This is a genomic window from Collinsella aerofaciens, from assembly GCF_028207065.1.
GTDB lineage: Bacteria > Actinomycetota > Coriobacteriia > Coriobacteriales > Coriobacteriaceae > Collinsella > Collinsella aerofaciens_AR.
In genome coordinates this window covers 155,420-211,688 of record NZ_JAQLFP010000001.1, presented here as the reverse complement: position 1 = coordinate 211,688, position 56,269 = coordinate 155,420, and the positions used below count along the sequence as shown (strand labels likewise).

Sequence of the window (56,269 nt, the reverse complement as noted above, 5' to 3'; positions counted from 1 at the left end):
ATTTGGCACCGTCATCTTGCCGCTGCTCATGCTTGCCGCCGGCGGCCCGGTGTTCGCCTTTGCCAAACCCGTGCCCGTCTACCTCAACAACCTCAAGCACCCCAAACGCGACGAGGTCCTGGTGAGCGCAGCCGGCCCCGCATCGAACATCGCCCTCGCGTGTCTCGCGGCCGCCCTCATGCACGCGGCATACGGCAACCTCTACGCCAGCATGTCCTTTGCCGTGGCGTCCCAAATCATGAACTTCGGCGCCACCTTTATCGTGGTCAACCTGTCGCTCGCGTTCTTTAACCTCATCCCGATCCCGCCGCTCGACGGCTCGTCGATTATCGTGCCGTTCCTCAAAGGCAAAACGCTCGCCAACTACTATCGCCTGCAGCAATACGCCATGCCCATCCTCATCCTGGTGCTGTACCTGCTGCCCATGTGGACCGGCATCGACGTGATCGGACGGTATTTCGACGTTACCGTGTATCCGCTGGCCGAGTGGCTGCTCAACTTCGCAATCGCCGGCATCTAAGGTAAACTTACAGGTCGACCGTGCAAAACGGTCGCAACATGCACCCAAACCGCGCCGCGAAGGCGCCGTCAAAGGAGGTCGAAGATGTCGTATCGCGTGTCGACGCAGGTCTACAGCGGACCGTTCGACCTGCTGCTGCAGCTGGTAACCCGCCAAAAAGTTGATATCGGCGCCATCTCGATCAGCGAGGTGGCCGAGCAATACCTGGCCGAGGTCGAGCGCATTGAGGCACTGGACCTGGACGTGGCGAGCGATTTTTTGCTGGTCGCGGCAACCCTTTTGGACATCAAGGCCGCCTCGCTGGTACCCCAGGAGGCCCCGCGCAACACCGACGAGGATGGCGGCGACGAAGACCTCGAGGAACTCAGCGCGCTCGACGGCGACGCCCTGCGCGAGGTCCTGATCCAGCGCCTGATCGCCTACAAGCAGTTTAAGGGCGCGGCGGCAGCCCTTGGCGCGCGCATGCAGGCCGAGAGCCGCATGCATCCGCGCGTGGCCGGCCCCGACCCCGAGTTCCTAGGCCTTATGCCCGACTACCTGGCCGGCATCACGCTGCGTGGCCTGGCCGTCATCTGCGCCGACCTGGACGGCAAGCGCCAGACCTTCCTGCTGGAGGCCGAGCACGTGGCGCCGCATCGCGTGCCGCTCGACCTGACGGTGGCCTCGGTCGACCGCTTTACCATGGCGCACCAAACCTGCACCTTCCGCGAGCTGCTGGACGGCGACGCCACCACCGAGCAGCTCGTCGTCACCTTCCTGGCTATGCTCGAGCTCGCCAAACGTGGCTCGCTTACCCTGAGCCAGGACGAGATCTTTGGAACCATTCAAATAAACCGCGTCGAGGGCGCCGAGGCATACGTACCCGGCGAGGGCCCCGAGCTCACCGAATAGGAGCGGCAACCATGTCAACCCTTTCCACGCTGGAGGCAAACAGCCTCAAAGGCGCCCTCGAGGCGCTGTTGCTGGTGTCGAGCGACCCCGTGAGCGCACCCGCGCTGGCAGGTGCGCTGGATATCGCCCCCGGCGAGTGCGCGTCGCTGTTGGCCGAGCTCAAGGTTGAATACGAGGAGGCCAACCGCGGCTTTCAGCTGCGCGAGGTTGCCGGCGGCTGGCGCCTGTTTACGCATCCCGCCTACCACGACGTGGTCGAGGCCTACGTGCTGAGCTGGGACACGCAAAAGCTGTCGCAGGCGGCGCTCGAAACTCTGGCCGTCATCGCATACCACCAGCCCGTCACGCGCGAGGTGGTCAAGGGCATCCGCGGCGTCAACTCCGACGGCGTCATCGCGTCGCTCGTGGACAAGGGCCTGGTGCGCGAGCTCGGCCGCGACCCCCAGCGCGGTCAAGCCATCATCTATGGCACGACCAACGCCTTCTTGGAAAAGTTCGGTCTGCGCTCCACCCGCGACCTGCCTGACCTGGAGCAGTTTGCCCCCGACGAGCAGTCGCGTCAGTTTATCCGCGAGCGCCTGAGCGGCCGCAGCATTCAGTCCACGCTCGAGGAGCAGGCCGATGACCTGGATGAAGAGCGCGAACTGCTCGATACAGATGTTGAAGATGTTGAGGCAGTCGAGGACTTGGAAAACCTGGTCGTCGACGAGACCTCGGAGGATTTACATGACGAGGACTAACGAAGTAGGGGAGACGCGCGCCGGCGCTGCGGTGCCCAACGCGGATACGCACGAATCCGACGCCCAGCCCGTCTATCCGCACACCATGCGCCTGCAGCGCTTTTTGGCGCGCGCGGGCGTGGCGAGCCGCCGCGGATCGGAGGACCTGATGACCGCCGGCCGCGTGACCGTCAACGGCCAGATCGCGACCGAACTGGGCACCAAGGTCGACGTCGACCACGACCATATCGAGGTCGACGGCATGCCCGTCAAGCTCAACCAGGGCTCCGTGTACCTGATGCTCTACAAGCCGACCGGCTACCTCACCACCATGAGCGATCCGCAGGAGCGCCCTTGCGTGGCCGACCTGGTCCCGCGCGACCGATTTCCGGGCCTGTTCCCTGTGGGCCGCCTGGACCGCGACACCACGGGGCTTTTGCTCTTTACCACCGACGGCGACCTGTCGCAGGATCTGCTGCACCCCAGCAAGCATGTTTACAAGACCTACCAGGCGCTCGTGGACGGCAACCTGACCGATCGCGACTTAGAACCACTCCGCCGCGGCATCGAGCTCGATGACGGCCTGTGCCAGCCGGCGATCTGCCGCGTCATTAACGCGCGCGAGGCCGAGGCCGTAGCTCCGCAAGGCGTTAAGCCCGGCACCACCGCCGTGGAGGTCATCATCCGCGAAGGCCGCAAGAACCAGGTCAAGCGCATGCTGAGCAAGATTCACCACCCGGTGATCCGCCTGCACCGCTGCAACTTTGCCGGCCTGGAGCTCAAGGATGTGGCCAAGGGCTCGTGGCGCGAGCTCACCGACCGCGAGGTGCAGATTCTTAAGACCGGCGGCATCCCGCCCAAGCAGGCCGCTTCCGAGCGCGCCGCCGCGCCCGCGACCAACACCGCGAGTCGCACGCGTCACCACGGTAGCCACGGCTCCGCGCCCAAGCGCAACACCTACCGCGAGCGCTACACGAGCTAGGCAATCGCAAAGCCCCAGCGCCCGCGTCCCATACCAGCACGTCAACCACCGAAAGGAAGCATTGCATGATCGTCGCCATCGACGGCCCCGCCGGTTCCGGCAAGTCCACCATCGCCAAGGAGATTGCCCGCCAGCTGGGCTTTAACAAGCTCGACACGGGCGCCATGTATCGCGCCGTCACCTTCGCCGCGCTCGACCGCGGCATCGACCTGGACGACGAGGCGGCCATTGACACCCTCGCCGAGCAAATCGAGATCCGCTTTACCAACGGCACCGGCGAGGACACGCGCCTGACCATTGACGGCCAGGACGCTTCGGCCGCCATTCGTACCCCGCAGGTCGACGCCAACGTGTCCAAAGTCTCGGCCTACCCGGGCGTGCGCGCCGCCATGCTCATTCACCAGCGCCGCGCCGCCGAGGACCGCGATATCGTGGCCGAGGGTCGTGACATCGGAACCGTCGTGTTCCCCAACGCGCAGGTCAAGGTCTTCCTGACCGCCGACCCGCGCGAGCGCGCCCGCCGCCGCGTGCTGCAGCGTCACCAAAACGACGCCCAACCGCTTACTGCCGAGCAGCTCGAGGCCGAGGTCGACGAGACTCTCGACGCCCTTAAGCAGCGCGACAAGCTTGACAGCAGCCGCGAGGTCGCCCCGCTCGTGCCCGCCGAGGACGCCGTGCACGTCGACTCCACCGCCCATACCATCGACGAGGTCGTCCGCATTATCGAGGACCTCATCAACCAAAGGAGGTAGCCCATGCGCCTGTTTAAGCAGACGCCCGAGGACTATTACAACGCCCCCTACGCAGAGTTCCCAGCGCTCATTCGCGGCACCGTCGTCGTAGTCATGGCCATCCTTTGGGCCTTCTCCAAGCTCATGTGGCGTTGGAAGGTCGAGGACGCCGACCTGCTGTTTGAGCGCCAGGAAGGCCGCGGCAGCGTGGTCATCTGCAACCACACCTCGATGGCTGAGCTCTTGGCCGTGGAGACGGCGCTGTTCTTTGGCGGCCGCCGCATTCGCCCTATCTTTAAGTCCGAGTTCGCCAAGACCAAGATCGTGCGTTGGGCCTTTAGCCGTGTAGGCGGCATTCCCGTAGAGCGCGGCACTGCCGATATGAAGTGCCTGCGCGCCGCCCAGCATGCGCTGCAGCGCGGCGAGGATGTCCTGATCTTCCCCGAGGGCACGCGCATCCGCTCGCGCGAGATCAAGCCCGAGGTCCACGGCGGTTTTGCGCTCATCGCTCAGATGGGCAAGGCGCCCGTCAACCCGCTCGCCATTTGCGGCTGGTCCGACATCACGCCCGCGGGCAAAAAGCTCATGCGTCCCAAGAAGTGCTGGATTCGTGCCGGCAAGGCCGTCGCGCTTTCGGACGCGCCGGCCGGGCTTAAGCGTACGGAGCGCCTGGCCTGGTTTGAGTCCGAGGCCATGAACCGCGTCTACGCCATGCGAGACGAGCTGTGCGCCGAGCATCCGGGCAGGTTCTAGCCATGAGCGAGAACGTGACGAACACCGCCGCGACTGCGTCCGACCAGGCAACCGCGCCTACCATCGAGATCGCCGCCCACGCCGGCACTTGCTACGGCGTACAGCGTGCGCTCGATATGGCGCTGGCCGCTGCGCCGCAGGCAGGGGAGTGCACTCAGGTCCATACCTTGGGTCCGCTCATCCATAACCCTATCGTGGTGCGCGAGCTCGCTGAGGCAGGCGTTAGCCTGGCTGAGAACCTGGATAGCGCCGCAACCGGTACCGTGATCATCCGCGCCCACGGCGTGGTGCCGCAGGTGATCGATGCTGCCCGCGAGCGCGGCCTTACCGTGGTCGACGCCACCTGTCCCTACGTGAAGAAGGTCCATGTGGCCGCCGAGCGCCTGGTACGCGAGGGCTACCGCGTGGTAGTCGTAGGCGAGCCGGGCCATCCCGAGGTTGAGGGCATCTTGGGCCACGCCGGCAATGATGCGCAGGTCGTGAGCTGTGCCGCCGACGCCACCGCCTTGTCGCTCAAGGGCAAGGTAGGCCTCGTCGTGCAGACCACTCAGACCGCACAGAACCTCGCCGAGGTCGTGGCAGCTATCACCCCGCGCGTGCAGGAGCTACGTGTGATCAACACCATCTGCGCTGCCACGAGTGAGCGTCAACGAGCAGCAGCCACACTTGCTAACCGCTGCGACTGCATGGTCGTGGTGGGCGGCAAGAACTCAGGCAACACCCGCCGCCTAGCGCAGATTTGCGCAGACGCCTGCGAGCGCACGTATCACATCGAGGAAGCTTCTGAGCTCCAGGCCGCGTGGTTTACCGAAGCTCACCACATCGGCATCACCGCCGGAGCCTCCACCCCGCAAGAACACATCGAACGCGCCGTCGAGCGCATCAAGGAGCTTTGCCGCTAACCATGGACCAGACCGTACCCGCATACGCCGCCGAGGTGGCCGATTACGGGCGCAGCCGCGACCCCGAGCCGGGTGAGGGCGCGCTCGTAAAGAACGTGCGTCCCGAATCGCCCGCGTGGGATGTGGGTATCGAGCGGGGCATGCGCGTGCTCACGGTCAACGGTGAGCAGCTTACCGACATGATTGTGTGGCTCTGGGAAGCCGACGATGATACCGTCGACCTCGAGGTTTTCGACCCGCGCGACAACAGCGTCACCCCCGTCGAGCTCGACCGCTTCCCGGGAGAGGACTGGGGCCTTGAATTCGATGGTCCCATCTTCGACGGCATGCGCACCTGCGTAAACGCCTGCGTGTTCTGCTTTATGACGATGCTCCCCAAGGGCGGCCGCTCCACGCTCTATATCCGCGACGACGACTATCGCCTAAGCTTTTTGCAAGGCAACTTTGTCACGCTTACGAACCTCACCGACGAGGACGTGCAAAACGTCATCCAGCGCAACATGAGTCCCATGAACGTGTCGGTCCACGCTGTGAGCCCCGACGTCCGCCGTCGTATGATGGGCCGTAACGCCCAGCGAGGCATGGACGTACTCGAGACCATCATGGCCGCCGGCATCGAGATTCACGCGCAGATCGTACTGTGCCCCGGCATGAACGACGGCGAGGAGCTGGAAAAGACCCTGCGCTTTTGCGAGGAGCATGAGCAAATCACAAGCCTGGGCATTGTGCCGCTCGGTTTTACCAAACACCAAAACCGCTTTAGCTGGTCATACAGCGACAAGCCCGAACTGGCGCGCGAGACCATTGCCATGATCCGTCCCTACCAGGATCGTGCCTACGAACGCTTTGGCCGCCACACCTTCCAGATGAGCGACGAGTTCTATCTGGACGCCGGCATCGATCCTCCCGAGGCAGACTTTTACGACGGCTATCCGCAGTACTACGACGGCATCGGCATGATCCGCTCGTATCTGGACGAGACCGACGACGTGTTGACCACCGATGCTGAGCGACTGGCCCGCGTCCGCGAGGCCATCGCCGCCCGCAGCCAGCACCTGCTGTGCCTCTCGGGCGCCAGCGCACGCGACACGGTGGCCCGCTTTGTGGAGTCGCCCAAGGGACTCGCCGGCACTGTCACGGCCATCAAGAACCGCTACTTTGGCGGCAACGTGGACGTGACCGGTCTCATCGTCGCGTGTGACATTCTGGAGCAGCTGCCGCAAGACCTGTCGGGGGTTATGCTCTTTGTGCCTAAGCTCATGTTCAACGCTGACGGCATGACGCTTGACGAGTATCATCGTGACGATTTACTCGCAAGCCTTACCAGTCGCGGCGCCGAGGTTCATGTGGTATCGACCATGCCGCATGAGTTGCTCGATACCCTGGAGCACATCCTTGGCATTGCGCCTGCCGACTCTACTAATTCCGCTGACCCTACCCATTAAAGGAGAGCAGATGAAACCTATCGTCGCCGTCGTCGGACGCCCCAACGTGGGCAAGTCCACGCTCGTTAACCGCCTGGCCCAGACCTCGGACGCCATCGTCCACGAGTCCCGCGGCGTTACTCGCGACCGCTCGTATCACACGGCCGATTGGAACGGCCGCGAGTTCACCATCGTCGACACGGGCGGTATCGAGCCGCTCAAGAGCGACGACGTCTTTGCCACGTCCATCCGCGACCAGGCCCTCGCCGCCGCCGAGGAAGCCGCCGTCATCCTGTTTGTGGTCGACGGCCGCACCGGCGTCACCGAGGAGGACGAGTCGGTCGCTCGCATGCTCAAGCGCTGCGACAAGCCGGTCTTTCTGCTGGTGAACAAGCTCGACAACCCCGATCGCGAGAACGACAGCATCTGGGAGTTCTATTCGCTCGGCATCGGCGAGCCCACGCCGCTCTCGGCCCTGCATGGTCATGGCACGGGCGACCTGCTCGACGACATCGTGGCCCTGTTGCCCGAGGAGGAGGACGAGGTCGCCGATGAGTTCCCCGATGCGCTGAACGTGGCCATCATCGGCCGCCCCAACGCCGGTAAGTCCTCGCTGTTCAACCGCATCCTGGGCGCCGACCGCTCTATCGTGTCCAACATTGCCGGCACGACGCGCGACGCCATCGACACTGTCGTCGAGCGTAACGGCAAGCACTACCGCATGGTCGACACCGCGGGCATTCGCAAGAAGAGCACCGTGTACGAGAACATCGAGTACTACTCCATGGTCCGCGGCCTGCGCGCCATCGACCGCGCCGACGTGGCGCTGCTCGTCGTCGACGCCTCCGTGGGCGTTACCGAGCAGGACCAGAAGGTCATGGGTCTTGCCATCGAGCGCGGCTGCGCCATCGTTGTGCTGCTCAACAAGTGGGATCTGCTCGACGACGACCGTAAGCGCGAGGCCTGCATGGAGACCATCGACCGCCGTCTGGGCGTCATGGCTCCCTGGGCCCAGTACCTGCGCATCTCTGCTCTCACCGGCCGCAGCGTCGAGAAGATCTGGGCGATGGTAGACGCCGCCGAAAAGACGCGCTCGCAGAAGATTAGCACCTCGCGCCTCAACGCGTTCCTCACCGACCTGCGCGAGTTCGGTCATACCGTGGTGGACGGCAAGCGCCGCCTGCGCATGCACTACGTGACCCAGACGGGCGTCAACCCGCCGACGTTCACGTTCTTCGTCAACCATAGCGACCTGGTCAACGACACCTACCAGCGCTACGTAGAGAACCGCATGCGCTCGACCTTCGACTTTGCCGGCACGCCCATTCGACTCTTCTTTAGGAAGAAGGAGCAAAAGGATGCATAATCCGATTCTGCTGACCGCCATCTGCGCCGTGGTCTCGTTCTTTATCGGGGCGATTCCGTTTGGTCTGATCTTGGGCCGCGTGTTCAACCACACCGACATTCGCAAGGCGGGCTCCGGCAACATCGGCACCACCAACGCCCTGCGCGTGGCCGGCCCTAAGGTGGCCGCGCTCACGCTGTTGCTCGACTGCCTTAAGGGCGCCATCTGCGTCCTTATCGCCCGTCCGTTCATCGCGAGCGTGGGCTATGGATTTCCGCCGAACATCATGGCGCCCGGAGCCCCCGGCGACTGGATGCTCGGTGTCATTTGCCTGGCAGCGGTGTGGGGCCATATCTTCTCGCCCTACCTCAACTTCCATGGCGGCAAGGGTATCGCGGTTGGTCTGGGCGTCATCCTCGCCTGGTACTGGCCCATTGGCCTGTCGCTGCTCGGCATGTTTATCGTGGCCGTCGCCATCACCAAGTTTGTGTCGGTGGGCTCGCTTGCCGCGGCCATCGGTCTTCCCATCGCCGCCTGCGCGGTCTTTCCGTACAGCAGCCTAGGCCTCAAGTTCTGCATGGCGATGATCGGCATCACCGTGGTGTGGGCCCATCGCTCGAATATCCAAAAGCTCATGGCCGGTAAGGAGTCCAAGCTCTCGTTTACCAAGCGCGTCACCGAGCCCGACGATAAGTAGGAGAGAGTCATGAATGTTGCGCTGATTGGCTCCGGCTCCTGGGGAACCGCCGTCGCCGGCCTCGCCGCCGAGCGAGCCGAGCGCGTGACCATGTGGGCCCACAGCGAGCAAACGGCCACCGGCATCAATGCCGAGCACCGCAATCCCCGGTATCTGGTGGACTACGAGCTGCCCGGCAACGTTGTCGCCGCCACGGACCTGTCGCAGGCGCTCGACGGCGCCGAGGCCATCATCTTTGCCGTGCCCTCCACGCACCTGCGCAGCGTATGCCATCAGGCAGCACCCTTCATCGCCGCCGACACCCCGGCACTCTGCCTCACCAAGGGTATTGAGCCCGAATCCGGCCTGCTTATGAGCGAGGTCATCGCCAGTGAGATCGGCAACGAGTCGCGTGTCGCGGCGCTCTCGGGCCCCAACCATGCCGAGGAGATCTGCCGCGGCGGGCTTTCTGCCGCCGTCATCGCCAGCAAAGATCCGCAGGTAGGGGAGACCTTTAAGGACCTGCTCCTATCCACGGCCTTCCGCATCTACCTGTCGCAGGACATGACCGGCGTCGAGGTTTGCGGCGCCATGAAAAACGTCATCGCCATCGTGTGCGGCATTTCCGCCGGTTCTGGTGCGGGCGACAACACGCTTGCCCTTATCATGACGCGCGGCCTGGCCGAGATCAGCCGTCTGGTGCACGCCCGCGGCGGTCAAGCCATGACCTGCATGGGTCTTGCCGGCATGGGTGACCTCATTGCCACCTGCACTTCCGAGCATTCGCGCAACCGCACCTTTGGCTACGAGTTTGCCCACGGCGTCTCGCTCGACGAGTACCAGGCACGTACGCATATGGTGGTCGAGGGCGCCGTCGCGGCCCGCAGCGTCAGTGAGCTTGCCCGTTCACTGGGCGTAGACATTCCGCTCACCTTTGCCGTGGAGCAAACGCTCTACAACGGTGTTACTTTGGATAGGGCGCTCGAGATTCTTACCGATCGCGTCCCCTCTCAAGAGTTCTACGGACTCACCGACTAGCGCAGAAAGGCTACTACCATGGGTTCCATTAAAATCGCTCCGTCCGTCCTCTCGGCCGACATGGCCAACCTCAAGGGCGAACTCGACAAGATCGCCGGCGCCGACTACGTGCACTTCGACGTCATGGACGGCCACTTTACCGGCAACCTCACCTTTGGCGTTGACATCCTTAAGGCCGTCAAGCGCTCCACCAATGTACCGGTCGACGCGCACCTCATGGTGTCGAACCCCGACGAGACGGTCGATTGGTACGCAGACGCCGGCGCCGATATGATCACCGTACACTACGAGGCCTCCACGCACCTGCACCGCACGCTCACCCATCTGCAGCAGCGCGGCGTTAAGGCCGGCGTGGTGCTCAACCCCGCCACCCCCGTGTGCGTGCTCGAGAGCATCATCGACGTCGTCGATATGGTGCTGCTCATGAGTGTGAACCCGGGCTTTGGCGGCCAGAGCTTTATCCCGGGCACCATCGCTAAGCTCCACGAGCTCAGGGCCATGTGCGAGCGTCACGGCGTTTCGCCCCTCATCGAGGTCGACGGTGGCATTTCTTCCAAGAACATTGCCGAGGTCGTCAAGGCCGGCGCCAACGTGCTCGTGGCCGGTTCTGCCGTATTTAAGTCCGAAGATCCCGCTGCCGAGGTTGCGCTGCTGCAGAAGCTGGGCAACGAGGCCGCACAGGAGGCATAAACCCTTATGACCGCAGGTCAAAACCGCATACCCGTGAATCTTGACTATGCCGCCTCGACGCCCATGCGCGCCGAGGCGCTCCTTGCGCAGCGCGAGTACGACGACAGCGAGCTTGCCGGCGTCAACCCCAACTCGCTGCATTCGCTCGGCCGCAAGGCTGCCGCGCGTCTGGAGGTTGCACGTCGCGAGATCGCCCGCAGCTTTGGCGCGCGCGTCCGCCCGTCCGAGATTGTACTGACCAACGGCGGCACCGAAGCCAACCAGCTGGCGCTGCTCGGTCTTGCCGAGGGCACTCGTCAGCGCGATCGCAAGCGCGATCGTGTAATCGTTTCGGCCATCGAGCACGATTCGATTCTGGACAACCTGCCGTTGCTGCGTGCCGCCGGCTTTACCGTCGACCTGGTGCAGCCCTGCCGCATGGGCTACATTGAGCCTGCCACGCTTGTCGAGCTACTAGGCGACGACGTGGCGCTCGTGAGCATCATGGTTGCCAACAACGAGACCGGCGTGGTGCAGCCCATCCGCGAGCTTGCCGCGGCCACGCATACCGTTGGCGCCCTGTTCCACACCGATGCCATCCAGGGGTATCTGCATATTCCGCTCGATGTCACCGAGCTGGGCGTCGACGCCATGTCCGTCGCAGCCCACAAGATCGGTGGCCCCGTGGCATCCGGCGCGCTCTACCTTAAGAACCGCACGCCGCTGCGCCCGCGCATCTTTGGCGGCGGACAGGAAGCCGGACGTCGTGCCGGCACGCAAGACCTGCGCACGCAGCTCGCCTTTGCCGCTGCCGCCTCGTCTCTGACGCCCCATGTGGCTCAGGAGCGCGCGAAGCTGCAAGCCCTTTCCGACAAGCTCTACGCCACGCTTACGGCCCACCAGCGCATTCACGCCACCATGGGTGACTACGCACAAGCCGACCGTCTGCCCGGCATGGTATCGATCTACATTGACGGCATGGACTCCGAGGAACTCATCATCAAGCTCGACGCCGCCGGCTTTGAGGTGTCGGCAGGCTCGGCATGCTCGAGTGGCAGCATGGACCCGAGCCATGTTTTAAGCGCGATGGGCATCGGTCGCGAGCAGGCATTGGGCGCACTACGCATTTCCTTTGACGACCGCGTGAATCCGGACGATCTGGACGAGTTTGCCCAGACGCTGCTCTCGATCGTAGGCGCCGCATGATCGTCGCCGAGCTTGAGCGCGCGCTGCTGGCACGCTATCCCAAGACCGATGCCGAGAGTTGGGACCATGTAGGATTCTCCGTCGGCGACCCTGCCGCGGAGATTACCGGTGTTGCCTGTGCACTCGATGCGACCGAAGCCAATGTGCACCGCGCCCAGGAGGCCGGCGCCAACGTGCTGCTAACGCATCATCCCATCTATATCAAGGCGCCCGAGGCGTTTTGTCCGTCGGATTCCACACGCCCCCAATGCAGCGCCGCGCTGTACGAGGCAGCTCGTTGCGGCGTGAGCATCATCTCGCTTCACACCAACCTGGACCGCTCGCACGAAGCGCGCGTTCGCCTGAGCGATTTGCTAGGCGCAAAGCCCATAAGCTCGCTGGAGCATGCGGACGAGCCTGAACTCACCGGTCTGGGCGCCCTTGCGACCCTCAACGACCCCTGCAGCCTGCGCGACCTTGCCGCCCGCGCCGCCCAGGAGTTTGGCAGCGACCCGCGCGTGTGGGGCGAGGCAGATCACCCGTGCCGCACCATCGCCATTTTGGGCGGCTCCTTAGGCGACTTTGGAGAGCTCGCCATCGCCGCGGGCGCAGATGTTATCGTGACGGGCGAGGCAGGCTACCACGTGGCACAGGACCTTGTCTTGCGCGGGCTGCCGGTGATCTTGCTCGGCCACGACCGCTCCGAGGAGCCGTTCGTTGATATATTGATGAACTCTGCAGTTGACGCCGGGGTCGACCCCCGTCATGCGATTAAAATACTGAACCCTTGCCAATGGTGGACTGTGACAAAAGGAGAGAACTTATGAGCGCCGGCGCTACGCTACTCAAGCTGCAACAGATCGATTTGGAGCTCGCCCGCAACAAGAGCGAACTTGCCAATATGCCGGAGCTCAAGGAGCTCGCTTCCAAGCGCAAGACCTATGTGAAGCTCAAGTCCGAGATGACCAAGCTCTACGCCCAGCGCAAGGATCTGGACATTGAGCTCGACGATCTCAACACCACCGAGATTCAGACCAACAACGCCATCGAGGCCGCCAAGAAGCGCCACGTGGACGGCTCCGACTACCGCGAGGTTCAGGACCTGGAGAACGAGCTCGCCACCCTGGCCAAGCGCTTGGACAAGATCGAGCACACCCGCAAGGACGTCGTCGTCGCCCATAAGGAAGCGCTTGACCGAGAGGCTCGCGCGCAGGCCATCATCGCCAAGTTCGAGGAGGGCGTGAAGGCCGATACCAAGGCTGCCCGCGCCAAGGCTGCCAATCTGCAGGCTCAGATCGATGCCGCCACCAAGGAGCGCACCGCGCTTGCCGCCACGCTGCCGACCGACGTGCTCACCGATTACGAACGTCTGCTCAAGCAGTTCCGCGGCCTGGCCGTCGAGACCATCAAGGGCAACATCCCCACGGTCTGCCACACCGCGCTGCAGGCATCGTCCATGAGTGACCTCAACCACGACGGTAGCGAGATTACGCACTGCCCGTACTGCCACCGCCTGCTGGTGCTCCCGAGCAAGGAAGCTTAAACGATGGCGGCACCCAACAATTCAATGCAACTTGAGGGAAAAACGATCCTGCTGGGCATTACCGGCGGGATCGCCGCCTATAAGTCGTGCAACATCGTACGCCTGCTGCAAAAGCGCGGCGCCCACGTCAAGGTCGTCATGAGCGAGCACGCCACGGAGTTCGTGGGGCCGCTCACCTTCCGCGCACTCACCAATGAGCCCGTTGCCGTGGGCCTATTCGACGACCCCTCCGACCCCATCCACCATATCTCGCTGGCGCAGGAGCCCGACGTGGTGGTCGTGGCGCCCGCGACGGCCAACATCATCGCTAAGATGGCCAACGGCATCGCCGACGACCTCATCTCCACCACGCTGCTTGCCACGCCGCGCCCCATCGTGATCGCACCGGCCATGAACAATGGCATGTGGAAGGCACCGGCCACGCAGGCCAACATGGCCACGCTGCGCGAGCGCGGTGTCAATGTTGTGGGTCCGGGTAGCGGTTACCTTGCCTGCGGCGACGTGGACACGGGACGCATGAGCGAGCCCGAGGACGTCGTCGAGGCTGTCTGTGAGGTGCTCAACCCCGTGCCGCAAGACCTGACGGGCAAGCGCATCGTCATCACCGCCGGCCCCACGCACGAGCCGATCGACCCGGTGCGCTTCATTGGCAACCGTTCTTCGGGCAAGATGGGTATCGCCCTGGCGGGGGAGGCCGCACGTCGCGGTGCCGCCGTCACGCTCGTGCTGGGACCGACATCGCTCGATATTCCTCGCGGCGTAAAGTGCGTGCGCGTGCAGACCGCCGCAGAGATGCTGCAGGCGGCGTTAAACGCCTTCCAGACGGCCGACGCTGCCATTTGCGCTGCGGCCGTCGCCGACTACACCCCCGCGGCCCCTGCCAACCACAAGCTCAAAAAGGCCAACGAGCGCCTGGATCGCATCGAACTAGTCGAGACGGTTGATATTTTGGCCGAGCTTTCGTGCCAAAAGGGAGAGCGATGCGTGATCGGATTTGCGGCCGAGACCGATAACGTCGTGGAGTACGCGCAGCGCAAACTTGCCCGCAAGGGTTGCGATGTAATTATCGCCAACGATGTCTCGCGCGCCGATTCAGGCTTTGGAACCGACACTAACAAGGCCTGGATTGTGAGCACAACAGGTACGAAAGAACTTCCCGTTCTAACAAAACCCCAGCTCGCAGATACAATTTTGGACTTTCTTCAAAATTTATAAAAAAGTTCTTGCACAAGTCTAAAGTTTCGGGTTAATATACTCCCTGTTGCGAGCGAGAGCAGAGCAACAAACAAAAGCTTCGGGACGTGGCGCAGCTTGGTAGCGCACTTGACTGGGGGTCAAGGGGTCGCTGGTTCGAATCCAGTCGTCCCGACCAGAAGTTTGCAGGTCAGGCACCTAGTGCCTGACCTTTTTTGTTTTAAGCAATTGCTTAATTTTGATTAAGCAACAGGGTGCCAAAAATCTACCTACGCGATAATCGCCTTTTGCGGCTACTTGCGCGTTTTGCACGCGCTTGAGCCGATTTATTAACGCGATATGAATCTACATACGCGTAGCTGGTATGCAGCCGAGTACAGGCTGTATTTATCGCGGCGATTAACACAGATATAGCGACTATAACGGACAAGCATGTCGCTGTATTTATTCCAGTAGTTCACTTGATCGGTGGACAAGTGGGCTGTTGCAACGAAACGCCAAGCGGGATGGGCTCTATACGAGGACGCCGCAGGGTAATGGCGGGGGAGTGCGGCGGGCGCTCTGAGAGCCGCTGTGTGACCCCATGTCTCCTTAACTCGATAATTTGTGTTTCAAGCCACGAATCGGTCGAGCAATTGCCAAAAGAAAGGCCCATGCAGGATTGCACGGGCCTTACATCAGATCAAATTTGAGCTAGAAGCACCAAATGGGGCAGACGCAACACCATCTCGTCGCGGCCTCGGCGAGCGACATATCGCAGTCGAGGTAGACATCGAGGAAATCGTCAGATCCCGCACAGGGGGACCGCGATGGTGACCACCGCGCCGCCCGAGGGGCTGTTGGCGAGCGAGACGGAGCCCCCGTGGGCGCTCGCGGCCTCGGAGGCGACGTGGAGGCCGAGCCCGTAGTGGCGGCCTCCGTCGCGCGAGGAGCGGGACGAGTCGTCTGTGAAGAGGCGCTCGCAGCCGCGTTCGAGGGCGGCGGGAGAAAAGCCCGGTCCGTCGTCGGCCACCTCGATGACGAGGTGTCCGCCCGCGACGTCGCAGGAGACCGCCACGCGCGAGCGCGCGTGCTCGGCGGCGTTGGCCACGAGGTTCGCGGCGGCTCGCGCCAGGGCGGTTCGGTCGAGTAGGGCCTCGGGCGCGCCCGCGACAGCGGGGCCCGTGGCCGCGTTGAGCGTCACGCCTCGCGCCCGGGCGATCTGGGCGGCCTCGGCGAGGACCTGTTCGCAGAGCTCGGCCGGCCGCATGGGGGCCCTCTCCGCCCCGCCGGACCCGCGCGAGGCCTCGATGAGCAGGCGCACGTAGTCGTCGAGCCTTTCGACACTGCCGGCTATGTCGCGCGCGGCGGCCGCGAGGTCGGCGTCTTTCTCGTCTTCCAGCTCCTCCGCCACGAAGTCGGCGTTGGCGCGCAGCACGGTGAGCGGCGTCTTGAGGTCGTGGGCGAGCGACGCCATCTGCTCGCGCTGCCCCCGCTCCGCAGCCCAGCGGGCCTCGAGCGACTCGGCGAGGGAGGCCCGCATGGCGTCCATCGCGGCGAGGACGTCGTTCACCTCGCGCACGTTGGTGCTGCCGACCGCGAAGTCGAGCTCCCCCGCGCCGACGCGCCCCGCCGCCTCCGCGAGCGGCGCCATCTTGCGCGAGATCACGCGGCTCGCACGGCGCGCCACGAGCGCAAGCGCGAGCGCGCTTCCCACAGCGGCGCCGACGAGCATGAGGTTCTGCGGGTTGGGAAGCAGGCTGGCGAGATCGCGCGAGACCCACTGCGGCAGGTACTCGCTGACGAGTGCGCAGGCCCCGCCGCCCTTGAGCGGGAACGCAGCGTAGGTGAGGCCCGAGCCCCCGCCCTCGATCTCCACTGTGCCCGGATCCGCAGCGAGTGCCGTACTGGCCATTTCCGTCGCATCCTCGAGCCGCGTGCCCTCGAGGTCTGTCATCAGCACGTATCCGTCCTTGTTCAGGATGAGGTAGCGGTAGGCCGTCGGCACGTCCTGCTGCCCGCAGACGCCGTCGCGTGCCAGGCCCTCCGCGACCTCGCGCGCATTGGCCGGCCCCCAGCTAGCCTCGTAGACGAAGCCCGCGTTGATCGCCGCAGAGAGCGCCATGAACGAGGCGAGCCACGCCGTGGCGACCGCCGCGAACGCGTAGGCGAAGTAGCGCGCGATGACGAAGGAGAGCGGCATGCCTCGGCGACCTCGCGCCCCGGTCCTCAGAGCTGCCACTTGTACCCCATCCCCCAGACGGTCGCGATCGGGTCGGCGCCGGCCTCGGAGAGTTTCCTCCGGGCGCGGCTGACCTGCATAGATATGGCCGCGTCGTCGGCGTCGCTCTCCCAGCCGAGCACCGCCTCGCGTATCTGCGTGCGGCTCATGACCTGCCCGGGGTGGCGGGCGAGGTACTCGCAGATGGCGTACTCGGTGGGAGTGAGCGGCACGGTCTCGCCGCCCACGGCGAGATCGCGCGCCCCGAGGTCGATCCGCACCTCCCCGAAGGAGAGGGCGTGCGAGCGCGGCCGGCGCTCACGGCGTAGATGGGCCGCGACCTTGGCGCGCAGTTCCGCGGCCCCGAAGGGCTTGCGGACGTAGTCGTCGGCGCCCAGGCCGTAGGCGGCCACGGCGTCCTCCTCGGCCACGCGCGCGGTCAGGAAGACGATGGGCCCGTCGAAGTCCGGGCGGATCTGCCGCACGAGCTCGAAGCCGTCGAGCCCCGGCATCATGACGTCGCAGAGCACGAGGTCAAAGCGCGAGAGGTCCATCCCCGGGACCGCCGTCGGGTCCGCCGCCCTGACGACCTCATGACCGTCGCGGCCGAGGACGCGCGCGAGAGCGTCGAGGATCGCCCGTTCATCATCCACTGCCAGTATCCTCGCCATGTTAGACCTCCTGAAACTCTCGTCGGAATTGTACTAGCGCCGCACTCAGCGGTCCAGAGTTCTGCGCGCAGTCGCGGGCGCCTCGGCCGCGTCGCACGCGTGGTAGCGCACGCCCGAGCCGCCGCGCGCCTCGATCTCGAGCCAGCCCTCGCCGTCCGACTCCCGCCCGAAGAAGATGAGCTGGAGCTCTCGGACATTGCCCCTGTCGTCCGCAGCGTCGAGCAGGGCATTCCCGCCCAGGACGAGCGCTGCGGAGAGGAGGACGAGCATGGCGGCGAGCGCCTTCCTACGCATCTACCCTCCCGTCCTCGAAGCGGCAGAACCAGGCGAGAAGGACGGCATCGGCTGCCAGGGTGAGCACGAGGCTAGCGAGCGCAGTCGTGAGAAGAGGGCCCGCCGCGCGTGCGGCGTCGATGAAGGCCTCCACCCCAAGCGACCCCAGGCGCGCGGGCCAGGCGAGCGGCACCCAACTCAGGGGCGTCGCCAGGGCACCGGTGAGATCGCCGGTCATGAGGCCGTGCGCAAGTCCGCCCACCGAGAAGAACGCGAGGAGCACCCCCGCCGCGCCGGCGCCGATGGCGACGTTGCGGCCGAGGCGCAGGGCCACGCCGAGCCCCAGCGCGTAGAGGGGCAGGCTGCCCAGCACGATGCCCGCCCAGGCGACCGCAAGCGGAGCGGACCCGAGCGGCAGGCGCCCGGCGACGGCGAGCACGGCCCCGAACACGCCGAGCGCCACGGCCAGCGCGGCGGCACCGAGCGCCGCAAGGGCGAGCAACTTCGCCGCGACGGCGCGCCCGCGCGAGGGGACCGCCGTGAGGTTGGCGAGGCGCCCGGCAGCGCGCTCCTCGTCCACGGCGAGCCCGCAGACGATGGCGGACATGAGCGGCATGAGAGCGCCGAGGAACTGGACGTAGGCGTCCGCGCCCAGCGCCGGGTCCCATCGGGCTACGGAGAAGTACTCGCCGCAGGCAAGACCGGCTGCCAGGCCGCAGACGAGGTGCACCGCCGCGAGCGGGGAGCGCGCCAGGCGCAGGGCCTCGGAGAGCAGGGCCCGCGAGAGAGCCATGCGCGGCATCGGGTCGGAGAGTCGTGTCACGGCCATCACCTCTCCTCGGAGCGCGCGAACCAGGCCGCGCCCGCCGCCGTGAGCGCGGCGAACGCGAGCGCGCAGACCGCAAGGCCCGCCAGCGTGAGCATGCCGTCTGCCGCGAGCGCCCCGCCGAGCGCCATGTCCGCCGCGAGTGGCTCGCCGCTCGGCAGCACGGGGATGAAGCTCGTGGGGATGACCATGCTCGCCGACGGCGGAAAGAGCTGCGGCAGCGGCACCAACGACCAGGCGAACCCGCCCACGAGCTGCGCGACGAGCGGGCAGAAGATGCCGGCGAGCATGCCGAGCCGCGCCGTGAGAAAGAGCCCTACGGGAATCATCCACGCCGCGGTCACCGTGTTGACGAGCGCGCAGAGGAGCATCGTGAGCGTGCCCGCGGCCGTGAGGCCCTGCGAGGTGAACGCCGATCCCGCAAGGTAGATGCCGAAGACCACGAGGTTCGAGAGCGTGCAGAGCGCGAGGCACCAGAGCGCCTTGGCCCACCAGGCGCGCCCGAGCGGGAAGCCCAGACCCAGAAGCCCCCGCATCCGCGTGCGAGCGTCCGCCCGCGCGACGCACGCCACCACGAGCGAGAGAGACACGGGCAGGAAGAGCGCGTACCAGTAGTTCCACGCGCTGAAGATCTGCACGCCCCGGTAGGGCATCGCGCCGAGCAGCGGCATCGGCAGCGCCATGAGCACGGCCAGGCGAACCGGTGCCGCGTGGCGCGACTTCAGGGCCTCGGCGCGCAGGGCCGCGAGCAGGCCGCCTTTCTCGCCCGTCATGCCGCCACCTCCCCGCGCGCTCGTCGCCCTTCCCGGCAGAAACTCATGAAGAGTTCCTCGAGGTCCTGCCCGGGACGAAGCGCATCCTCGTAGGCAAGGCGCCCCCCGCAGATGATGCCGATGGTGTCCGCCATCTGCTGCACCTCGGAGAGGATGTGGCTCGAGACGATCACCGTCGTACCCGCCGCCGCGAAGCCGCGGATCTGGTCGCGCAGCTCCTCGATGCCGATGGGGTCGAGGCCGTTGGTGGGCTCGTCGAGCACGAGCAGGCGTGGCCGGGCGATCAGCGCCAGCGCGAGCCCCAGGCGCTGCCGCATGCCCATCGAGAAGCGCCCGGCGCGCTTCTTCCCGGTGTCCGCGAGGTCCACGGCGGCGAGCACCTCATCTATGCGGCTCTCGGGAAGGCCCAGCAGCGTGGTGCGCACGCGCAGGTTCTCGCGCGCGGTGAGGTTGGGGTAGAGCGGCGCCTCCTCGATGAGGCTGCCGATTGCGTAGAGGTCCTCGCGGCGCCAGGCGTGCCCGGCAAAGAGAATCTCCCCGGCCGTCGGCCGCAGCATCCCGCAGATCATCTTGAGCGTTGTCGACTTGCCGGCGCCGTTGGGACCGAGCAGCCCGTACACCTCGCCTTCGCGGATATGAAGGCTCACGTCGGCCACGGCGTCCTGCGCCTGGTCGCCGCGGCCGAAGCGCTTGGTGAGCCCACGCGTCTCGAGCATGTAACCCATGGGTTTATCCTTTCTCTTCCGGGCGCGCGGGCCGAGCCACCGTGCCCGCGCGCCTTACCTTTCGGGTTCACCATCCATGGTGGGGCGCGTTTCTAACGAAGCCGTAACAGCCGTTGGGTTCTTTTAGCGCCAACCCTTCTCGACCCACACATCATGATTAATTTGCTTAAGGCAACAACTTTCCCGATCGATGTAATCACTGAATCAAAACGTGTACATCAGCCATCAAAGATGCCGAAAAATGTCATATTTGAAGGCTGATGTACACAAATGCAGAATCTCGCATAACCCAGTAGCATCCTCCATATGTCTGGACTCTCTATGCTTACGCTGGATAGACATCGCCGGAACGGGTATAGTATCGAAAGTTTTGTCGTTAACCAGCGGGGGAGTCCTGTGGGCATCAAAAAGAAGATCAAAAAGGAGCTTATCGGCACTTCCGATTACCCGTCGAATAAGATCTTTACGATCTCCAATTTCATCACCTTTACGCGCCTGATCCTCACCCTGGTATTTCTGTACCTGTTTGTGACGGATAACAACCGCGTCATCGCCATCGTTATCTACGCCGTTGCCGCCTCCACCGACTGGATGGACGGTCAGATCGCCCGCATGACCAAGACGGTCTCGTGGCTCGGCAAGGTCATAGATCCCATCTGCGACCGTGCGCTGCTGTTCACCGGCGTACTTGGGCTGGTGGTCCGCGGAGAGCTGCCCATCTGGGTCTGCGTGCTCATTATCGGCCGCGACATCTATCTGGGCATCGGCACGCTTATCGTGCGTCATTATCACCGTCGCCCCATCGATGTCGTCTTTCCCGGAAAGATTGCCACTGCACTGCTCATGACCGGCTTCTCGCTCATGCTGCTCGGGTTCCCCGTTATTGACGGCCTGCACCTTTTACCTTCAACCCTCACGGCCTTCCCGGGTCTCAACGGAAGCTCGGTGCCCCTCGGCATCTTCTTTGTGTATGGCGGTGTGATCTTCTCCATGCTCACCGCTGTCATCTACTCTATTAAGGGCGGAGTGGCCATTAAACAGGCCCTCGCGCATCCCGAGGACGAGGACATCGACTTTCTTAACCCCGAAATCGAAGACTGATTCGTTGGGGTATGATTACGTACGGTTCATTATTTGCGGCACGTCCGCGATAAGTTAGGGGTTGTCATGGACAACATGGTTAACAATATGCCTCAGAATGATAAGACTGCTGACGCTACCTGCGTATTCCGCGTGCCTTCAAGCGACGTCACCGTTCCCGACCTCATGGCCAACGTGCGCATCACCGCCCCCGTTCTGTCTATCGTCAAGGGTCCGCAGACGGGTGCCGCCTTTGAACTCGAGGACGACGTGACCACCATCGGCCGAGATCCCGCGAATGGCATCTTCCTCAATGACATGACCGTTTCGCGCAGCCACGCGCGCATTATTCGCGAGGGACTCGGCGCTCGCATCGAAGACTTGGGCTCGCTCAATGGCACCTGGGTCGACGGTGCCATTGTCAACGCCGCTCCGCTGCACGACGGCTCTTCCGTTCAGATCGGTACGTTTACGCTCATCTACCACGAGAGCACGCCGGAGCGCATCGAAACCGGTGAGTAGGGCATGGCCGAACGCAACTATCTGAGTATCGGCCAAGTCGTCAACCTACTTCGAGGCGCATACCCCGATCTTTCGAACTCAAAAATTAGATTTCTAGAAGATGAGGGGCTCATTACCCCTCATCGTACGCCTAAGGGATACCGTCAGTACTCCAAGGAGGACGTTGACCGCCTGGAGGTCATCCTGCACCTGCAGAAGACCCGCTATATGCCGCTCAACGTGATTAAGCAGCGCTTGGAAAACGCCACGGACCTGTCAACGCTCGCCTACGAGGTGGGCTTGCTGTCAGATGTTCCGCTCAAGACGGAGCCCAAGGAGACTAAGCAAAAGCTGCATCCCATCGAGACCATTCCCGATATGCTGGGCGTCGAGATTTCGTTTATCCGCTCGCTCGCCGAGAACGACCTTATCCGCATCATCAAGAGTCCGCAGAACCGCGAGCTTGTCGATGGTCGCGATTTTCCGATCATCCGCTACTGCTCCGAGCTGTCGCGCTTCCATATCGAGCCGCGCAACCTGCGTCAGTACGTGTCTTCCGCCAACCGTGAATCCTCGATGTTTGAGCAAGTGCTCGTAAGCATGCTCGGCATGGATACCTCCGATGACGAGCGCGACGCCAAGCTCGAGCGTGCGTTTAAGAAGCTTCACGACCTGACGGAAGGCGTGCACACCGCGTTGCTCAAAAACCGCGTTTTTGAGTCGCTCAACGCCGTGGTCGAGGATGCCGACATCGATGCACTCGATGAGGAAATCGCTCGCTCCGAGTCCACCAAGGCCAAAAACGAAGAGACAGCCGCGCCTGCCTCGCACGAGGATTCTCTCGTAAAGCCGCTCAGGGTCGTCCCCCCTTCGCAATCCGGCACCGCCACCGCGGGCAAATAACAGCTGCCGCTTATCCGGCAACCCATTGAAAGGCCATGTAATGTACGACTTCGAATCTCAAATCGTCGACATCCCCGACTATCCCGAGCCCGGAGTCATCTTTAAAGACATCACGCCGCTCTTTGGCAATCCCGAGGCGCTCAAAGCCATGACCGATGCCCTCGCCGAGCACTTTGCCGGCATGGGAATCACCAAGGTCGTGGGCCCAGAGGCTCGAGGCTTTATGGTTGGCGTACCGGTGGCTGTAGCCCTTGGCGCCGGCTTTGTTCCCGCACGTAAACCGGGCAAGCTGCCGCGCGAGACCGTGAGCCAAAGCTATGAGCTCGAATACGGAACGGATTCCATTGAGATCCATGCCGACGCTATCAGCTCTAAAGATACCGTGTTGATTCTGGATGACTTGGTCGCGACGGGCGGAACCGTCGAGGCAACAGGTAAACTGGTGCGAGATATGGGCGCAAAGCTTGTCGGTTACGGTTGTATCCTTGAGCTTGCGTTTCTCAACCCGCGCGAGAAGCTCACGCCGACTGACGACGATGTTGAGCTCTTTAGCCTGGTGACGGTGGACTAGCCGTTACCCTTAGTTACTGGAAAGGAAGCTACATGCGCACAGCAAACACGCACAAAAACATGGCACGCTGCGCTGCTACGGCAACCCTCGCTTGTGTTTTGGGCTTGGGCCTCGCGGCTCCTGCCTACGCCGATACCGCATCCGACCTTGCCGCTGCTCGTACGAAGCTCGAGCAGATCGGTACCCAAACCCAACAGATTTACGATGAGCTCGCCACGCAGACGCAGGCGCTCGATCAGACTGCTGGCGAGATCACGCAAAAGCAGCAGGAGATCGCTGACGGTCAGGCCAAGCTCTCGACCTATGTCGCCGGCGAGTACAAAACCGGCGGTCTGAGCCTGCTTCAGGTTCTGACCGGCGTCGATGACCTGAGCGATATGCTCAACCGTCTGTTCTACTACGGCAAAGTTTCCGATAAGCAGGCTCAGACCATTCAAGAGGTCAAGGAGCTTAAGCAGCAGCTCACCGATAAGCAGGCCGAGCAGGAAAAGAACGTCGCCGCTACGCAGAAAAAGGTCGACGAGCTTAACGCTCAGCAGGCTGAAGCCCAGAACGTCGTAAACTCCCTGGATTCACAGCTGCAGGCCGAGCTTGCCGCCGAGGCCGAGGCCAACGCCGCGCTGCAGGCCGGCATCAACGCCAGTACTGCCGAGAAGGCCACGGTGAGCAACGAGACTGCTGGTACGACCGAGAACACCAACAACGGTGGTCAGACCAGCAATAACAACAACCAGGGCGGCAACACTCCGGCTCCTACGCCGGCACCTGCTCCGACGCCGCAGCCCTCCACGCCTCCTCCGGCTCCGACGCCTTCTGCTCCGAGCCAGTCCGTCGATGGCGGTTCTGTTGTCTCGCGTGCATACAGCAAACTTGGTTGCGCCTATTCCTGGGGCGGAATTGGCCCGAACAGCTTCGACTGCTCTGGTTTTGTTAGCTATTGCCTCACTGGTCGCTATTGCCGCCTGGGCACCACGGGCACCTTTATGGGTTGGACGCGTGTGTCCGATCCGCAGCCCGGTGACGTTGTGGTCAACTCGTACCACACCGGCATTTACATCGGTGGTGGTCAGATGATTCATGCTTCCGACTACAACACGGGTGTTATCATCAGCTCCGTTGCCGCCGGCATGAACAACAACTATATCTTCGTTCGCTACTAAGTATTCAGATAAAGCAAACGGATATGGACCTCGTGGCTTTGAGCCATGGGGTCCATTCTTTTGCCTTTCGTGCAGGCCGCTATCTAGTTTTGAATACTAGATAGCGGCCCACTCGGTCTGCAAGATGGCTATAATTGTTAGAGAACAATTAGAAAGGACCCTCTATGAGCTGGGCACTTATCTCCGATTCAAGCTGCAACCTCCGCGATTGGCAACCAACCGCGCCCCATACCACCTTTGCATTTGCGCCCCTCAAAATTCGAGTGGGGGAGCGTGAATTCGTTGATGACCTTTCACTCGACGTTCATGAGCTCAACTGCGCTGTTCAGGCGGAGACGAACGCTTCTTCGAGCGCTTGTCCCAGCGTAGGGGAGTGGGCCGAGCTCTTCAAATTGGCCGACAAAACCATCTGCATGCCGATCTCTGAGGGCGTGTCGGGCAGCTACAACGCAGCAGCCACGGCTCGCGATATGGTTCTTGCCGAGGAGCCCGACCGGCAGATTCATCTAGTCAATTCGCGCGCAGCTGGCGGCAAAATGGACCTCATTTTCTTGCTGTTCGACCGCTATCTTGCAAGCAATCCGGATGTCTCATTCGAGGACGCTTGCGCATACTTCAATAGCCTTGAGCAGAACAGCAAAATCCTCTTCAGCTTGTGCAATTACGAAAACCTGGCCAAAGCCGGACGTATCCCTAAGGCAGCCGGCGTCATTGCCAACAAGCTCAATATTCGCATTTTGGGCACGGCGAGTGAGGCCGGTAAAATCGAACTCGTCGGACACACGCGTGGCGAAAAGAAGATGTTCAACAAGATCATCGACACCATGGAAGCCGAGGGTTTTACGGGCGGCGAGGTCGTCATCGACCATGTCGAGAATGAGGCAGGCGCCCAGGCACTTGCCAGCCGCATTGTGGAGCGCTGGCCAGGCTCCAAGACTATCATCATGCCCTGCAACGGCCTGGATTCCTATTACGCCGAGATGCACGGCCTCATCATCGGCTACGGCATGGACGTGGCTTCGGGCCAATAAAGTCCAACCAAGCAAAAATACGGGCGGGACAAAGTGACAGATGGCTCTTTGTCCCGCCCGTTTTATACGTCGGCTAGCTATTAAACCCGTTGAACTTGAGATAGCTCATTAGGTACGCCTTCGAAACGAAGGACGAAACCGCACTGCGCACAAGCAGCGACTCACGCGTTACCTGATGCGCCGTATCGGGAACCGGCGTCTGCTCGACGGAAAACGCCGAACGAATCGATGCCTCGAGCTGATCGACCACATAATCGAAGGCCGTCGGGGCATCGTAGCTCAAACGCTGAATGTTAAAGAGTGCCTGCACCGCAGCAATAGGTAGCACCTGCTTAAAGAGGCAGATAGCGATCAGGCGGGCAATCTGCTCACGGCCATATTGCTTTTTGACCGGAGCAGGCACCAGGCCGACCTTCACGTAGTTATTGATCATCGATGGCGTAATGACAGGTTGCTCAACGCAAATGGACAGCGGCTCCATCCACAGCGCAACATACTCAATGACCTGGTCGCGGTAGAGCGTCACATTGGGCAACTGGTTATAGCGCGGCAGACTCAACGTATTGAGTTTACGCACGATATCGGACTGAATGAATGCATCGGGCAGCACCGTGGGCTGAATATCCTCGGGCTTAATGCTGACCGACGAATCGGACATCGGAATAACGTGTTTAACGTGGTTCATAAAGGTCCTCCGTTCATTTTCTATATTGTATTCTAGGTTATCTAGTTTTGCATACCACATAGCCGGCAAGAAAATTGGCGGGACAGTGCACTGATGCTTCGTCCCGCCAATTAGTAAATTGATAACAACCTTACATAAGATATATTATCGTACTTATCCACGGAGAAACGCGTATGCGCTCGTTGCCGCTATGGCTCCGTCCGAAACAGCGGTCACAACCTGGCGTAAACGTTTGGAACGGATATCGCCAGCGGCAAATAGACCTGGCGTGCGGGTCGCCATGGATTCATCAGTCAGAATGCCGCCATCAGGCGCCAGATCGACTAGATGCTCAACAAGCTCGGTATGGGGCTGCGTTCCGGTAAAAACAAAGATGCCAAACGAGCCGGGCTCAAATGACTCGGTATGAGTCTCGCCGGATGCATTGTCCTTAAAGGTAATCGTCGTTGGCATGGCTTCGCCCGATAGCTCCACAATACTAGTTTGGTACCTAACTGTAATATTGTCCTTTGCGAGTACTTTCTGAACAACACCATCGGGCGCACGGAACTGGTCGCGGCGCAGCACGATGGTCACACTGTTGGCAATGTCGGACAGGAACAGAGCCTCTTCGCATGCCGAATTGCCACCACCGATTACAAAAACCTGCTTGCCGCGGAAAAACATGCCGTCACATGTTGCGCAATATGAAACGCCACGACCGCGATACGTATCCTCGCCTGCGAAACCTGCCGGACGCGGCGTGGCACCCATGCACGCAATGACGCTCTTGGCCGCCGTGTCACCCATATCATGATGGATGGTAAATTGAGCCACATCGGCATCGTAATCGACGCCTGTCACCATACTCCATTCAATCTGAGCTCCCAGGCCTTCTGCATGCTGTTGGAATCGCTCGCCAAGCTCAGCGCCACTCAAGAGCGGAATGCCCGGATAGTTCTCGATCTCATTGGTTGTGGCGATCTGCCCTCCCGACATGCCCTGCTCAATCACGGTCGTCGTCAGGTTGGCACGCGCAGCGTAAATGGCGGCAGCATAGCCCGCGGGGCCGCCGCCGATAATCGCAACATCGATCGGCTGATCGGTAGTCATGGAACATCCTCTCGTCGAAACATTGACGTTCTTTGCGCTCATACCCAAATTTACGTGAACATGACACTCATGCACTACAATGATAAATCCGTGTTACAACGTCGAAGGGGAGTTATCGATGGATCAAACGCAGACGAGCGACGACGCTCCCCTGCTCACGCACAGCACTCCCCAATCGGAGCAAACAGCGCTCTTGGCTCAGCAAAAATCTCTCGTGACCATCGTGCACGCCTCGGTCGGCTCAGGCCATAAGGCCGCCGCAAATGCGATTGCGCAGGCCTTCGACCTCATCCGCGGCACCAATGGCATCCCCGAGGATGTTGAGATTGAAGTGCTCGATATCCTTGATTTTGGACGTATTAAATTCGACGGTAATAAGACCGCGGCTTCTTTTACGGGAGCCACGCGCCCCATTTACGACCTGACCTGGAGATATACACTTACGGGACATCTTCTCTGGGGTGGCGGCACGGCATGGTCGCGAATCATGTTCCCCGCCTTCAACGAATATATTCGTAGCCGCAGGCCCATAGCCGTGGTCGCAACGCACATCACAGCAGCCAATGTTGCCGTGGGTGCCCGCATAATTACGGGTATCGATTATCCAGTCATCTGCGTACCGACCGACTACGAAGTCGAGGGCTGGTGGCCCCACAAGGACACCGATCTATTCTGTGTTGCCAACGAATTTATGTCCGAAACGCTGCGTCCGCGCAAGGTGCCCGAGGCAAAGATTCGCATTACCGGCATTCCTATTCGCGCCGGATTCGACACGGATTACGATCGCGAGGAAGAGCTAGCCAAGTTCAACCTCCCCACCGACAAGACCGTCGTGCTGGTTATGGCCGGCGCCAGTTTACCTCAACCGTACGTCCGCTTTCGCGCGGCGATGGACCAGACCCTCCCCTTCCTGCGCAGTTTCGAGGACATGCACTTTGTCTTTTTGCCGGGCAAAGACGTGGAGTATGCCACCCGGCTGAAGACGCTCTTCGATGCCATGAAGCTCGAGAACGTCACGGTGTTGGACTATGTCGACGACATGGCGGCCCTCATGCACGGGTGCGACCTGGCAATTCTCAAATCGGGCGGACTCACCGTCACCGAGTGCCTGTGTGCACACCTGCCGATGATCCTGTTGGGCAAGTCCTATGGCCAGGAAAAGGCCAACACCACCATGCTCACCGGCATGGGCGCCAGCATGCATGTCACCACCGCACGAGAGCTCATCGTGACGTTGCGACATCTCCACGATCATCCTGAGTCGCTCAAGGCACTGCTCATCAACGGCGAAGTACTACGCCGCCCCCACGCAGCCGAAGACATAGCCATCGCAACCATGGAGCTCGTAGGCAAACCCCAAAAGCGCAAACGAGCCTTCTGCCGCTTCTACTGGGGCGGAAAACCCGCGCACATCCGCTAGCGTCTTAATTTCCGCTTGCCTGCGGGAGGCCCCTATATATCATCCCGTGCTCAAACATTCTCGCTTCGCTGCGAAACTGCGCGCGGGACGATATATAGGGGCCTCCCGCAGGTAAGCTGCGTTAACGTACCAGCGGCTATACCAGATTCCCCACCAGTAGAATCTGCAAAGGGGAACCAGAAAATATAAATACAGTAAGTCGATGCGACAAAGGAGGCGTCCCTTCATCGCATCGACTTACTAGAAAAGTAAATATTGTTTCAAGCGAGTAGCCGCCCGCCCGGGGCTTACCTATATCGTTCCACGCGCAGTTTCGCAGCGAGCGAAGCGACGCGAGAATGTTTGAGCATGGAATGATATAGGTAAGCCCCGGGCGGGAGGGATACGGGCGCCCTAGGCGATGCCGCTGGAGCCGAAGCCTCCTTTGCCTCGGTCGGTTTCGTCTAGTTCTTCTACTTCTATGAGATTGACCGTGGGGACTTCTTGGATGACGAGTTGGGCTATGCGGTCGCCTTTATTGATTTGAATGTTATTGGAGGGATCCAGGTTGATGAGGATAACCTTGAGTTCTCCTCGGTAGTGGGCGTCGATGAGGCCCGGCGTATTGACTATAGACAGGCCCTGCTTGATGGCCAAGCCGCTGCGGGGCTGGACGAAGCCGGCGTAGCCATCGGGCAGGGCGATGGCCAGCCCCGTAGAGACCAGACGGCGTTCGAAGGGCTTCAGGACGCAGTCCTCGTTGGAGCGCAAATCCAAGCCAGCATCGGTGGGATGGGCGTATTTGGGAAGCTCAACGGTGGGGTCGAGACGCTTTATGTTGACGGTAATGTTGGACATGGAATCACCTTAGCTTGTCGAGCTCTTGCAGAAACTCATCGACGTCTTTGAAATCGCGGTAGACCGAGGCAAAGCGAATGTAGGCCACCTTGTCGATCTTGGCCAAGCGCTTGAGCACCATGTCACCCAACTCATGGGACGTGACGGCCGTCAGCGTGCGAGAGCGCAGCTCAACCTCGATGTCGTCGATAATCTCATTGAGCTTCTTAGTGTCGATATCGCGCTTGATGGTGGCGCGCATCAAGCCGACGAGCAGCTTATTGCGATCAAACCGCTGCTTGGTTCCGTCTGACTTAATGACCTCGATTGGGTCTTCGCATCGCTCGAACGTTGTAAAGCGGTAGTTACACGAGCAACATTCGCGACGGCGCTTAATGGTGTTATTTGACTCCTGCATACGGGAATCAACGACGCGGGTATGTGCCTTGCCGCATTTGGGACAGCGCATGGTACCTCCTCTTAAACGATAACAAGGGTACCATGCGCAGCGAGATAATGATTACGAACGAGCAGGAACCTTAAGATGCGCACCGGCGGCGAGCGAACCATGCTCCAGATGATTGACGTTGCGGATCATGTCGGAAGTCTCTTGCGTGGAAAGGCCTTCGATTGGATATTCTTCGGCAAGCGACCAAAGAGAATCACCAGGCTGAACGCGAATGGTCTCGTAGGTAACGTTGGAAACGGACTCGGCATACGCGGCGTGACGAGCGCTAAAGACCGACGTAGCGAGGACAAAGAAGAGCGTAAACGCAACGGCAAAGGCGATAATCGTCGGAACCTTCAGGGCAACGCGGGCCGGCGCGACTACAGCCTGCTGATTGCGCGCAGGCTTTACGGTCAAAGGCTGAAAGCCGGAGCGGCCACCCTGAACAACCGTAAAAGTGGGTTCTGCAGGCGTCTCGAGCTTAAGGGCGAGGTTTCCCTGGACCATATTCGTTACGTTCATCATGTTCTCCTCTCGCGTGTTTTGCTGAGAACAGTTTTATCAAGCCGCGCGGACAAAAATGTCTAGCGCGAGAACGAATGTTCGGTTATTATTATCTTCGAACAGTTGTTCCTGTCAAGCAAAATTCGAACATTTGTTTGACATGGGTAGAGAGGATGCCCTGATGGCTCGCAAAATTACCAAGCGTCAGCAGCAAATTTACGACTTCATCAAGGAATATCAGCAGGAGAAGGGTTATCCGCCCAGCGTGCGCGAGATGGCTTCTGCCGTGGGCCTTTCCTCCCCCAGCACTGTGCACGCCCATCTCTCTGCCCTGGAGGCGCGCGGGCTACTCAAGCGCGATGCCACCAAACCGCGCGCCCTGGAACTCTTTAACGAGGACGGTTCCTCTGTCTCAATTTCTAAATCTGACGAGCCCATCGCACCTCGCGGAACGGTCTCGCTACCGCTCGTTGGTCGCGTCGCGGCTGGGATCCCCATTCTGGCCGAGCAGAATATCGAAGACACTTTTACTATCCCGACCGAAATCGCGACTGATCAGGGTTCCTTTATCCTTGAGGTGCATGGGAGCTCAATGATCAATGTCGGCATCTTCAATGGCGATTACATCATCGTCCGTGAACAAAAGAATGCCATGAACGGCGAAATTGTCGTGGCCATGATCGATGGTTCAGCGACCGTCAAGACGTTCTACAAGGAGCAGGGACGCGTACGCCTGCAGCCTGAGAATGACACCATGGAGCCTATCTATGCAACGAATCCCGTTATCCTGGGCAAAGTCCTCGGCTTGATGCGCCGGTTCTCGTAATGCAAAAACGCATAACCATCTTTGATACCGTCCGCGGGTTTACGATGATTTCTATGGCAGGTTTTCACGCTTGCTATGATTTCGCCTACCTGTACGGCTGGGATATGCCCTGGTTTACCCAGTCAGCCTTTCAAGACATCTGGCGCGCCAGCATCAGCTGGGTATTTTTGTTTATCGCCGGTTGGATGTGCACCCTTTCGCGCAACAATATCAAACGTGCCGCCAAATACGCCTTAGCAGCACTCGTTGTCTGGTTGGCAACAACACTTGTCTCAGTCGACGATTCGGTTAATTTTGGCATCATCTACTGCATGGCCGCATGCACCGGCATCGTGGCGTTGACCGATCCCGTCCTTAAGAAGATAACGGCGAGATGGGGCATGCCCCTATGCCTTATGTTGTTCGCAATCACCTGGAGCATCCCCAAAACGATCTACCCTGTCCCCTACCTGGCGTGGCTGGGATTTCCGAGCCCTGGGTTTATCTCAGGTGATTACTACCCCATCATCCCGTTTATCTTTATGTATCTTGCAGGATACTTCGCCGCACACATAGCGCAGGGAATCGATAAGACCGTCCCTAGCTGGGCCTACGCCAACCCCCTGCCGGCGCTCGCCAGCCTTGGACGTCACGCTCTCCCCTTTTATCTGCTGCATCAGCCCATCATTCTGGGCATTTTGGAGCTCGTCTACTCGGTGCGATAACGCTCGAGCCGCGGGGCGATTCGGGCCGGCAACTTCGCCACAATACGAACTCCGTCCTCAAGATATTCCTCATGCAGAAGGGTTCCCTGCTCATGCACCAGCGTGATGAGGGCGCCCTCGCGATACGGGATATCGGCGGAGAGCAACACATCGGTGGCAGCTGCCTCACGGGCAATACGGTCGACGAGATCGTCAAGCCCCTCGCCCGTCTGGGCCGAGAACAGCACGGCCTCGGGATAGCGACGATGGAAACTCAATCGATCGACGCTATCGAGTAGGTCGATTTTATTGAACACCGTAAGCGTCAAACGCTCGCCGGCACCGATTTCGTCAAGAACGCGATCGACCGCCTCGAGCTGACGCTCGTAGTCCTCGTCAGAGGCATCCACAACTTTAAGGATCAGGTCGGCACCAAGGACCTCAGACAGGGTGGACTTAAAGGCATCAACGAGACCATGCGGTAGCTTTTGAATAAAGCCAACGGTATCGGTAATGGTCATACCACGACCGCCGGGCAAGCGATACGAGCGCGTCGTCGGATCGAGCGTGGCAAACAATTTGTCTTGTGAAAGCACCGTAGACCCGGTCAGACGATTGAGCAACGTCGACTTACCGGCATTGGTATAACCGGCTAAGGCAACGCGAAACGCCGGCGACTCGATACGACTCTTTGACTGGACATCGCGGCGCTGTTCAACCTGCTTAAGCTCGCGACGAAGCGCGGCAATCTTGTTACGAATCAAACGTCGGTCAACCTCGAGCTGACTTTCGCCCTGGCCAAAGCGCGAACCAATGCCACCACGTGTCTGCTCTTTAGCAAGATGGGTCCACATACCGCGCAAGCGGGGCAACAGATACTGCAGCTGCGCCAGCTGCACCTGCAGGCGGCCCTCACGGGTCTGAGCGTGCAGACCAAAGATATCGAGAATCAACGCCGTACGGTCGATAATCTTAACCGGTTCGCCCACGGCTTTCTCCAGATAAGACTGCTGCGAGGGCGTTAAATCGTCGTCGAAGATAACGACATCGGCATCCATACGATGAACGAGCCCGCAAAGCTCCTCAACCTTACCGGAGCCAATAAACGATTTTGGATACGGCTTAACCAGACGCTGTGACAGACGCGCCACGCACTGGGCGCCAGCCGTATGGGCCAGGCGCCCAAGCTCGTCAAGCGAACGATCGAGCGGCCAGGCGTTATCGCGCCACTCAACTCCGACAAGAACGGCACGTTCGGGCTCAGGGGCCGTAGGAACGAGGGGAAACCGAGCCATTAGGCCGCCTCGATACGGTGAAGGATATCCTCAACAACCTCATCGATCGTAAACTCGTCCATATCGAACCACACGATGCGGTCATCGCGTTTAAACCACGAAAGCTGACGTTTGGCATAGCGACGCGAACGCATCTTGATGAGTTCGCGAGCCTCATCCATAGAAATGACGCCGTCAAGGGCATCGATAATCTCTTTATAGCCAATCGCCTGCATCGAAGTCAGGGCATCTCCCAGCCCCTGGTCCATAAGACCGCGAACCTCATCAACAAGACCCTGCTCAAACATCAGATCGACGCGTAGGTTAATACGCTCGTAAAGCGCCTCGCGATTACGCGTCAATCCAAACCACAGAGCGTGATAATGCTCGCGCGGAACACTAAACTGCGACTTTTGCTGCGCGTAGGAAACACCATCATCGTGCATCTCGAGCGCGCGAATCACGCGGCGAACATTATGGGGGTGGATGACCGCAGCGGACTCGGGGTCACGCTCGGCAAGCAGCGCGTGCAGCGCTTCCTCGCCCATGCGCTCGGCAAGCTCCTGATACCCCGTGCGGCGATCGTCCTCAAGTTCGCCCGAGGGAAAATCCATCTCATCCAGGGCGGCCTTGAGATACAAACCCGTGCCCCCGCAAAACACCGGTAGGCGGCCCGAACCAAGGAGACGTTCAACATGCGCGCGAGCGTCAGCCTGATAAAGCGCAGCAGAATATGCAACGCCTGGTTCAACAATATCGACCAGGCGTAGCGGCGCCATGCATTCCTCGGGTGCCATCTTGGCAGTACCGATATCCATGCCTCGATAGATTTGCATCGCGTCACACGACAGCACTTCGGACGAAAGGCGAGCCGCCAAACGATCTGCGACATCACTTTTGCCAACCGCGGTCGGACCGACAATCGCAACAGCGGAAAGGCCTGCCCCGGGAGCAATCATTAGCGCGGCTCACCCACAACGGATCCGGACAGATACCACGTCTTGGCAACGTCGACATCAACATCGACAATCTTGCCAATCAACTGATCGATGCTGTAACCCTCGGGAATCGGTGCATGAACGGTCTGATTCTTGGGACTCTTGCCCAGCAGCACCGCATCATTCTTTTTGCTCGTACCCTCAATAAGCGCCGGCACAACAGTATGGAGCTCACCCTGGTTATACTCGTGTGCTGTGGTCTCGATAACCTTCACCAGACGGTTGAAACGCTCAAGAATCACCTCATGCGTCGTGGGATCGTCAATCTCGGCGGCCGGAGTTCCGGCGCGCTTGGAATAGATAAACGTATAGGCCTGAGCATAGCGGACCGTCTCGGCAAGCGAAAGCGTCTGCTCAAAGTCTTCCTCGGTCTCGCCGGGGAAGCCCACAATGATATCGGTCGAAAGCGCGATATTAGGCATGCGGTTGCGAACGCGATCGACGAGCCCCAGATAATCCTCGCGTGTATACCGGCGATTCATCTCTTTGAGGATGCGCGTCGAACCTGACTGGACGGCCAGGTGCAGCTGCGGCATGACGGCAGGCGTTTCGGCCATAGCGTCGATGGTCTCGGGCAGCAGGTCTTTGGGGTGCGAGGAAGTAAAGAAGATGCGCTCCACACCCGTATCGCCCACGGCACGCAACAGGTCGGCAAAGCGCGGCTTGCCAAACAGATCGCGACCATAGGAGTTGACGTTTTGACCCAGAAGCGTGACCTCACGCACGCCCTGGCGCACTAGACCGGTCACCTCGTCGACAATCTCCTCGAAGGGGCGGCTCTTTTCGCGACCGCGCACATACGGCACGATGCAATAGGTACAGAAGTTATTACAGCCCGTCATAATGGGCACCCAGGCGTGATACTGGGTCTCGCGATGCCACGGCATGCTCATGGCATCTGAATCCTCATGCTCATTGGTGCGGATATGACGCTTGCCGTCCAAGAATGCCTCGGCAATGAGCTCGGCCATATGTGCGATGGAATGCGTGCCAAAGATGACATTGACGTTATCGACATTGGTGAGCAGACCCTCGCCGTCGCGCTGCGCGATGCAGCCGCCCACGGCGACCACGCGCTTGCCAGAAGGCGAGGGCGGGAGGCTCTTACAAGAGTTGCACTGACCGTACAGACGGGTGTCAGCAGCCTCACGAACGCAGCACGTCATGAACACGACGATGTCAGCATGCTCCGGATCGAGCGCCAGGAGGCAGCCATACGAGTCGAGCAGGCCACTCACGCGCTCGGAGTCGTGCTGATTCATCTGGCAGCCAAAGGTGCGGATAAAGTAGGTTTTACCGGCAAGAATATCGCGTACGGAACCCTGGTCCATGTGTATAAGTCCTAACGAAGTGGAATAGGCGGAATCAAAGAGGGCGGACAAAGAGTAAACACTCTATGCAACAGGCTTAACGTCGTCCATCACAACGTTACCCATAGCGGCTCGATTAATCTGATGAACGTAAATAGAAAGACGGATGGCCGTGCGCGACTCCCCGTTGATGAGGATGTCGGAGAACACCGGCGCGCAGGAAATATCAAACCCGGTCGGAATCAAAAAACCGCGCGCGATAGCCACAGCCTTAATGGCCTGGTTGACGGCACCCGCGCCGACACACTGAATATTGACGGGAACACCATCTTTGACCATGCCGGCAATGGCGCCGGCAACGGACGCGGGCGATGATTTGCTTGATACCTTCAGGCAATCCATGAAGAAACTCCTGCGTTTAAAAGTACGTTTTAACTGCAATAACTGTAACGTAGCGAACGGACTCGGTAAAGATGCTATTCCTCTTTGGCAAGATCGAACGTCACGGTAATACGATCACGCGAAACACGAATCTTGGGGTCGCCGCAAAGGTTGAGATAGTACCGCGATGCAAGATCGTTAAAGTCGCGCTCGACGGCTCGCGAGAACTGCGCCATGTCGTCCTTGGCGATACGCAGCCCACGACGATCTTTGGCGAGATCAACCGGAGCAGACGCATGCGAGGACGAATCGCGCTCGCGTAGCAGGCGTGCGGTCACACCGCGAACGGGCTTAATCTGGCCCGCCAAGATCCGATGCGCCGTACGCTCGGACATCTCAAGGCCCAAACCCAAACAGATACGGATAAAGTCTTCCGCATCCGACGCAAGACCCAGACGATCGACCACGGGAAGCTCGGCTTCGTCATCGATAAACAAAAGACGAGAAGCATCGAGATGGCTGGAGGCCTGCGCATGCAACGTCGCGGCGATCTCGGACGGAGACCCCAGATAGACATCACAGGCGCGCAGCTCCTCGAGGGCAAACTCGCAGGCGGCACGAATGATGTTGTGAGGGCCGCGGGCGCAGACATAGTGACCGTCCTCGTCCTTCACGGCCTGAGGCCAGCTGGACTGATCGGCGCGCTCGCCAAGGCGGTCGGTAGCGACGCTCACCTTAAAGACCGAGCCCAGGTCAACATCAGATGCGACAACGCGTGCCTCGTCGGTGTTCTGCTTAATCGAGAACAATGCCATGCCTCGACCGTGAACGCCCCAACGATCCATCTTCATGCTCTCGAGCTTGGAGGTAACGCGGGCATCGAAGATGCGCTTCTGCATATCCTGCGGCACGCCCGAACCATTGTCCAGAAAGACGAGCGTACGGACGCCATCTTCCTTGGTCGTGGCGAGATAGACCTTGTCGGCGCCGGCATCACGGGCGTTGCGCAGCATTTCGATGACGATATCCTCGACATGCTGGATGTCATGCTTTGCCTGGCGCCGCTCGGCCTCCGAAACGCGGAGGCGGACATACCCCTCGCCAAGGTTTTCCTCGACGCGAAGGTTGCCCTCCCCCGACATCGACGCGATAAATGAGATGAGCTCGTTCGCGTCGTTCATGTTATTTAGCGATATCGACAGCACGGCTCTCGCGAATCACGACGACGCGCACCTGACCGGGATACTCCATCTCTTCCTCGATCTGATGGGCGATGTCATGAGCCAAGACCGTGGACTGGGCATCGGAAATCTTGTCCGGCTGAACCATGACGTGGACCTCGCGACCAGCCTGCATGGCATAGGTACGCACGACGCCGTCATGGGAGTTGGCAATCTCCTCGAGCTTCTCAAGGCGCTTGATATAGTTCTCGGCCGATTCGCGACGGGCACCGGGACGAGAGGCAGAAACGGCATCGGCAGCCTGGACCAGAACATCGAGCACCGTGTTGGGGTCGACATCGGCGTGGTGAGCCTCGATAGCGTGAACGATAATGGGCTTCTCGCCATAGCGACGGGCGAGCTCGGCGCCGATAACGGCATGCGGACCCTCGACGTCATGGTCGATAGCCTTGCCAAGATCGTGCAGCAGGCCGGCACGCTTAGCGGTCATAACGTCAAGGCCAAGCTCGGAAGCCATTACGCCGCACAGGTCGGAAACCTCGAGGGAATGCTGGAGCACGTTCTGACCAAACGAAGTACGGTAGCGCAGAGCGCCCAGGGTCTTAACGATCTCGGGGTGTAGGTCGTGAATGCCGGTATCGAAGGCAGCCTGCTCGCCAGCCTCGCGCACGCGCTGCTGAACCAGGTCGGCAGCCTTGTGATACATCTCCTCGATGCGGGCGGGGTGAATGCGGCCGTCGGCGATGAGGTTCTCGAGGGCGACACGGGCGGTCTCACGACGGACCGGGTCGAAGCTCGAAAGAACGACGGTCTCGGGCGTGTCGTCGATCACGAGGTTGACGCCGGAAACCTGCTCGAAGGTCCGGATGTTGCGACCCTCGCGACCGATGATACGGCCCTTGAGGTCATCAGAGGGAATGTGCACGGAGGTAACGGTGACCTCGGCAGTGTGGTCGGCAGCGCAGCGCTGAATCGCCAGGGACAGAATCTCCTGGGCGGTCTTGTGGCACTCGGCGCGAACCTGCTGCTCGGACTCGCGAATGATCGTGGCGGCCTCGTGGGTGACCTCGCCGCGAACCTTATCGAGGAGCTCCTTGTGGGCATCCTCGCGGGTAAGGTCGGCGATACGCTCAAGCTCGGAGGTCTGCTTTGCGCAGAGCTCCTCGAGCTCACGAGAGCGCTTCTCGACCTGACCGGCCTGGCTGGACAGCTGATGCTCGCGCTTGTCGAGAGCGTCGTTGCGGCGATCGAGGGATTCCTCGCGCTGCATCACGCGGTTCTCGAGCGTACGAATCTCGTTCTTACGCTGCTTGTCCTCGGCCTCGGCGGCCTGCTTGTTCTTGATGATCTCCTCTTTAGCCTCGAGCAGAGCCTCTTTTTTGAGGGTCTCGGCCTGACGCTTGGCATCACCGATCAGGGACTCAGCCTGTGCGTGTGCCGACTGGATTTTTTCGTCGGCCTCGTGAAGACTACCCTGCTTGGCGGTGCGCATGTAGGCAATGGCGGCGATGGCACCCAAAACGATGCCAACGAGCGCTGCGATGATAGGCATGCTCACTCCTTTTTATGGATTCGTTACACAACAAAGCGAACCGTCCTTACGAACGGCTCGCGACATTTGAGTAATATGGGCGCAGCTTATGCGGGTCGGATACAGATAAACATATAAACAAACTCATCACAGATGAGCACATATCACAAAGCAAATGACAATGTTTATCGTACGTTGAACCACAACAACTGTCAAATAAATGGCCCCAGCACGGCGGCTAAAACGCGGTGAACGGCAGGGCCACAAAACGCATACGCCTAAACCGCACATTCCTCACGTTCGGCATCGAGACGTGCCTTAACGGCATCGGCGGCAATGTGATACGTGAAGCCCTTGCCCATCAAAAACCGAACCAGTTTTTCGAATCCGCGCGTCTCTGGAACACGCCGCTTGGCGAGCAGGGCTGACGCACGCGCCAAATCGTCTTCGACGGCAAAATAATCCTCGGGATAACCGGGAATGTCATCGAGCACGACATGACGGCGCTTAAGCTCGGTCTCGATTTTACGCTGTCCCCAACCACGCCGCTTTCGTTCCTCGATAAAGTACGAGCAAAAGCGGTTCTCGTCTAAAAAGCGATACTCGGTGGCGCGCTCGACCGCGAAATCGATAGCGGGCTGGTGAAAGCCGTAGCGAGCCAGCTTGTCACGGACCTCACCCGTCGCATGGTCGCGGCGCGATAACATCTCGGTCACCATGGTAAGCGCACATTTACGCTCGATGAGCTGCACAGCATCACGAAAGTTATCCCAATCACAGGGAAGATCGGGGCGGTTTTTGACATACAGCCGCGCGACCCGCACGGGGATCCAAATGGACCGCTCAAAACCGCCCTCAAGCTCACAATCGATATGTGCGCAAGGCTTTTTGGACGCATAGCCGCTCGAGAACGAGGAGGCCGCCTTCTTATCGGGAAAGACGACCGTGGCCTCGGTCACCGTATACGACATGAGCGTAACCGCTACTCGTCGTCATCATCGAGCATGGCGGAACCATCGATGGCGTAAAGCTCGTCAAACTCCTCAGGCGCAGGCTGATCGGTCAGCTCGACCTCGGACGGAGCATCGTCATCAAACTCAAGCCCGCAGGCAAGGCGAACCTTATGCTCAATCTCGTCGGCGCAATCGGGGTGTTCGCGCAGGAACGCCTTGGCGGCCTCGCGACCGTTGCCGAGCTTGTCCTCGCCATAGGCGAACCAGGAGCCCATCTTCTTGCAGATGCCGCACTCGACAGCCATGTCCAGAATCGAGCCCTCCTTAGAGATGCCCGTACCGTACATGATGTCGAACTCAGCAGAACGGAACGGAGCGGCCACCTTGTTCTTAACGACCTTGGCGCGCACGCGGTTACCAATAACCTCATCCTTAAGCTTAATGCTGTCGATGCGGCGAATGTCGATACGCACCGAAGAGAAGAACTTAAGGGCGCGGCCGCCCGTCGTGGTCTCGGGGTTGCCGAACATGACGCCGATCTTCTCTCGCAGCTGGTTGATGAAGATGCATGTCGTATTGGACTTGGACAGCGAGCCGGCGAGCTTGCGGAGCGCCTGACTCATCAGGCGAGCTTGCAAACCGACCGTGGTATCGCCGATCTCTCCCTCGATCTCGGCACGCGGGGTCAGCGCGGCGACGGAGTCGACGACGATGGCATCGATGGCGCCGGAACGCACGAGCATGTCAACAATCTCGAGCGCCTGCTCACCCGTATCGGGCTGGGAAATCAATACCTCGTCGATATCCACGCCAATGCGCGCGGCATACGTGGGATCGAGCGCGTGCTCGGCATCGATAAACGCCACGACGCCACCCATTGCCTGGGCCTCGGCCAGGATCTCGAGCGAAAGCGTCGTCTTACCGGAGGACTCGGGACCGTAAATCTCGACGATACGGCCGCGCGGCACACCGCCGATACCCAGAGCGGCATCGAGCGCCAGAGCACCCGTGGGGATGGCCTCGACCTCGAGCTCGGGGCCGCCGTCACCATACCTCATGATGGAACCTTGACCGAACTTCTTCTCGATCTCGGCCTTGGTGGTGGCGATCATCTCTTCGCGCTCTTTGCCCGTCGTGGGTGCATGGACGGTACGTACGGGACCTGAATTCTTGGCCATGAATAGCCCTCCTCTTAACAACCTGCATCGATAATAAACGAACGGCTGTTCGTGGTCAACCGTTCAGACCAATCATATGCAGGCAGTCTTTCCAAAACCCAACCAAACGCCGACCAAACACTGTCCAAATGCTTGACCACATAGGGCCAAATAAAAACAAGGAAGGAGATAATACACCTATGACCAGCACAAAAGCTAAATTCGTCAGAGGTCCCCATCTCCACAATTAAGGGGCCCTAAGGCCCCTTAAAACACGCCTATTCCATAGAGTTGAGCACAAGGGCAATGCGTCCCAATGCCTCCGTGACCGCATGGGCACGAACACACGAACGGTCGCCCTCATAGTGGCAACGCACAGAGTCCACGATCGGCACTTCCCCATCAGCCACGCGATACGCCCAGCCAATATAGAACGTGCCGGCGGGGTCTTGCTCGGTGCCACCACCGGGCCCAGCGTAGCCCGTTGCGCTCACGGCCACATCGCTCTGATAGAGGTCCAGCGAGCCCGCGGCCATCTCGCGCGCCGTCTGGTGCGACACGGCGCTAAACCGATCGAGCGTCTCCTGCTCAACACCCAGAACACGATGCTTGATCTCATCGCAATAGGTCACCGCACCGCCGCGCAGCACCGCCGAGGCGCCCGGGATATCGGCAATCGTCGAGGCGATCATACCCGCCGTCAGCGACTCAGCCGTAGAAACCGTCACGCCCCGAGCGCTCGCGCGCTCGACAATATCGCGCGCCAGCTCCTCGTTATGTGCGGAAATCTGCTCAAAAGAGTCCGCCATACCCACCAGGACCTAGACCGAAAAGACGATCTTGCGGCAGTTCCAGAAGTACTGGGCGCCCGAGATAACGGTCAGGACAACGGCAACAGCGTACAGGAAGCGTGAAACGCCATAGACACCGAGCAACAGCTCCGCAGGCCCCAACTGGAGGCCGGCCATCGCAAAGACGCACAGGTAACCGCAGATGGAGACCATCGTAGTCGCCGTCTTGTACTTGCCAAGCTTATCGGCGGCAATGACCACGCCGGCGGCACTCGCGACCATGCGAAGGGCGCTCACCAGAAGCTCACGGAACAGGATAATGAACACGGACCACACGGTCACAGCGCCAAAATCCAAGAACAGCAGCAGAGCCGAGAACACCAGCAGCTTATCGGCGATGGGGTCCAAGAACTTACCGAAATCGGTAATCTCGTTGCGCGAGCGCGCCAGATAACCGTCGACCTTATCGGTGCACGACAGGATAACATACAGAATGAAGGCAGCGGCGGCGAGCGGGCCGTCGAAGGTGCTCCAATCTGTACCGGCAACACTCGTGTGAGAAAGCGCCGACACGATCATGAACACCGGGATAAAGACGATGCGAACGCACGTCACGATGTTGGCGGGCGTCCAAACACTCGTCAGTTCCTTATTGCTCTCGTTTGCCACGATGCTCTCCTACTCCACAACATGGCCGATAAGCTCATAGCAGAAGCTATCGGTAAACTCGACCGTCAGAATATCGCCCACGGACGCCTCGCTGGCGTCCAAGTACACCGCGCCATCGGAATCGGGCGCCTGGAACCAAGCATGGCCGATCAGCTCGGCGCCGTCCTCGGTCTCCTCGATGCCGTCGACGATCACCTGGGCGCGCTCGCCCACATGTGCGGCGGTGGCGGCAAAACCGAGCGACTCGGCCAGGTCCATGGCCTCCTGGGCGCGCTCGAGCTTGACCTCCTCATCGACCTGACCCTCCATCTTGGCGGCCAGGCTGCCCTCCTCCTGCGAGTAGGCAAAGACGCTCGTGTAGTCAAAGCCGACGGTGTCCATAAAGTCGATAAGGTCGCGGAACTCGTCGTCGGTCTCGGTCGGGAAGCCGACCATGGCCGTGGAACGGATCACGATGCCGGGGATACGCTCACGCAGATCGCGGAACAGGTCCTCGAGCTCCTGGCGCGAACCAGAACGGCGCATAGCCTTGAGGATGCGCGCGTCGCAGTGCTGCACGGGGATATCGATATAAGGCAGCACCTCGGGCGTATCGCGAATCGTATCGATAAGCTCGTCGGTCATGCCCTCGGGCTGCAGATAGAGCACGCGGACCCAGACGTTGTGCGGGCGCACGGCCTCGGCGACGGCATGCAGCAGCTGCGCCAGATTGCGCGGCGAGCCCTCGGCGACGTCCTCATCCGCAAAGTCGGTGCCCCAAATACCCGTGTCCTGGCCAATCAGCACGATCTCGCGCACACCGCCGGCAACCAGGTCGCGTACCTCGGAGATAATGCTCTCGGCATTGCGCGAATGATAGCGACCGCGAATATAGGGGATCATGCAGAAGCTGCAGAAGCGGTTGCAGCCATCGGAAATCTTGACGTAAGCAACAGCGCCCTCGACAGTGCGCTTTACTTGCGGAATATAGGCAGCGATCTCACGCTCGACACCCAGCACGCCATCGATGACCGCCACGATGCCGTCCTCCTCGTCGGCCTTCACAAAGGCAGCGACCTCGGGCAGCTCGTCAGGCAGGTCGTCGCCATAGCGCGACGGCACACAGCCGCACATGACGATGGGACAAGAACGAACGCCGTCCTGAACCTCGTTGGCGAGCTCGAGCGTGGTCTCGATGCTCTCGGACGTTGCGGAGGCGAGGAACGAGCATGTATTGACGATGGCGATATCGGCATCCTGTGGGTCGAATGCCTCCTCGTAGCCCGCGGCGGTCAAAAGAGAACGCATGCGGTCGGTGTCAACCTCGTTCTTAGCGCACCCGAGGGTGATGTAGAGCACGGAGCCCAACGGTGTATCCATGTTGGAGAGCAGTCCTTTCGAATGATATTAGCGGTAGTTGGTGAACTGCAGCGGCTGGCCGTAGTCCTGGTCGCGCAGGAACTGGATCACGGTCTGCAACGCGTCCTTCGAAGCAGAGGAAACACGCAGCTTGTCGGCCTCGATAGTCACCTTGACCTTGAGCTTTTGGTCCTTGATGTCCTTGTTGATCTTCTTGGCGGTCGTCTGGTCGATACCCTCGACGATATGGCCGAGCACGCGCACGGTGCCGCCCGATGCCGCCTGCGGAGCATCCCACGAGACAGCCTTGAGGTCAATGCCGCGCTTGATGAGCTTGGAGCTCAGCACGTCGATAATCTGCTTGGAGACAAAGTCGGCCGGGGCGTTGATCGTAAAGAGCTTGTCGCCCTTCGAAAGCTCGATCGTGGCGCCGGAATCCTTCAGGTCATAGCGCTGGGAAATCTCGCGCGTGGTTTGCTGGAAGGCGTTGTCGACCTCTTGCATGTTGACCTCGGACACGACGTCGAAGCTGGAATCTTTAGCCATGATGTTTCCTTTCGCGTACGAGCGGCTTAATAGCTATCGTACGAATAGTCGGTAGAATCGGTGGGCGTCTGGCCGTCAGTTGCGGTATCGGCGCCATCCGTGGACTGGGCATCGGTGCCGTCGGTGGTGTCGGTACCATCGGTGGTGTCGGTACCATCAGAACTTTCACCATTCTCGGAACCAGTCGTCTCCTTCTTGGGAACGGTGATCGTCACGCGCGCCACGCCCGAGGTCTTGGTATCGTAACGGACCTTTTCGCCGTTCTTGGTAACGGTGACATCGGAAGGCTTAGACGTGGTGATCTCGATCGAGGACTCGGGCGTGTACTCCTGCTCAAAGGGGCCAGTCGCCTGAGCGCCATAAACCGACTTTCCGTCGACCTTGACCTCAATCCACGCGGTCTTTCCCTTGGCAACGGAGACCTTAACCTTTGTGACCTCGTTCTCTTCCTTCTTGGCCGTCGTCTTGGCGGCGTCCGAATCAGTCGACTCGTCAGTCGGCTCATCGGTGTCTTCGTCCTCGTCGACCGTTTCGGTCTTCTTAGAAGACTTCTTGGTCGTCGTCTTGGTAACAGCGGGCGTCTCGGGCGTGGTTTCGGGCGTCGAAGATGCGCAGCCGCGCAGAAGTACCACGATGAGCACGATCAGCAGCAACGCCACGGCACCGATGCCAGCGTAGACGATACGCGGATCGAGCCCGTTGTTTTGAGGAGTACGAGATCCGCCGCGTCCACGACTGGAACTGCTGCGGCCACCTCCCTGAGGCATACGACCACAATTGCTATCGGAACGGCCACGATAGCCACCCTGGCCCTGAAGGCCGCGCTGACCCGAGCGGGGCGCAAGTTCACCGCGGCCTTGATAGCCACGCTGGCCCGAACGCGGAGCCGAAGGGCGCTGGCCACACGGCTGAGATTGAGAGCGAAGACGCGGCGTCACCTGCGTGGTATCGGCATCCGCATAGCCACCGCGAGAGCGTCCCGTAGAGGCACAACGGTAACCGCGATCGGAATAGCCGCCGTCGCCGTAGCCGGCACGAGGGTCACGCGCCACGCCGCGGGCAGCGGGAAGTGCACGGTCCTCGGGCATCGGCGTACTGCGGAACCGGTCACGCTGCGAGCGAATCTCCTCGCCCGAACCCGTCTCGGTAATATAACCGGCCTGCTGAGGACGCTGTCCATAGCGAGTCGAACGACCGCCCTGAACCATCAGGAAGCGCCCGTTATCGACCGAGGAACGCGAATTGACGTAGCCGGCGGCGTCCTGGAAACGACCGCCCTGCTGCGACGTCTCGCGTTCGTATGCCATCAGTTCGTCAAAGTAGGCATTGACGACCTCGCGCGGATTGAGGCCCAAAAAACGAGCATAGCTCGAAATCATGCCCTGCGCATAGCCGCGCGGCGGCATCGAAGCAAAGTTACCGGTCTCGAAAAACTCGATGATCTGCGGCCTGATTTTGATGGTGTTGGCGACCTGCTGAATGGAAAGGCCCATTCGGCGACGCTGCTCGAGCAGCATGTCACCAAAGCGTGCAGCCATCAGAATCCTCCAAACTCACGATCTTCACGTGCCATCTCGGCGTCGACAGATTCCAGCGCGGCAAGCCCCTCCTCGTCCAACAGGACCTCGCGCGGCTTGGTACCGTCGGGCGGGCCGACGACACCCTTTTCTTCCAGCATGTCCATAATACGCCCGGCACGCGCATAGCCAACCTTCAGGCGGCGTTGCAGGCCAGATGTGGAGCCCAGCTGCGATTCCACCACAATATGGGCGGCTTCCCAAATGAGCGGATCATCGTCTTGCGGCTCGGCGACTCCGGTGCGGACAATGCCGCCACCAGCCATGGACATGGAAGCGGGCGCCACGGCGGACAGAATCTCCTCGTGGTAGTCGGGCTCGCTCTGCGACTTAACGAACTCGACAATCTCGTTGATTTCGTCGTCCGAGACAAAGCAGCCCTGGATACGGCGGGGCTTGCCCCAGTCGACCTTGGAGAACAGCATGTCGCCCAAACCGGTGAGCTTCTCGGCACCCATCTGGTCGATGATGACGCGCGAGTCGATGCCCGTGGCGACGTTAAAGGCGATGCGGTTGGTGATGTTGGCCTTGATAAGGCCCGTCACCACGTTGGAGCTGGGGCGCTGCGTGGCAACGATCAGGTGAATACCGGCGGCGCGGCCCAGCTGTGCAATACGCACGATCGAGGCCTCGACATCCTTACCGGCAACCATCATCAGGTCAGAGAGCTCGTCAATGATAATGACCAGGTAGGGCATCTTTTGCGGCGGGTTGTCGTAATGCTCAAACTCGCCGGCGGCCTGCTTTTCGTTATAGGTCGAAATCTTACGGACGTTGAGGCGTTCGAATACCTTCAGGCGGCGCTCCATTTCGGACACGGCCCACTGCAGGGCGCTCGCGGCCTGCTTGGGCTCGGTCACCACGGGCACATAGAGATGCGGCAGACCGTTATAGCCCGCAAGCTCGACGCGCTTGGGGTCGACCATGATCAGGCGAACGTCCTCGGGAAGGGCGCGCATGAGCAAGGTCGTGATGATGGAATTGATCATCACCGACTTACCAGAACCGGTCGTACCGGCGATCAACAGGTGAGGCATCTTGGCGAGGTCGGCGACGACCGGCGTGCCCTCGGCGTCGCGGCCGATGGCAAGCTCGAGCGGACCGCCCTTCACATAGGGCAGCACGTCGCCCAGATTGACGTTCTGGCGCTTGCGGTTGGGAATCTCGATGCCCACGAGCGAGGTGCCGGGGATCGGGGCAAAGATACGAACCGACTGGGCGGCGAGCGAAAGCGCAATATCGTCCTCGAGGCTCGAAATCTTGCTCACGCGCTCGCCCTCGCCAGGTTGCAGCTTAAAGGTCGTCACCGTGGGGCCGGCGATCCAGCCGACCACGCGGGCACTGCGGCCAAACTCAAGCAAGGTGGATTGCAGTGACTCAGCGGTCTGCTCCAGCTCCTTATCCGAAGACGCGGCAGAAGCCGACTGCGGGTTGGCATGTAGGATTTCGAGCGGCGGAAGCTTGAGGCCGTCCTCTTCTTCGCCCTCGTTATCTGCGGCGCCGTCGTCCACTCCCCCATCACGAGCCGCAGCCGATTCGACAGCACTCGTGGCAGGCGCATCGGCAACCTTGGGATGCTTCAGGAAGTCGGGAATCTGAGGTGCGGCCGAGACGGGATTCACGGCAAACGGCGGCTCGGACTCGTCGATCTTGTCCGGATCGTCCTCCATCGAAAGCTGTCCAGTGACCTGCCCGCGCTTGGCGTGGCGACGCGGCAGCAAGGTTGTCTTGGCGGTCTCGAGCGGAGCCTCGTCGTCCTCGTCGTCACCCTCGGTGAGCTCAATCTCGCTATCGGACCAAGACGGGTCGGGCTCGCTTGTGTTGAGCTTGGGCGCAGCCTTGCCCTTCTTGGCATGGCGGCGCGGCAGCAGCGTGGTCTTGGCGCGCTCGGCTTCAACCGACTCGGATACGTCGACAAATGGGTCATCGTCCTCGTCGTCATCGTCCAAAACCGGGTCCACATCGTTGCCCATGACCGTGGTCACGGCAGCATCGGAGCCCTTTTGACGAAGAATGCTCAGGTGCGGACGGGCAACGCCGGGCACCGACAGGGCTTCGTCGTCACCCCACGGGCTGGCGTTGACATCGGCACGACGGCGTTCGGCAAAATCTGCCGCACGATCGCGGGCAGAGCGCAGCACACCGCCCACCGAAAAGCCAATGATGACAAAACCAACGACGGCCAGACCCAACAGGACCACCATCGCGACAGGCTTACCCAGGGCATTCTGCAGCGCACTCGCAATAAACGCACCAATGTAGCCACCCGACACGGAAAGGTTCTGCGGCGTAAACATAAGGTCGCACGAATCGCTCGTGCCCGGCACCATCAGCGAAAGAATGGAGACGACGGCGATAAAGACCACGGCACCGCCCGCAACAGAGCGCACGTTGAGCGGCGAGTCCTCACCCAAAAAGAGCGTGGCGGCAAACAGCAAGATGACGATCGGCAGCACGTAGGCGCCCAGGCCAAAGCCCAGGTGATAGAACCCGGCAACAGCAGCCGTCACGGGCGCTGTTGCCGGTGAGATCACGGCAATGAAAGAAGCGATCGCCAAAACGGCAATGACCACGCCGGCGATATCGCGATTGGCCGAAGGCTCGACCAAGGGCTCAAAATCGTCGAAGTCTGCCTCATGGCCCTTATTGGCACGCAGATGGGAACCGGCACCCTTAGCAGATGCCGGTTGGTTATTGGCCTTATTGCCTTTGGCGTTTTGTGCAGATCCGCGCGCCAAACTAAACCTCCATGACGACCGGGATGATCATCGGACGGGTGCGCGTACGGCTCCAGATAAAGTTAGAGAGCGAATCGCGCACGGCCTTGCGAATGGCATCGGAACCGCTGCTGGTAAAGCTAAACTTACCCTTCTCGATCGTCTTCATAATGGACGCGGAGGCATCCTCGGAGAACTGGTCGTCGATGGCAAACGAGACGCCGCGGCCCGAGAACTCGATGGCCTCGATCTTCTTGTGTTTGAGGGAGACGATGGCAACGGCCGTGACCATACCGTCGTTGGCGAGCTTCTGGCGATCGCGCAGGACGATGGGGTCGGTATCGCCGATACGCAGGCCGTCGACGTAAACGACACCGGACTCGACGGGCGTACCGCGCTTGACGATACCACCGCGCATCTCGAGCGTGTCGCCGTTATCGAGGATAAAGATATGATCGTCCTTGATGCCCATCTTGCGGGCCAGCTGGGCATGGGCGCGCAGATGCACGGCCTCACCGTGAACCGGCATAAAGTACGTGGGCTTGGCCATGGCCATCAGGAGCTTGAGCTCCTCCTGGCTACCGTGACCCGAGACGTGGACGAGAGCGCGGTTCTTATCCCACACGTCGCAGCCGAGCTTGGCCAGGCTGTTGACGACCTGCTGGACGGCCTTCTCGTTGCCAGGAACGGGAGTTGCCGAAAGGATAACGGTATCGCCCTCGTGGATGGAGAGCGTCTTGTGCTCGCCATTGGCCATGCGGGACAGGGCCGACAGCGGCTCGCCCTGCGAACCAGTGCACATGACGACGATCTTGTCGTCAGGCAGGTTATCAATATCGAAGGCATCGATGATATCGGCATCATCGATGTTGAGATAACCGAGCTCGCGCGCCACGCGGGTGTTCGTGAGCATGGAGCGACCGGTCACAACGACCTTACGGCCGCACTTGCGGGCGGCATCGCAGATCTGCTGCAAACGATGGATGTGGCTCGAGAACGATGCGACGAACACGCGACCCGGGGCGTTCTTGATGGCGTGCAGCAGGTTGGGACCAACCTCGGCCTCGGACTTGGTAAAGCCGGGAACCGTGGCATTAGTGGAGTCGGAAAGCAGCAGGTCGATGCCCTGCTTGGCAAAGCGGCTGATAGCGACATAGTCGGGCGTGACGCCATCGATGGGCGTCTGGTCGAGCTTAAAGTCGCCGGTGTGCATAACGGTGCCCTGATTGGTGCGGATGAACACGCCCAGAGCGCCGGGGATGGAGTGCGTCATCGAGAAGAAGTCGAGCGAGATGCCGCCGAGGTTGACATGACTGCCGCCCTTGACCTCGCGGAACTTGGGTGCGCGGATGCGGAACTCAGAAAGCTTGCCCTCGATAAAACCGAGCGTCAGCTTGCTCGAGAAGATGGGCACCTTGTTGTTGAGGTCCTGCAGCAGGTACGGAAGCGAACCGGTGTGGTCCTCGTGGCCGTGAGTAACGATGATACCGCGGAGCTTCTCCTCGTTCTCCAGAACATAGGTGTAGTCGGGAAGCACCAGGTCGATACCGGGCTGGGAGTCATCCGGGAACATAAGACCGGCGTCGACGAGCACCATGTCGTCGCCGCACTCGAAGACCGTCATATTCTTGCCGATGCCGTCAAGGCCGCCGAGCGGAATGATCTTCAAAGGAGATGATTTTTTAGCTGCCATAGGTAAGTGTGGTTTCCTTTCTTCGAAACGGGTCTGGAACAACCGACGGGGCGCTTCTGGCAAACCGACCGCCGGGAACGTACAAATATGCATCGCAGAGTCGATGCAATAACCACAGTATGATACCCATTTGCACAACAACAGACCACCCATGCATCAAAGCCCCATCTGAACTGGTCTATCCCGCCGGTTTCCCGTGGGGCGGGCGCTGATGAAGTTTCCTGCTCTACAGTCCTGCTCACGACGGAGGCCACATTAAGTGGCCTCCTGTTCGTGCGGAACTCGCGATAAACTTCATCAGCGCCCGCCCCACGGGAAACCTGCCAAAAAGGGACAGGTTTGTTTTGGTCGGTTTTATCTGGGAAGATGCTGCTGCGGCTATCTACAGATCTGAAATCTGACTACTGAATAGACTGTCTAGCTAAATAGCGAGCGGCACTAACCAGCCCTTTTGCTTGCGACCGGGAGGGGCGCATATGAAGTTTATCGCGAGTTCCGCACGCAAAGGAAAGCACTTAATGTGCTTTCCGTCTTGCGCAGGACTGTAGAGCAGGAAACTTCATATGCGGCCCTCCCGGGCGCAAACAAAAGGGCGACCCCTTAGGAGTCGCCCTTGCATGAGCTGCTTATGTACGGCTGTTACTCGGCGTCGTGGTGGCGGCGGGGCTTGCGGCCTCCGTTGTCGCCGGGACGGCGCGGACGGTCGCTGCGCTCGGAGCGCTCGCGACGCGGACGCTCACGGCGCTGGAAGTGCTCGCCGTCGCCCTCGGAGGCACCCTCGGCGCGAGCCGGGGCCTCGGGCTTATCCAGACGATCGAGCGAGATCTTGCCGCGATCGTCGACCTCGATGACGACGACCTTGACCTCGTCGCCCACGTTGAGGACATCCTCGACCTTCTCCACGCGGCCCTTGGCGACGCGGGAGATGTGCAGCAGGCCGTCCTTACCGGGCAGCAGGTTGACGAAGGCGCCGAAGGGCTGGATGGAGACCACGCGACCGGTGTACTCCTCGCCAGGCTCGGGAACCTTGATGATGAGCTTGATACGCTCGACGGCTTGGTCGACGGACTCGCCGGTGCCGCCGACAAAGACGGTGCCGTCCTCCTGGATGTCGACCGAGGCGCCGGTCTCGTCCTGGATACCGCGGATGACCTTACCGCCGGAACCGATGACGTCGCGGATCTTGTCGGTCGGAACCTGGATGGAAACGATGCGCGGAGCGGTGCTGCGCGTGGTGTGGCGCGGCTCGGGGATCACATCGAGCATCTTCTGCAGGATGTACGCACGACCCTCCTTGGCCTGCTGCAGAGCGCGGGCCAGGATGTCGAAGGTGAGGCCAGTGGCCTTGTTGTCCATCTGCAGGGCGGTGATGCCCTCGGTGGTGCCGGTGACCTTAAAGTCCATGTCGCCCAGGAAGTCCTCGAGACCCTGGATGTCGGACAGGACCACGGTCTTGCCCTCCTCCTGGATCAGGCCCATGGCGATACCGGAGACCGGGCGCTTAATGGGCACGCCGCCGTCCATAAGGGCGAGCGTGGAACCGCAGGTCGACGCCATCGAAGAGGAGCCGTTGGACTCCATGACCTCGGAGACCACGCGGATGGCGTAGGGGAACTCGTTCTCGTCGGGGAGTACCGGAAGCAAGGCGCGCTCGGCCAGGTTTCCGTGACCGATCTCGCGGCGCTTGGGGCTGCCCATGCGGCCGGTCTCGCCGGTGCAGAAAGGCGGGAAGTTGTAGTGGTGCATGTAGCGCTTGCCCTCGGTGGGCTCGATGGTATCCAGACGCTGACCCTCGTTGAGCATGCCGAGCGACAGGACGGAAAGCACCTGGGTCTGGCCACGCTGGAACAGGCCGGAGCCGTGAACGAGCGGCAGGTAGTTGTCCTTCACCATGATGGGGCGAATCTCATCGGCGGCACGGCCGTCGACGCGCTCGCCGGTCTCGACGACCATGGTGCGCATGGCCTTCTTCTCGAGCTTCTTGAGCGCCACGGGGATCTCGCGCTCCCAAGCGGCCTGCTCCTCCTCGGTGAACTCGGCGCGGATGGACTCCTTCAGAGCCTCGACCTTACCGATACGGGAGAGCTTGTCGGCGTCGCGAAGGGCGGCGGCCATCTCGTCGTAGTGGGCGAAGATGCGCTCCTGGACCTCCTCGACGGGCTGGTCGAGCGGGTACTCCTTCTTGACGATGGCGCCGTTGACCTGCTCCCACTCGGCAACGAACTCGTCTTGAGCTTGGCAGAAGGCGGCAAGGGCCTCCTGGCCAAACTTCATGGCGGCAAGCATGTCGTCCTCGGAGATCTCCTCGGCGCCGGCCTCGACCATCGAGATGAAGTCGGCAGAGCCGCCCAGCTCCAGGTCCAGGTCGGAGTTCTCGCGCTCCTCATAGGTGGGATTGACGATAAACTCGCCGGTCTCCACGTTGCGGCCGATGCGCACACAGGCAAGCGGGCCCTCGAAGGGCACGCCGCCGAGCGTCATGGCCAGCGAAGCACCCATGACGTTGATGACGTCAAAGGGGTTGACCTGGTCGGCGACGAGCGAGGTAGCGACGATATGTACCTCGTTGCGGAAGCCGTCCGGGAAGCTCGGGCGGATCGGACGGTCGATCATACGAGCCGTGAGCGTGGCCTTCTCGCTGGGACGGCCCTCGCGCTTAAGGTAGCCACCCGGGATACGGCCGGCGGCGTACATCTTCTCGTTGAAGTCGACGGTCAGCGGGAAGAAGTCGTAATTCTTGCGCTCCTTGGAGACGACCACGGTGTCGAGCATCGTGGTGTCGCCCTGCTTGACCAGACAAGCGCCGGTGGCCTGCTTGGCAAGCTCGCCGGACTCAAAGGTGTAGGTCTTGCCGTACAGCTCAAAGGTCTTGGATACGAGTGTCATTGTTCTCCTTTACCCCACAGGCCCCTTGCCTGCGGGCTTCTCATGTGGCGCGGGCCCCCTGCCCCCGCCACGCTTCAGAGCGTGATTGTTCACGCCCTTACACAAAAAGAGCGCCCCGCTGCGCAGGACGCTCTTAGCATGTACAAATCCTTACTGGATGTTGTCGCGGATGCCCAGAGCCTTGATGAGCTCACGGTACTCGACGATGTCGTTCTTCTTGATGTAGGAGAGAAGACGACGACGACGGCCAACGAGCATAAGCAGGCCACGACGGGTGTGGAAGTCCTTCTGGTGGGACTTCATGTGCTCGGTCAGCTCCTTGATGCGCTCGGACAGGATGGCGACCTGAACCTTGGGGTTACCGGTATCGACCGGGGAGTTACCGAACTGGGCGGTCAGCTCCGCCTTGCGCTCTTTGGAAACAGTCATTGTTTCACCTTTCGTTTCGCGTCGCCTGTGGGCGACTCCATTCGCCTCGGACTGGGAAGCCGCCGGTGGAGCGAACATCCAAGGTCGAGGTACCAACAGGTCGGTATGTTACCACAAGCGACGCGCGCCTGCGCATCATCACCGACCCAACATGAATTCCATCGCACGGAGCCGCTGATCGGTGTGCGTGGCGGCCCAAACATGCGAAAGCCCCAGCAAAAACGCAGCCGTATGCGGATCGATCAGCTCGTCCATAAGGGCATCGAATGTCATGGACATCAGAGCGCGCAGCCATGCGACCTCGCCGACCGATACCAACTCGGCGCCAGGCACGCTCGAGGCGCACGACCCGCACAGAAGCCCGCCGGCCTGGGCCGAGAAATGCGAGAGCATGGGATCGCCGCACGAGACGCATGCCGAGAAATCGGGGCGGTAACCAACGTGCGACAGCAGCTTAAAGACAAAGGCCGCCACGAGCAGGTCCATATGTGCCGAGTCGAGCCCGCAGCCGACAAGCGTGAGCGCCCGCTGCGTGATGGCAAAGGTAAATGGATCCTCGGCATCCTCGAACGAGCACACGCGCGCAACCTCGGCAATCGCGCTGGCGGCACAGATCGTCTCGTAGTCAGGAGCGGCACCGAGTGGCGCTTCCAAAAGCTCGGCCTGAGAAACAACGTCGAGCGAGCGTCCATGTGCGAGCAGCATATCGACGGTACAGAATAATTCGCAGCGCGCCGCCAAGCGCCCACCGGGTTTGCGGGCCCCCTTTGCCACGGCACGAACCTGGCGACCCCGCTCGTCAAGCATCGTCAGAATCAGATCGGTCTCTTTGAGCTTGGTCTTGTCGAGCACGAGCACCTTCGTGCGATATGTCCGGGAGCCTGCCATGCGCGCTGCGCGTCCTTAGTCCTCGGCGTTGTAGCCAAAACGGCGAATCTGAGCCTCGTCGTCGCGCCAACCGGCCTTGACCTTCACGTCCAACTCCAAAAAGACCTGCGTGCCAAAGATGCGCTCAAGATCGCGACGGGCGTCGATACCGATATGCTTGATCATCTCGCCGCCCTTGCCGATGATGATGCCCTTTTGGCCCTCACGCTCGACATAAATGGTGGCGTGCACACGCAGCACCTTCTTGGTCTGCTCGAGCGCATCGCAAATAACGCCAACGGAGTGCGGAATCTCATCACGGGTGCGGCGCAAGACCTTTTCGCGCACAAACTCGGCAACGAGCGTCTCGTCGGAAGCGTCGGTACCCATGTCCTCGGGGAACCAACGCGGACCCTCGGGCAAAAAGTGCGCAACGGTCTCGATGAAGGCATCGACGTTAAAGTTCTTGACCGACGACGTCACGATCTCGTCGTCATATTCCATAAGCTCGTGGGCGGCCTTAAGCTGCTCCATGACCTGTGCGGGGTCGGCTTCATCGGCCTTGGTGAGCACCAGGACCTTCTTGGAACGGGCATTCTTGACACGCTCGGCAACCCAGGCGTCTCCCCTGCCGATCGGTTTGGTGGCATCAATCAAAAACGCGACAACATCGACATCGTTCAGCTCGAACAGCGCGCTCTTGTTCAGCTCGGACCCTAGACCGTCCTTGGGCTTGTGGATACCCGGGGTATCGACAAAGACCAGCTGGTAGCCGGGGCGGTTGACGACGGCGCGCATGCGGCGGCGGGTCGTCTGGGCCACCGGCGAGGTGATGGCGACCTTTTTGCCATAGCAGGCGTTGAGCAGCGTTGACTTACCGGCGTTGGGGCGGCCGACCAAGGCCACGAAGCCACTGCGGAAACCGGGCTCAACGTCGCCAAAGCCCGCGAGGCTGTCGTCCTCATCGCACAGGGCGTCGAGCTCCTCGTCGCTCATGCCCTCAAACGGGTCGAACTCCTCGACTTCCTCATAGGCCTCGGTCGCCTTAGCATCCGGGGACTCGTCGTCCAAAATCTCATCGGTAGACTGCATATTGTCGGACATGGGAATCCCTTTCTAAATAAAGCCGAGCGCGTGGGCAAATACCAGCACGCCCACAATCGCGGCGGTGATGGAAAGAACGTATACAGAGGCGGCGGCGATGTCCTTCGCACGCTTGGCCAGCGGATGGAGCTCCTGGGTCGCTAGGTCGACGATAGCCTCCATAGCGGTGTTGCACAGCTCGCCGTGAATCACCAGGCCACAACAGATGATAATCGTGGCCCACTCGGCAATGTCGAGCCCCACGATGCAGCCGGCAATGACGGTGCACACGCCCGCCACGAGCATGACCTTAATGTTGCGCTCGGTCTTGACGGCGGTGACGAAGCCCTCCATGGCGTAAGAAAACGACTTTAAAAAGGACGGATGGTCCTTGTTCGATCCGGGAATCATAGACGGCTCCTAGTCGTGGGCATGGTTGGTGATGGGGCCGACGTGGACTAGCTTGGGGTCCTCGCCGCGCTCGAGCGCCAGATCGCGCAGGATGGCGTCCTCGCGGGCCTCCATGACCTCGGCCTCATCGTCCTCGATGTGGTCATAGCCCAGCAGGTGCAGCATTCCGTGTACGAGCATCAGACGGCACTCATCAGCGGGACTATTGCCAAAACCGGGGGCCTGACGGGCAATAACCTGCGGGGCCAAGATAATATCGCCGAGCTCGAGCGTCTCATCGGCGGGAATGTCATCGTCAAAGGCCGAATCGCACTCAAACGAGAGCACATCGGTGGTGCGGTCGATACCGCGCCACTCGTGGTTGAGCTCGTGCATCTCGTCCTCGTCGACATACGAAAGGGAAATCTCAACTTCACGCTCAACGCCCTCGGCGGCAAGCACGACCTCGCAGATGTGCTCCACCTCTTGCGCGTCGAGCAGCGTATCGAGCTCGGCATCGTTGCTGATCAATACACTCAACGGGACTCCTTTCGGTCGCGCGAACGCTGCTCACGCACGTCATCATAAGCATCATATGCCTCGACGATACGACCCACCAGGGCATGACGCACCACGTCGGCACGCTCGAGGTGAGAAAATGCCACATCGTCGACACGGCCCAAAATCTTCTCGACATCCGCCAAGCCGCCACGACGACCCACCAGGTCGCGCTGACTC

58 protein-coding genes and 1 tRNA gene (2 of these 59 cut by a window edge) are annotated in these 56,269 nt (G+C 60.8%); 26 read left to right on the top strand and 33 right to left on the bottom strand.

The annotated features are described in order from the left end of the window. The 17 genes from PMX72_RS00990 to PMX72_RS00910 all read left to right on the top strand — a co-directional run. Positions 1-520, top strand: the 3' portion of a protein-coding gene (locus PMX72_RS00990; protein ID WP_271729301.1) for a site-2 protease family protein. Its footprint begins 164 nt before the window's first position; only the last 520 of its 684 coding nucleotides appear in the window; its start codon lies off the left edge, out of view; the stop codon is at positions 518-520. A gap of 84 nt (positions 521-604) precedes the next feature. Continuing rightward, on the top strand, positions 605-1,411 hold the full coding sequence (locus PMX72_RS00985; protein WP_271729300.1) for a segregation and condensation protein A: 807 nt from the start codon (positions 605-607) through the stop codon (positions 1,409-1,411). Between the two features lie 11 nt (positions 1,412-1,422). Beyond that, a complete protein-coding gene (gene scpB / locus PMX72_RS00980) occupies positions 1,423-2,151 on the top strand; it encodes an SMC-Scp complex subunit ScpB (protein WP_225093589.1) in 729 nt (242 codons plus the stop codon). Beyond that, positions 2,138-3,112 (top strand): pseudouridine synthase, encoded by a 975-nt coding sequence (locus PMX72_RS00975; RefSeq protein WP_271729299.1) that lies wholly within the window; start codon positions 2,138-2,140, stop codon positions 3,110-3,112. Before scpB ends, PMX72_RS00975 begins: the two co-directional genes overlap by 14 nt. 65 nt (positions 3,113-3,177) lie before the next feature. Further along, complete coding sequence (cmk, locus tag PMX72_RS00970) at positions 3,178-3,864, top strand: (d)CMP kinase (RefSeq protein ID WP_271729298.1); 687 nt, start codon at positions 3,178-3,180, stop codon at positions 3,862-3,864. Positions 3,865-3,867: 3 nt separating this feature from the next. Beyond that, positions 3,868-4,596, top strand: coding sequence for a lysophospholipid acyltransferase family protein (locus PMX72_RS00965; RefSeq protein ID WP_271729297.1), 729 nt, complete (start codon positions 3,868-3,870; stop codon positions 4,594-4,596). Between the two features lie 2 nt (positions 4,597-4,598). Beyond that, positions 4,599-5,498 carry a 4-hydroxy-3-methylbut-2-enyl diphosphate reductase gene (locus PMX72_RS00960; protein WP_271729296.1) on the top strand — a complete coding sequence of 300 codons (900 nt, stop codon included), beginning with the start codon at positions 4,599-4,601 and terminating at the stop codon, positions 5,496-5,498. A gap of 2 nt (positions 5,499-5,500) precedes the next feature. After that, the gene (locus PMX72_RS00955; RefSeq protein WP_271729295.1) at positions 5,501-6,943 is read left to right on the top strand and encodes a DUF512 domain-containing protein; all 1,443 of its coding nucleotides are present in this window, start codon (positions 5,501-5,503) and stop codon (positions 6,941-6,943) included. Positions 6,944-6,953: 10 nt separating this feature from the next. Further along, positions 6,954-8,288, top strand: coding sequence for a ribosome biogenesis GTPase Der (gene der / locus PMX72_RS00950; protein WP_117776260.1), 1,335 nt, complete (start codon positions 6,954-6,956; stop codon positions 8,286-8,288). Further along, positions 8,281-8,964: a glycerol-3-phosphate 1-O-acyltransferase PlsY gene (gene plsY, locus PMX72_RS00945; RefSeq protein ID WP_271729294.1), complete on the top strand. Its 684-nt coding sequence runs from the start codon at positions 8,281-8,283 to the stop codon at positions 8,962-8,964. Before der ends, plsY begins: the two co-directional genes overlap by 8 nt. Positions 8,965-8,973: 9 nt before the next feature. Continuing rightward, positions 8,974-9,981 (top strand): NAD(P)H-dependent glycerol-3-phosphate dehydrogenase, encoded by a 1,008-nt coding sequence (locus tag PMX72_RS00940; protein WP_195404950.1) that lies wholly within the window; start codon positions 8,974-8,976, stop codon positions 9,979-9,981. A gap of 18 nt (positions 9,982-9,999) precedes the next feature. After that, positions 10,000-10,671 (top strand): ribulose-phosphate 3-epimerase, encoded by a 672-nt coding sequence (gene rpe / locus PMX72_RS00935; protein WP_271729293.1) that lies wholly within the window; start codon positions 10,000-10,002, stop codon positions 10,669-10,671. A gap of 6 nt (positions 10,672-10,677) precedes the next feature. Then, positions 10,678-11,856, top strand: a complete 1,179-nt coding sequence (locus PMX72_RS00930; protein ID WP_271729292.1) for a cysteine desulfurase family protein — start codon at positions 10,678-10,680, stop codon at positions 11,854-11,856. Beyond that, a complete protein-coding gene (locus tag PMX72_RS00925; RefSeq protein WP_271729291.1) occupies positions 11,853-12,662 on the top strand; it encodes a Nif3-like dinuclear metal center hexameric protein in 810 nt (269 codons plus the stop codon). The genes PMX72_RS00930 and PMX72_RS00925 overlap by 4 nt, the downstream gene beginning before the upstream one ends. Beyond that, complete coding sequence (locus PMX72_RS00920) at positions 12,659-13,378, top strand: zinc ribbon domain-containing protein (RefSeq protein WP_117648517.1); 720 nt, start codon at positions 12,659-12,661, stop codon at positions 13,376-13,378. Before PMX72_RS00925 ends, PMX72_RS00920 begins: the two co-directional genes overlap by 4 nt. Positions 13,379-13,381: 3 nt before the next feature. Continuing rightward, a complete protein-coding gene (gene coaBC / locus PMX72_RS00915; protein WP_271729290.1) occupies positions 13,382-14,593 on the top strand; it encodes a bifunctional phosphopantothenoylcysteine decarboxylase/phosphopantothenate--cysteine ligase CoaBC in 1,212 nt (403 codons plus the stop codon). Positions 14,594-14,673: 80 nt separating this feature from the next. Then, a tRNA-Pro gene (locus tag PMX72_RS00910) sits at positions 14,674-14,750 on the top strand. Positions 14,751-15,356: 606 nt separating this feature from the next. On the opposite strand, the gene PMX72_RS00905 is transcribed toward PMX72_RS00910, so the two are convergent. The 6 genes from PMX72_RS00905 to PMX72_RS00880 are packed head-to-tail and all read right to left on the bottom strand — an operon-like array spanning position 15,357 to position 20,040. Further along, entirely contained in the window at positions 15,357-16,754 is a 1,398-nt protein-coding gene (locus PMX72_RS00905) for a sensor histidine kinase (protein ID WP_271729289.1), read from the bottom strand. A gap of 26 nt (positions 16,755-16,780) precedes the next feature. After that, positions 16,781-17,443 (bottom strand): response regulator transcription factor, encoded by a 663-nt coding sequence (locus tag PMX72_RS00900; protein WP_271729288.1) that lies wholly within the window; start codon positions 17,441-17,443, stop codon positions 16,781-16,783. 45 nt (positions 17,444-17,488) lie between these two features. Next, positions 17,489-17,737 (bottom strand): hypothetical protein, encoded by a 249-nt coding sequence (locus PMX72_RS00895; RefSeq protein WP_271746115.1) that lies wholly within the window; start codon positions 17,735-17,737, stop codon positions 17,489-17,491. Beyond that, complete coding sequence (locus PMX72_RS00890) at positions 17,730-18,545, bottom strand: ABC-2 family transporter permease (protein ID WP_271729286.1); 816 nt, start codon at positions 18,543-18,545, stop codon at positions 17,730-17,732. Before PMX72_RS00890 ends, PMX72_RS00895 begins: the two co-directional genes overlap by 8 nt. Then, positions 18,545-19,315, bottom strand: a complete 771-nt coding sequence (locus tag PMX72_RS00885; protein ID WP_271729285.1) for an ABC-2 family transporter permease — start codon at positions 19,313-19,315, stop codon at positions 18,545-18,547. Before PMX72_RS00885 ends, PMX72_RS00890 begins: the two co-directional genes overlap by 1 nt. After that, the gene (locus tag PMX72_RS00880) at positions 19,312-20,040 is read right to left on the bottom strand and encodes a lantibiotic protection ABC transporter ATP-binding protein (RefSeq protein WP_055250122.1); all 729 of its coding nucleotides are present in this window, start codon (positions 20,038-20,040) and stop codon (positions 19,312-19,314) included. The genes PMX72_RS00885 and PMX72_RS00880 overlap by 4 nt, the downstream gene beginning before the upstream one ends. A 396-nt stretch (positions 20,041-20,436) precedes the next feature. On the opposite strand from PMX72_RS00880, the gene PMX72_RS00875 reads away from it, so the two are divergent. From PMX72_RS00875 to PMX72_RS00850, 6 genes are all read left to right on the top strand, one after another. After that, complete coding sequence (locus tag PMX72_RS00875) at positions 20,437-21,141, top strand: CDP-alcohol phosphatidyltransferase family protein (RefSeq protein ID WP_271729284.1); 705 nt, start codon at positions 20,437-20,439, stop codon at positions 21,139-21,141. 66 nt (positions 21,142-21,207) lie between these two features. After that, on the top strand, positions 21,208-21,642 hold the full coding sequence (locus tag PMX72_RS00870; RefSeq protein ID WP_006236002.1) for an FHA domain-containing protein: 435 nt from the start codon (positions 21,208-21,210) through the stop codon (positions 21,640-21,642). Positions 21,643-21,645: 3 nt separating this feature from the next. Beyond that, on the top strand, positions 21,646-22,524 hold the full coding sequence (gene ftsR / locus PMX72_RS00865; protein WP_271729283.1) for a transcriptional regulator FtsR: 879 nt from the start codon (positions 21,646-21,648) through the stop codon (positions 22,522-22,524). A gap of 40 nt (positions 22,525-22,564) precedes the next feature. Then, positions 22,565-23,095, top strand: a complete 531-nt coding sequence (locus PMX72_RS00860; protein ID WP_271729282.1) for an adenine phosphoribosyltransferase — start codon at positions 22,565-22,567, stop codon at positions 23,093-23,095. A gap of 32 nt (positions 23,096-23,127) precedes the next feature. Continuing rightward, complete coding sequence (locus PMX72_RS00855; RefSeq protein ID WP_271746114.1) at positions 23,128-24,255, top strand: coiled-coil domain-containing protein; 1,128 nt, start codon at positions 23,128-23,130, stop codon at positions 24,253-24,255. Positions 24,256-24,419: 164 nt separating this feature from the next. After that, on the top strand, positions 24,420-25,286 hold the full coding sequence (locus PMX72_RS00850) for a DegV family protein (protein WP_271729280.1): 867 nt from the start codon (positions 24,420-24,422) through the stop codon (positions 25,284-25,286). A gap of 73 nt (positions 25,287-25,359) precedes the next feature. Here the strand turns inward: PMX72_RS00850 and PMX72_RS00845 are convergent, their stop codons facing one another. Together PMX72_RS00845 and PMX72_RS00840 are read right to left on the bottom strand one after the other, a co-directional pair. Further along, positions 25,360-25,971, bottom strand: coding sequence for a DUF1836 domain-containing protein (locus PMX72_RS00845; RefSeq protein ID WP_199413477.1), 612 nt, complete (start codon positions 25,969-25,971; stop codon positions 25,360-25,362). Positions 25,972-26,124: 153 nt separating this feature from the next. Further along, entirely contained in the window at positions 26,125-27,063 is a 939-nt protein-coding gene (locus tag PMX72_RS00840) for an NAD(P)/FAD-dependent oxidoreductase (RefSeq protein WP_118227240.1), read from the bottom strand. 118 nt (positions 27,064-27,181) lie between these two features. Here PMX72_RS00840 and PMX72_RS00835 point away from each other — a divergent pair, with 118 nt between their 5' ends. Further along, positions 27,182-28,483: an MGDG synthase family glycosyltransferase gene (locus PMX72_RS00835; protein ID WP_271729279.1), complete on the top strand. Its 1,302-nt coding sequence runs from the start codon at positions 27,182-27,184 to the stop codon at positions 28,481-28,483. A gap of 393 nt (positions 28,484-28,876) precedes the next feature. On the opposite strand, the gene dut is transcribed toward PMX72_RS00835, so the two are convergent. From dut to PMX72_RS00820, 3 genes are read right to left on the bottom strand one after another with little or no spacing between them, the layout of a single operon-like run. Then, complete coding sequence (gene dut / locus PMX72_RS00830; protein ID WP_117877489.1) at positions 28,877-29,320, bottom strand: dUTP diphosphatase; 444 nt, start codon at positions 29,318-29,320, stop codon at positions 28,877-28,879. Positions 29,321-29,324: 4 nt separating this feature from the next. Next, positions 29,325-29,768 carry a transcriptional regulator NrdR gene (nrdR, locus tag PMX72_RS00825; protein WP_022093781.1) on the bottom strand — a complete coding sequence of 148 codons (444 nt, stop codon included), beginning with the start codon at positions 29,766-29,768 and terminating at the stop codon, positions 29,325-29,327. A 51-nt stretch (positions 29,769-29,819) separates the two neighbouring features. Beyond that, a complete protein-coding gene (locus tag PMX72_RS00820) occupies positions 29,820-30,269 on the bottom strand; it encodes a LysM peptidoglycan-binding domain-containing protein (protein WP_158568711.1) in 450 nt (149 codons plus the stop codon). Positions 30,270-30,432: 163 nt separating this feature from the next. Here PMX72_RS00820 and lexA point away from each other — a divergent pair, with 163 nt between their 5' ends. Both lexA and PMX72_RS00810 read left to right on the top strand, forming a co-directional pair. After that, positions 30,433-31,077, top strand: a complete 645-nt coding sequence (lexA, locus tag PMX72_RS00815; RefSeq protein WP_147356639.1) for a transcriptional repressor LexA — start codon at positions 30,433-30,435, stop codon at positions 31,075-31,077. After that, the gene (locus PMX72_RS00810; protein ID WP_118227243.1) at positions 31,077-31,781 is read left to right on the top strand and encodes a heparan-alpha-glucosaminide N-acetyltransferase; all 705 of its coding nucleotides are present in this window, start codon (positions 31,077-31,079) and stop codon (positions 31,779-31,781) included. Before lexA ends, PMX72_RS00810 begins: the two co-directional genes overlap by 1 nt. Here the strand turns inward: PMX72_RS00810 and hflX are convergent. From hflX to PMX72_RS00700, 22 genes are all read right to left on the bottom strand, one after another. After that, positions 31,766-33,055, bottom strand: a complete 1,290-nt coding sequence (gene hflX / locus PMX72_RS00805; RefSeq protein WP_271729278.1) for a GTPase HflX — start codon at positions 33,053-33,055, stop codon at positions 31,766-31,768. The genes PMX72_RS00810 and hflX overlap by 16 nt on opposite strands. Next, positions 33,055-33,993, bottom strand: a complete 939-nt coding sequence (gene miaA / locus PMX72_RS00800) for a tRNA (adenosine(37)-N6)-dimethylallyltransferase MiaA (RefSeq protein ID WP_271729277.1) — start codon at positions 33,991-33,993, stop codon at positions 33,055-33,057. Before miaA ends, hflX begins: the two co-directional genes overlap by 1 nt. Further along, complete coding sequence (gene miaB, locus PMX72_RS00795; RefSeq protein WP_271729276.1) at positions 33,993-35,363, bottom strand: tRNA (N6-isopentenyl adenosine(37)-C2)-methylthiotransferase MiaB; 1,371 nt, start codon at positions 35,361-35,363, stop codon at positions 33,993-33,995. The genes miaA and miaB overlap by 1 nt, the downstream gene beginning before the upstream one ends. A gap of 63 nt (positions 35,364-35,426) precedes the next feature. Continuing rightward, positions 35,427-35,744: a stage V sporulation protein S gene (locus PMX72_RS00790; RefSeq protein ID WP_117818071.1), complete on the bottom strand. Its 318-nt coding sequence runs from the start codon at positions 35,742-35,744 to the stop codon at positions 35,427-35,429. A 74-nt stretch (positions 35,745-35,818) separates the two neighbouring features. After that, entirely contained in the window at positions 35,819-36,904 is a 1,086-nt protein-coding gene (locus PMX72_RS00785; protein WP_271729275.1) for an ATP-binding protein, read from the bottom strand. 1 nt (position 36,905) lies between these two features. Then, a complete protein-coding gene (gene rny / locus PMX72_RS00780) occupies positions 36,906-38,456 on the bottom strand; it encodes a ribonuclease Y (RefSeq protein ID WP_271729274.1) in 1,551 nt (516 codons plus the stop codon). A gap of 257 nt (positions 38,457-38,713) precedes the next feature. Further along, positions 38,714-39,406: a regulatory protein RecX gene (locus tag PMX72_RS00775; RefSeq protein WP_271729273.1), complete on the bottom strand. Its 693-nt coding sequence runs from the start codon at positions 39,404-39,406 to the stop codon at positions 38,714-38,716. A gap of 11 nt (positions 39,407-39,417) precedes the next feature. Further along, entirely contained in the window at positions 39,418-40,566 is a 1,149-nt protein-coding gene (recA, locus tag PMX72_RS00770; RefSeq protein WP_099431786.1) for a recombinase RecA, read from the bottom strand. A gap of 257 nt (positions 40,567-40,823) precedes the next feature. Next, complete coding sequence (locus PMX72_RS00765; RefSeq protein ID WP_055250088.1) at positions 40,824-41,354, bottom strand: CinA family protein; 531 nt, start codon at positions 41,352-41,354, stop codon at positions 40,824-40,826. A 12-nt stretch (positions 41,355-41,366) separates the two neighbouring features. Then, complete coding sequence (gene pgsA / locus PMX72_RS00760) at positions 41,367-41,915, bottom strand: CDP-diacylglycerol--glycerol-3-phosphate 3-phosphatidyltransferase (protein ID WP_416378022.1); 549 nt, start codon at positions 41,913-41,915, stop codon at positions 41,367-41,369. Between the two features lie 99 nt (positions 41,916-42,014). Further along, positions 42,015-43,364 carry a 30S ribosomal protein S12 methylthiotransferase RimO gene (rimO, locus tag PMX72_RS00755; protein WP_271729271.1) on the bottom strand — a complete coding sequence of 450 codons (1,350 nt, stop codon included), beginning with the start codon at positions 43,362-43,364 and terminating at the stop codon, positions 42,015-42,017. Between the two features lie 27 nt (positions 43,365-43,391). Beyond that, positions 43,392-43,889 (bottom strand): YajQ family cyclic di-GMP-binding protein, encoded by a 498-nt coding sequence (locus PMX72_RS00750; RefSeq protein ID WP_117758513.1) that lies wholly within the window; start codon positions 43,887-43,889, stop codon positions 43,392-43,394. 26 nt (positions 43,890-43,915) lie between these two features. Further along, positions 43,916-45,427: a helix-turn-helix domain-containing protein gene (locus PMX72_RS00745; RefSeq protein WP_271729270.1), complete on the bottom strand. Its 1,512-nt coding sequence runs from the start codon at positions 45,425-45,427 to the stop codon at positions 43,916-43,918. Beyond that, a complete protein-coding gene (locus PMX72_RS00740; protein ID WP_271729269.1) occupies positions 45,427-48,204 on the bottom strand; it encodes an FtsK/SpoIIIE family DNA translocase in 2,778 nt (925 codons plus the stop codon). Before PMX72_RS00740 ends, PMX72_RS00745 begins: the two co-directional genes overlap by 1 nt. 1 nt (position 48,205) lies before the next feature. Then, a complete protein-coding gene (locus PMX72_RS00735) occupies positions 48,206-49,876 on the bottom strand; it encodes a ribonuclease J (RefSeq protein ID WP_271729268.1) in 1,671 nt (556 codons plus the stop codon). Positions 49,877-50,515: 639 nt separating this feature from the next. Next, complete coding sequence (locus PMX72_RS00730; protein WP_117779073.1) at positions 50,516-52,762, bottom strand: polyribonucleotide nucleotidyltransferase; 2,247 nt, start codon at positions 52,760-52,762, stop codon at positions 50,516-50,518. Between the two features lie 150 nt (positions 52,763-52,912). Beyond that, positions 52,913-53,191: a 30S ribosomal protein S15 gene (gene rpsO, locus PMX72_RS00725; protein ID WP_006235963.1), complete on the bottom strand. Its 279-nt coding sequence runs from the start codon at positions 53,189-53,191 to the stop codon at positions 52,913-52,915. A gap of 138 nt (positions 53,192-53,329) precedes the next feature. After that, positions 53,330-54,079, bottom strand: coding sequence for a DNA repair protein RecO (gene recO / locus PMX72_RS00720; RefSeq protein WP_118227218.1), 750 nt, complete (start codon positions 54,077-54,079; stop codon positions 53,330-53,332). A gap of 15 nt (positions 54,080-54,094) precedes the next feature. Further along, the gene (gene era / locus PMX72_RS00715) at positions 54,095-55,162 is read right to left on the bottom strand and encodes a GTPase Era (protein ID WP_187362360.1); all 1,068 of its coding nucleotides are present in this window, start codon (positions 55,160-55,162) and stop codon (positions 54,095-54,097) included. Between the two features lie 12 nt (positions 55,163-55,174). After that, the gene (locus PMX72_RS00710; protein WP_117639888.1) at positions 55,175-55,552 is read right to left on the bottom strand and encodes a diacylglycerol kinase family protein; all 378 of its coding nucleotides are present in this window, start codon (positions 55,550-55,552) and stop codon (positions 55,175-55,177) included. 9 nt (positions 55,553-55,561) lie between these two features. Beyond that, on the bottom strand, positions 55,562-56,071 hold the full coding sequence (ybeY, locus tag PMX72_RS00705; RefSeq protein ID WP_117654802.1) for an rRNA maturation RNase YbeY: 510 nt from the start codon (positions 56,069-56,071) through the stop codon (positions 55,562-55,564). Beyond that, positions 56,068-56,269: the end of a PhoH family protein gene (locus tag PMX72_RS00700; RefSeq protein ID WP_089573386.1), read on the bottom strand. It continues 785 nt past the right edge of the window; the window shows 202 of its 987 coding nt (coding positions 786-987); the start codon falls outside the window, past its right edge — the gene reads right to left on this strand; its stop codon occupies positions 56,068-56,070. The genes ybeY and PMX72_RS00700 overlap by 4 nt, the downstream gene beginning before the upstream one ends.

Bases quoted from the DNA above. Each gene is read 5' to 3' on its own strand.
- lexA (WP_147356639.1), top strand. From the start codon at position 30,433: ATGGCTCGCAAAATTACCAAGCGTCAGCAGCAAATTTACGACTTCATC.
- plsY (WP_271729294.1), top strand. From the start codon at position 8,281: ATGCATAATCCGATTCTGCTGACCGCCATCTGCGCCGTGGTCTCGTTC.
- ftsR (WP_271729283.1), top strand. From the start codon at position 21,646: ATGGCCGAACGCAACTATCTGAGTATCGGCCAAGTCGTCAACCTACTT.
- PMX72_RS00785 (WP_271729275.1), bottom strand. From the start codon at position 36,904: ATGAACGACGCGAACGAGCTCATCTCATTTATCGCGTCGATGTCGGGG.
- PMX72_RS00900 (WP_271729288.1), bottom strand. From the start codon at position 17,443: ATGGCGAGGATACTGGCAGTGGATGATGAACGGGCGATCCTCGACGCT.
- miaB (WP_271729276.1), bottom strand. From the start codon at position 35,363: ATGGACCAGGGTTCCGTACGCGATATTCTTGCCGGTAAAACCTACTTT.
- PMX72_RS00735 (WP_271729268.1), bottom strand. From the start codon at position 49,876: ATGGCAGCTAAAAAATCATCTCCTTTGAAGATCATTCCGCTCGGCGGC.
- dut (WP_117877489.1), bottom strand. From the start codon at position 29,320: ATGTCCAACATTACCGTCAACATAAAGCGTCTCGACCCCACCGTTGAG.
- PMX72_RS00765 (WP_055250088.1), bottom strand. From the start codon at position 41,354: ATGGCGGACTCTTTTGAGCAGATTTCCGCACATAACGAGGAGCTGGCG.
- PMX72_RS00940 (WP_195404950.1), top strand. From the start codon at position 8,974: ATGAATGTTGCGCTGATTGGCTCCGGCTCCTGGGGAACCGCCGTCGCC.
- der (WP_117776260.1), top strand. From the start codon at position 6,954: ATGAAACCTATCGTCGCCGTCGTCGGACGCCCCAACGTGGGCAAGTCC.
- pgsA (WP_416378022.1), bottom strand. From the start codon at position 41,915: ATGATCGTGTCGGCGCTTTCTCACACGAGTGTTGCCGGTACAGATTGG.
- PMX72_RS00730 (WP_117779073.1), bottom strand. From the start codon at position 52,762: ATGACACTCGTATCCAAGACCTTTGAGCTGTACGGCAAGACCTACACC.
- PMX72_RS00925 (WP_271729291.1), top strand. From the start codon at position 11,853: ATGATCGTCGCCGAGCTTGAGCGCGCGCTGCTGGCACGCTATCCCAAG.
- PMX72_RS00930 (WP_271729292.1), top strand. From the start codon at position 10,678: ATGACCGCAGGTCAAAACCGCATACCCGTGAATCTTGACTATGCCGCC.
- rimO (WP_271729271.1), bottom strand. From the start codon at position 43,364: ATGGATACACCGTTGGGCTCCGTGCTCTACATCACCCTCGGGTGCGCT.
- PMX72_RS00920 (WP_117648517.1), top strand. From the start codon at position 12,659: ATGAGCGCCGGCGCTACGCTACTCAAGCTGCAACAGATCGATTTGGAG.
- PMX72_RS00835 (WP_271729279.1), top strand. From the start codon at position 27,182: ATGGATCAAACGCAGACGAGCGACGACGCTCCCCTGCTCACGCACAGC.
- recA (WP_099431786.1), bottom strand. From the start codon at position 40,566: ATGGCCAAGAATTCAGGTCCCGTACGTACCGTCCATGCACCCACGACG.
- hflX (WP_271729278.1), bottom strand. From the start codon at position 33,055: ATGGCTCGGTTTCCCCTCGTTCCTACGGCCCCTGAGCCCGAACGTGCC.
- PMX72_RS00975 (WP_271729299.1), top strand. From the start codon at position 2,138: ATGACGAGGACTAACGAAGTAGGGGAGACGCGCGCCGGCGCTGCGGTG.
- cmk (WP_271729298.1), top strand. From the start codon at position 3,178: ATGATCGTCGCCATCGACGGCCCCGCCGGTTCCGGCAAGTCCACCATC.
- PMX72_RS00775 (WP_271729273.1), bottom strand. From the start codon at position 39,406: ATGTCGTATACGGTGACCGAGGCCACGGTCGTCTTTCCCGATAAGAAG.
- PMX72_RS00745 (WP_271729270.1), bottom strand. From the start codon at position 45,427: ATGGCTGCACGCTTTGGTGACATGCTGCTCGAGCAGCGTCGCCGAATG.
- PMX72_RS00710 (WP_117639888.1), bottom strand. From the start codon at position 55,552: ATGATTCCCGGATCGAACAAGGACCATCCGTCCTTTTTAAAGTCGTTT.
- PMX72_RS00880 (WP_055250122.1), bottom strand. From the start codon at position 20,040: ATGGGTTACATGCTCGAGACGCGTGGGCTCACCAAGCGCTTCGGCCGC.
- PMX72_RS00905 (WP_271729289.1), bottom strand. From the start codon at position 16,754: ATGCCGCTCTCCTTCGTCATCGCGCGCTACTTCGCCTACGCGTTCGCG.
- PMX72_RS00955 (WP_271729295.1), top strand. From the start codon at position 5,501: ATGGACCAGACCGTACCCGCATACGCCGCCGAGGTGGCCGATTACGGG.
- nrdR (WP_022093781.1), bottom strand. From the start codon at position 29,768: ATGCGCTGTCCCAAATGCGGCAAGGCACATACCCGCGTCGTTGATTCC.
- PMX72_RS00820 (WP_158568711.1), bottom strand. From the start codon at position 30,269: ATGAACGTAACGAATATGGTCCAGGGAAACCTCGCCCTTAAGCTCGAG.
- PMX72_RS00850 (WP_271729280.1), top strand. From the start codon at position 24,420: ATGAGCTGGGCACTTATCTCCGATTCAAGCTGCAACCTCCGCGATTGG.
- rpsO (WP_006235963.1), bottom strand. From the start codon at position 53,191: ATGACTGTTTCCAAAGAGCGCAAGGCGGAGCTGACCGCCCAGTTCGGT.
- PMX72_RS00790 (WP_117818071.1), bottom strand. From the start codon at position 35,744: ATGGATTGCCTGAAGGTATCAAGCAAATCATCGCCCGCGTCCGTTGCC.
- rpe (WP_271729293.1), top strand. From the start codon at position 10,000: ATGGGTTCCATTAAAATCGCTCCGTCCGTCCTCTCGGCCGACATGGCC.
- PMX72_RS00845 (WP_199413477.1), bottom strand. From the start codon at position 25,971: ATGAACCACGTTAAACACGTTATTCCGATGTCCGATTCGTCGGTCAGC.
- PMX72_RS00810 (WP_118227243.1), top strand. From the start codon at position 31,077: ATGCAAAAACGCATAACCATCTTTGATACCGTCCGCGGGTTTACGATG.
- PMX72_RS00965 (WP_271729297.1), top strand. From the start codon at position 3,868: ATGCGCCTGTTTAAGCAGACGCCCGAGGACTATTACAACGCCCCCTAC.
- PMX72_RS00895 (WP_271746115.1), bottom strand. From the start codon at position 17,737: ATGCGTAGGAAGGCGCTCGCCGCCATGCTCGTCCTCCTCTCCGCAGCG.
- PMX72_RS00890 (WP_271729286.1), bottom strand. From the start codon at position 18,545: ATGGCCGTGACACGACTCTCCGACCCGATGCCGCGCATGGCTCTCTCG.
- rny (WP_271729274.1), bottom strand. From the start codon at position 38,456: ATGCCTATCATCGCAGCGCTCGTTGGCATCGTTTTGGGTGCCATCGCC.
- PMX72_RS00840 (WP_118227240.1), bottom strand. From the start codon at position 27,063: ATGACTACCGATCAGCCGATCGATGTTGCGATTATCGGCGGCGGCCCC.
- PMX72_RS00885 (WP_271729285.1), bottom strand. From the start codon at position 19,315: ATGACGGGCGAGAAAGGCGGCCTGCTCGCGGCCCTGCGCGCCGAGGCC.
- miaA (WP_271729277.1), bottom strand. From the start codon at position 33,993: ATGATTGCTCCCGGGGCAGGCCTTTCCGCTGTTGCGATTGTCGGTCCG.
- PMX72_RS00960 (WP_271729296.1), top strand. From the start codon at position 4,599: ATGAGCGAGAACGTGACGAACACCGCCGCGACTGCGTCCGACCAGGCA.
- scpB (WP_225093589.1), top strand. From the start codon at position 1,423: ATGTCAACCCTTTCCACGCTGGAGGCAAACAGCCTCAAAGGCGCCCTC.
- PMX72_RS00855 (WP_271746114.1), top strand. From the start codon at position 23,128: ATGCGCACAGCAAACACGCACAAAAACATGGCACGCTGCGCTGCTACG.
- PMX72_RS00985 (WP_271729300.1), top strand. From the start codon at position 605: ATGTCGTATCGCGTGTCGACGCAGGTCTACAGCGGACCGTTCGACCTG.
- era (WP_187362360.1), bottom strand. From the start codon at position 55,162: ATGTCCGACAATATGCAGTCTACCGATGAGATTTTGGACGACGAGTCC.
- coaBC (WP_271729290.1), top strand. From the start codon at position 13,382: ATGGCGGCACCCAACAATTCAATGCAACTTGAGGGAAAAACGATCCTG.
- PMX72_RS00860 (WP_271729282.1), top strand. From the start codon at position 22,565: ATGTACGACTTCGAATCTCAAATCGTCGACATCCCCGACTATCCCGAG.
- PMX72_RS00750 (WP_117758513.1), bottom strand. From the start codon at position 43,889: ATGGCTAAAGATTCCAGCTTCGACGTCGTGTCCGAGGTCAACATGCAA.
- recO (WP_118227218.1), bottom strand. From the start codon at position 54,079: ATGGCAGGCTCCCGGACATATCGCACGAAGGTGCTCGTGCTCGACAAG.
- PMX72_RS00870 (WP_006236002.1), top strand. From the start codon at position 21,208: ATGGACAACATGGTTAACAATATGCCTCAGAATGATAAGACTGCTGAC.